Raw genomic sequence first — 54,462 nt, 5'->3', positions numbered from 1 at the left:
CAATGGCCGGTACAGCGGGCTGCGACGCCGCGAGGCGGAGCGAATCCCACAAAGCCGGCCCCAGTTCGGACCGCAGGCTGCAACCCGCCTGCGCGAAGCCGGAGTTGCTAGTAATCGCGGATCAGCATGCCGCGGTGAATACGTTCCCGGGCCTTGTACACACCGCCCGTCACACCACCCGAGTCGTCTGCACCCGAAGCCGCCGGCCGAACCCGCAAGGGGCGGAGGCGTCGAAGGTGTGGAGGGTGAGGGGGGTGAAGTCGTAACAAGGTAGCCGTACCGGAAGGTGCGGCTGGATCACCTCCTTTCTAGGGAGACCCTAGTTCCAGAGAAAGTCCCCGACGACGCCGGTCCGGCGCCGGGGCAGGCTCCTCCCCCGTTCCCAGCATCCGGCTTCCAGGGCACCCCTGGGGCACCTTGACAGCCGCATAGCGTTTGAGAGAGACGAATCTCTGATTGCGCAACCACGAATCAGAAACGTGAAGCTGCATGCAAAGACCATCTTTAGGATGAGAGTCTTCGCCGGCTTCCGCAAAGAGGTGGTCGCATCGAGATCGCGAATAGACTAGACAATGGAATCTACCCAGATTCCTCGGTCGCCCCGGAAGGGGCGCACCGAGCGACTCATATTTTCTCATGACCTACTACATCATGAGCCTTCAGGTCTAATCTCCGGGCGGGGCGCGTCCCCGCTCGGGAGCAAGATACCGAGGGCGCACGGCGGATGCCTTGGCATCGGAAGTCGACGAAGGGCGCGGCAAGCTGCGATAAGCCCCGGGGAGGCGCAAACGGCCTTCGATCCGGGGATTCCCGAATGGGGGAACCCGCCAGGGGCCATGCCCTGGCACCCCCGCCCGAACACATAGGGCGGAGGGAGGCAACCGGGGGAACTGAAACATCTAAGTACCCCGAGGAGGAGAAATCAAACGAGATTGCGCGAGTAGCGGCGAGCGAAAGCGCACCCAGCCCAAACCCGCGTACGCGTTACAGCCCGGAGGCGCTGCGACGCGGGGGTCGCGGGCCCGCACCGCCCGGGGCTTCGGAGCCCGGGGCGCGGTGACAAAGGGGAGCGGGAGCGGAACGGCCCGGACAGGCCGGCGAGACAGGGTGAAGGCCCCGTACGCGAACCCCCTCCCCCCGCGCGATGCGGGGCCCGAGTAGCGCCGGACACGTGAAATCCGGCGCGAAGCAGGGGGGACCACCCTCCAAGGCTGAATACTCTCCGATGACCGATAGCGAACCAGTACCGTGAGGGAAAGGTGAAAAGCACCCCGAGAGGGGAGTGAAACAGTACCTGAAACCGTGCGCCCACAAGCAGTCGGAGCGGACAATGCGTTCCGTGACGGCGTGCCTTTTGTAGAATGAGCCTGCGAGTCGCGGCGCGCGGCGAGGTTAAGGACTACCGAGCCGCAGCGAAAGCGAGTCTGAACAGGGCGTTCAGTCGCGCGCCGCGGACGCGAAGCCGGGTGAGCTATCCATGGGCAGGCTGAAGCGGGGGTAAGACCCCGTGGAGGGCCGAACCCACTTCGGTTGAAAACGGAGGGGATGACCCGTGGATAGGGGTGAAAGGCCAATCAAACCCGGAGATATCTCGTTCTCCCCGAAATAGCTTTAGGGCTAGCCTCGGGCGTTAAATGGCGGAGGTAGAGCACTGGACCGGCGAGGGGGCCTCACCGCCTACCGACCCAGACCAAACTCCGAATGCCGCCATTCGAAAGCCCGGGAGTCAGAGCATGTGGGCTAAGCTGTGTGCTCGAGAGGGAAACAGCCCAGACCGCCCGCTAAGGCCCCCAAGTCCGTGCTGAGTGGCAAAGGATGTGCGTTTGCCTAGACAACCAGGATGTTGGCTTAGAAGCAGCCATGCATTTAAAGAGTGCGTAACAGCTCACTGGTCGAGTGGACATGCGCCGACAATTCACGGGGCTAAGCACGGCGCCGAAGCGGCGGACCGTATACATTACGATGGTAGGGGAGCTTTCCGCGCAGGGCGGAAGCCGGAGGGGCGACCCCCGGTGGACCGCGCGGAAGTGAGGATGCAGGCATGAGTAGCGAGAGCAGGGCGAGAAACCCTGCCGCCGCAAGCCTAAGGTTTCCTGGGCGAGGCTAATCCCCCCAGGGTCAGTCGGGAGCTAAGGCGAGGCCGGGAGGCGTAGCCGATGCGCAACGGGCGGACATTCCCGTACCGCCGGGGCGGCGCTTACGACCGATGGGGCGACGGAGAAGGGTAGCCGGGCGGGGTTCTGGACGTCCCCGTGAAAGCGCGTAGGGCGCGAGGCAGGCAAATCCGCCTCGCATCAGGCCCGAGACGCGAGACGAAGCTTCGAGCGAAGCCGGCGATCCCACGCTTCCGAGAAAAACCCCTAGGCAGGCGCCCCGGCGCCCGTACCAAAACCGACACAGGTGGGCGGGTAGAACATACCGAGGCGATCGGGTGAACCATGGTCAAGGAACTCGGCATAATGGCCCCGTAACTTAGGGAGAAGGGGCGCCCCCCGCGGTGAAGGAGCGAGCCTCCGGAGCGGCGGGGGGCCGCAGCGAAACGGCCCAAGCGACTGTTTATCAAAAACACAGGACTCTGCCAAGCCGCAAGGCGACGTATAGGGTCTGACGCCTGCCCGGTGCCGGAAGGTCACGGGGAACCGTCAGCCGAAAGGCGAAGCGGCGAACCTAAGCCCCGGTAAACGGCGGCCGTAACTATAACGGTCCTAAGGTAGCGAAATTCCTTGTCGGGTAAGTTCCGACCTGCACGAACGGCGTAACGATTTGGGCGCTGTCTCGACCATGGACCCGGCGAAATTGCACTATTCGTGAAGATGCGAATTACCCGCGGAAGGACGGAAAGACCCCGTGAACCTTTACTGCAGCTTGGCATTGGCCGACGGCGCGTCGCGTAGAGGATAGGCAGGAGCCCGCGAAGCGGGGGCGCAAGCCCCCGTGGAGGCGACCTTGGAATACTGCCCCCGGCGCGTCGGCGGCCTAACCCCGACCCGTGCACCCGGGCGGGGGACCGTGCCAGGCGGGTAGTTTGACTGGGGCGGTCGCCTCCCAAAGAGTAACGGAGGCGCGCGCAAGGTTGGCTCAGGGCGGTCGGCAATCGCCCGCAGAGCGCAAGAGTGCAAGCCAGCCTGACTGCGAGGCCCACAAGCCGAGCAGGGACGAAAGTCGGCTCTAGTGATCCGGCGGCCCAGAGTGGAATGGCCGTCGCTCAACGGATAAAAGGTACTCCGGGGATAACAGGCTGATCTTGCCCAAGAGTCCACATCGACGGCAAGGTTTGGCACCTCGATGTCGGCTCATCGCATCCTGGGGCTGAAGTCGGTCCCAAGGGTACGGCTGTTCGCCGTTTAAAGCGGTACGCGAGCTGGGTTCAGAACGTCGTGAGACAGTTCGGTCCCTATCCTCCGTGGGCGCAGGAGAATTGAGGAGGTCTACCCCTAGTACGAGAGGACCGGGGCGGACGGGCCTCTGGTGTCCCGGTTGTCGACCAACGGCACGGCCGGCTAGCCACGCCCGGAACGGATAACCGCTGAAAGCATCTAAGCGGGAAGCCGTCTCCGAGATGAGTTCTCCCTCCGGTAAGGGCCCTCGTAGACCACGAGGTCGATAGGCCGCAGCTGCAAGCGCCGCGAGGCGTTCAGGCGAGCGGTACTAATAGCCCGAGCTCTTGCTTCCCGACCCCGGATGCCCGGGGCGGGCGGTCTCGAGAGGAGGAACGTCTCCCGAACGACGCTATGCGGCCGCCAGGGCGCCCGTGGGGTCCCGGACGCGCAGGGGGCGCCCTGCGCGAGCGCGGCCACGGAGGCGGGGATCGCCCGATCCCATCCCGAACTCGGCAGCTAAGCCCGCCATCGCCCAAAGTACTGCGGAGCAAGTCCGCGGGAGGACGGGACGCCGCGCTCGCGCAGGGCGCGTCCGCCCCCATCGGGGGCAGGGCGCGCGCAGGGGAGGGGCCGCAGGGCCCCTTCCGCGCTTCCAGGGGGCCTCGCGGCCCCCTTTCCTTTTTCCGCGGGGCCTTGAGCCTTTTTTGTGATGCCGATCAGGCGTGCATTTATTCCATCTCTTTCTACAGCTGTATACTGGGTCGATATGTATTCGGCAAAGATCATGGGGGTTTCAAACCTTTGACGCGATGCTTTAAAGAGTGGTCTGTTTCTTTTCTTGTGGATGCCGGGAAGCCTCTGGTGACAAGGAAGCCTCTGGCGATAATGGGTTAAGCATGCTGAGACATGAGCTTTGGTGGAGCCCGGTGTTAACGGGGCGTGGTTTCCGACAAGATGCGTTTGGAAAATGGAAGCAGGATGCGCTCAAGAGACGAAAATGCGCATCCTGCTTATCTATCTATCAGGGGGGATGATGCGGCTACGGCGATGCTTACGGGCTGCCGTAGCCGCTCGGTTTGCTTACTTTTGTGCGTCGGCGCCATGCCGCTCGAGGTATTTCGACATTGAGTAATGCGCGATATCGGACAGGTTTATAACACCCACAAGCGCTCCGTTCTCGGTGATAGGGACTTTTTTGAGATGGTTTTCGCCAAGAACGCGGCATACTTCGCGCATATCGGTGTGTATGTCGACGGAAATCACGCCCCTATGGGCTATCTCCAACACGCTTTGGCTCATGATCTTATCAGTCTTCACGTCGAAATCGTCGCTACTCAGGTTTGTCAGCTCGATAAGCGCCACGGGGTCGGTATACGTTGTGCGTCGTTTCGAGAGGCATCGCGCTATGTCTCCGTCAGAAACGAAGCCCACGGCCTTTCCTTTTGCATTGACAATAGGGGCCGCGCTTATGCGCTTTTCAACGAGTAGCTGCACGGCATCGAAGACGGACGCTGTTTCGGGCAGTGTGAAGACGTCGCGTTTCATGAGGGATTCAAGAAGCGTGCGGCGTTCGTTGCGGGGGTCGCACGCTGCGGCATCTCCCGGTTTGTCTTTGACCCATCCTATGGTCATGATAAGCCCTGCAAGGCACAGAATGCCGCTCGCGAAAAATGCAGCATTTACGCCGAAGATGCCCGCATGCAGCGCATCTGTGCTGCTTGACGCCATCCCCGTTGCGGCCGTTGAAACTGAGACAAGAACGGCTGTGCCAAGAGATCCAGCAACCTGGCGAAGCGTGTTGTTGACCGAGGTTCCGTGATTGATTACGTCGTTATCGAGTGCGTTCATGGCCCATGTGGTGATGGGCATGTTAACAAGCGACATGGAGAACATGCGGGCCGTATATACGACGGCAAGGAAGATGAGGCCTGTCGAGTCGCCGAGGAACGCGAACATGAACGTGGTGGCGGTAAGCAGCGTCATGCCGACGAGGCTCAGTGCGCGGGGGCCGTGCGTATCGAAGAGGCGGCCGGCAATGGGTCCCATGATTCCCATGAGAATGGCGCCAGGCATAAGCAGCAAGCCCGAAACGGTTGCGGAATATCCCAGATACGTTTGCAGATAGATGGGCATGAGGATGCCTGCAGCAAGAAGCGATCCCTGAACAAGCATGCCAATGACCGTACCGATGAGGAATTTTCTGTTCTCGAGAACGCGCACCTGAAGCATAGGAGAATCCATGCGCAGTTGTCGCCTAAAGAAAAAGACAAGGACAACAACGCCTACGAGCGTGATGGCGATATCGATCGGATTGAGCCCGAACGAGCCGATGCTCGACAGGCCGTAGAGAAGAGACCCGAATCCTGCGGTCGATTGGAAAAGCGAGATTGTATCGAGCGTTGCGTCCTTGCTTGTCATGCTCGTTCGCTCGAGAGTGAAAATACTCGCGAGAATCACCAAGAGAGAAAGCGCGACGATAATCCAGAACAAGACGTGCCAGTTGTACGCATCGATGATGAAGCCAGCGGCGCTCGGTCCGAATGCCGGAGCGAAGGCGATGACGATACCGAAAAGACCGCTTGCGAAGCCACGTTTTTCAGGCGGGAAAGTCAGCATGATGACCGTCATGACCATGGGCATGAGAATGCCTGCGCCTGCTGCCTGCAAGAGGCGTCCTGCGAGAAGGATGATGAAGTTGGGACCCCATCCGGCACAAGCACTGCCTGCGGAAAAGATAAGCATGGCCACGATGAATAGATTGCGCGTGGAGTAACGGTCGGTGAGATAGGCGGTGACGGGAATCATGATGGCGTTGACCAGGGTGAAGCCGGTGGTGAGCCATTGCGCGGTCGATGCGCTTACGGACATTTCCGCCATGATGGACGGAAGTGCCGGCGTGACAAGGGTCTGGTTGAGCACGGTGATGAATGTTCCGAAGATAAGGACGACCAGCGTCGCTTTCTGTTTACTCGTCAATTTCAAATGGTACCTCGTTTCCTCTGTGCGTGCCTGGTCTCGTTGCCGAAGGGGGCGGCTGTTCGCTAGGGCCGGTGCGTGGCTTTTTCGCATGGTTGGTTCTGGCGTTTTGCGTGCCGAATGGCGGTCGGTTCGGATGGCGCCATGAGAGCGGGCGCCCCCTGTTTTGATTACGTGGTTCAGTATACGTTTCTGACATTGCCAAATTATTAAGGTGCTAAATAACTACATGTTTGGAATCTCGCATCGAGCGCGAGGCTCGTTCGTGCTCGGGGCGGTCTTTGCGTTCGAGAGCGCCACGCGCGCGAGGTGGATTCACACTCGGGGCGAGCTTTCGCTTGAGAGCGCTGCACGCCTGGACTGTGCGGCTGGATGTGTGGGTCTCGCGTCTAAAACAGAGTGCATGGCGCGTCTTTGTCGTTTCGTCAACGCTCGAAATGCGAAGGGCTTCATTTCGTATAATCATAAGAACGAAAAGATGTATGAAAGGCAGGATGCGTGCAAGAAAAATGCATAAAGGAAGCCAGTGCGCGCGATAGAGGTCCAGATGATGTTTCTCTTGGCGGCTCTGAGTGCGTCTCGGATGCTGACGCGCTCGACAAGCTGTACATGGAGGCGGCCCTTGCGCAGGCGCGCCGTGCGGCGGAGGCGGGAGAGGTGCCTATAGGGGCCGTTGTGGTGTGCCAAGGTGAAATTATCGCCGAGGCATGCAATCATCGCGAAGCCGACCACGATCCTTCGGCGCATGCGGAATTTTCGGCCATGGTGCAAGCTTCGCGTGAGCTTGAACGCTGGCGGTTGTCGGATTGCACGGTGTATGTGACCCTGGAGCCGTGCATCATGTGCGCGGGCCTTATGCACCAAGCGCGCATTGGCCGCTGTGTGTACGGCGCTTCCGATCCGAAAGCGGGGGCTCTCGGCACGCTGTACGCTGTCAACGAAGACAATAGGCTCAATCATACCTTCGAGGTGACCTCGGGGGTTTTAGGCGACGAATGCGCGCAGATTCTCAAGGATTTCTTTGCGCGCCGTCGGACGGAGAAAAACATGAGCGGGAGGAAGCTATGAGCGATGTGGTAACGGTGTTTTCGCCGGCTAAGGTTAATTTGCATCTTGCGATAGGCGAAAGGCGCTCCGACGGATATCATGGCGCTCGCTCCGTCATGCATGCGCTTTCTTTGCACGATACGCTTACGGTGCGTCGGGAATGCGTTTCTGGATCGGACGATTTTTCGGTGCAGGTCAGATGCGTCGCGCACGAAGGCGTCGAACCGCTTGAGATTTCCTCCGAGGATAATATTGTTTACAAGGCGCTCATGAAGGCCGCGGATGCGTTCGACCGTGGACGTGGGGAAACGGTGGATGTTGTCATCGACAAACATATTCCACATGCGGCGGGCCTGGGAGGCGGGTCGTCCAACGCTGCGGCTGCGCTGTTGGCGGCATGCCGCCTATGGGGTGTCGACCCCGAATCCCGGGAGGTCTTCGACATTGCGGCGGGCATCGGAGCGGATGTGCCGTTCTTCTTGCGTGGCGGATGCGCCGTCTTGGGCGACAGGGGAGACGTGTTTGAGCGTGAACTTGTTCCCATGAAAGGCGCCCTGGTGCTGATTCGCCCGAATGCGGGGGTTTCCACAGCGGCGGCTTACCGTGCGTTTGACGAAGACCCTGCGCCTGTTTCTTCGTCTGCGCTTGAAAACGAGCGAAACGCGCAGTCCGCTGAAGACTTGCAGCTGTTTAATAACCTTGCCTCTGCGTCGGAGCGCGTCCTTCCCGAGCTTGTCCGCGTGCGCGAATGGCTTGGCGCTCAGCAAGGGGTTATCAAGGATGAAAGGACTGGGGAGCCGTGCGTGCTTTTGTCAGGAAGCGGTTCTGCCACGTTCTGCCTGTGCGAGTCGATGGCTGCTGCCTATGGCATTGTTTCCGCTGCGAAGCTTGAGGGCTGGTGGGCTCGCAGTTGTACGTTTGTATCCGCCGGTGCGCGCATCATGGAGAAAAACTCATCGGTTTGCGCTACGAATTTGGGAGCCTCGCAAAGAATTTGGTAGGCTTTGCTCGAATCGGCTATAGAAAGGGAAGATATGACCGTTCTTATTATCGTCGTCATCGTTGTTGTTCTTGCGGTTGCGCTGATCGTTCTTTATAACAACCTGGTCAAGCTGCGCAACATGGTCGATAACGCCTGGTCTCAGATCGATGTGCAAATGCAGCGCAGGCTCGACCTTATTCCGAACCTGGTGGAGACCGTCAAGGGATACGCGGCGCATGAGTCGGGCACGCTTGAGAAGGTGACCGCCGCGCGCTCGGCGGTGAGCACGGCATCGACTCCCGGCGAGAAGATGGCTGCAGATAATATCCTGACGGGCACGCTCAAAAGCCTCTTTGCCGTGTCCGAGGCGTATCCGGATTTGAAGGCGAATGCCAACTTCCAGCAGCTGCAGTCCGAGCTTTCCGCCACTGAAGATAAAATCAGCTACATGCGCCAGAGCTATAACGATACGGTGATGAAGTACAACACCGCCATCCAGACGTTTCCTGCGGTAGTCTTCGCCAGCATGTTCGGCTTCAAGGCGCGCGAGAGCTTCGATGCCGTCGCGGGTGCCGAGGTTGCCCCCAAGGTTCAGTTCTGAGGTTTCGGGCGCCGTGCGAGAAGCGCGATGCCGGAGTGAAGTAGACCTATTCTGAAATCGCTCGGTCTCGAAAAAAACTCGAGGTCGGGCGATTCGTTTAGAATCCGAGGCCGGCGAATTGGGGACGCGATTCCAGGATTTAGTGGAGAAACAAAACGAACCCCACCTGTGATGCAGATGGGGTTCGTGTAGCTACGTCTGGCGGAGAGCTGGGGATTCGAACCCCAGATACCCTTTTGGGGTATACTCACTTAGCAGGCGAGCACCTTCGGCCTCTCGGTCAGCTCTCCGAAAAAACGTGTAGGAAGCATAATAACGGTATAGCAAACGAAAAGCAAGGATACTTGATGGGCTCCACTACGACAAATTCACAACATAGCTTTCGCGGCGCCCGAGCTGCGTTCGCGTCTTTGGCGGTACTGTGCGCTCTGTGCGTCGCTCTTTTCGCGGCTCCCCAAGACGCCCAGGCGAAAAGCTATACGTGTCCGAGCGTCATAATCGACGCGACGGTTCAGCCGGACGGCTCCTTGTCCGTTGTCGAAACCAGGACGTTCGATTTCGACGGGACGTTTTCCGCCGTGTGGTGGAACTTCGATTCCATGCCTTCGGAGGAGTGCGAGCTTTCGGTGGCTTCGGTGGAGGTTGTGTCTCGCGAGGGCGAATCGGCCGATGCTTCTTCGGCGGAAAGCATAAGCCTTCCCGAGGTCGCTTTCGAGCGTTCCTGGAGAGAAGAGGGAGGCCCGAGCGAGCCTTCGTACTCGCTTGATGAGGACTACCGCACCGTGTATGTGTTCGACGACGTAAGCGATGAGAGCGTCGATGTGACGCTGCGTTACAGCATTACGAATTTTGTGCAGGTCTACGATGATGTCGCCGAGCTGTATTGGCAGTACATAGGGCACGGGTGGAGCGTGAAAAGCAGCCATGTTGTAGCGACCGTGCGCTTGCCCGTACCTGCGGGAGCATCGGCGGCGGCGGGAAGCGACGTGCGCGCATGGGCCCACGGTCCGCTTGATGGAACGTTGACGGTGGGCAATGGCGGGACGATTTCCATGACGGTTCCGTCCGTCGATGCGGGCGGTTACGCGGAGGTACGTGCGACGTTTCCCCGTCAGTGGATTTCGGCGGCCTCTGCGCATTCCCCTGTCTTTCACACGGGAACTCGGCTTGATACGGTCTTGGCGGAAGAGGAGCGCCTCGCTAACCAGGCGAACGCCGACCGCATCAAATCCCTCCTGTTCATCGTGGTATGCCTCATCGTTTCCGCTGCGGTTATTGTCTGGGCCCTTGTCATATTCTTCCGCCATGGGCGCGAGTACAAGCCCGAATTCACCGATACGTATTGGCGCGATGTGCCCGAGCGGGGAATTCACCCGGCGGTCATCGGGCGCCTTTGGCGCTGGAACGGCCAAAGTGACCAGGATTTCACGGCCACGCTCATGCACCTTTCCTGCATCGGCGCCATTCGAATCGATGCAGGAAGCTACGAACAGCCGAAGTCGTTCGGCGGCACGCGCACGGTGAACGATTACTACATCACTCGTCTTGCCGGGTGGGAGGAAAAAGTCGCCGGAAACCGCGTGGACAAGCGAGCTATGGACTTGCTCTTCAAGCGCATAGCCCCAGGGGCAGATGCCCTGTGGTTCGGCACGATCGCCCAATATGGGTCTGACCATCCCGAAGCGTTCGTGAACGAAATGAACGAATGGCAGGGCGCGCTGAGTGCCGAAGTGAACTCTTACGACTTTTTCGAGGCGAAGGGCGAGCGCTATCGCGGCATCATGCTGGGTGTTGCGGGCCTGGCCGTATTGGGAGGATTTGCGTGGGCATGGTTCTCGGGCAATTTCATTCCGCTGATTGCGGCCGCTCCCACCGTCGTTGTCTTGGTCGTCATAAGCACCGTGATGTCTCGGCGCAGCAAACGCGCAGTTGAGATTCACGCCAAATCGGAGGCGTTGAAGAGGTGGCTGAAGGACTTCAGCGCACTTGACGAGCGTCTTCCTACCGACGTGAAGGTGTGGGGCGAAATGATGGTGTATGCCTATCTCTTCGGTGTGGCGAAAGAGGCGCTTAACGCATTGCGCATGCGTATGCCTCAGATTATGGAAGATGAGCAGTTCGTTCCCGTGTACTACTGGATGATGCCCCACTATTACGGCGGCTCCGCAGCCTCTTCCATGGGAAGCCCCGCCGACATGTTCGCTACGATGCAGTCGAACACGCTGACTACTGCCAAAGAAGCCATAAGTGCGGCTTCGGGGTCGTTTTCGAGCGGCAGCGGCATAGGCGGCGGATTCTCCGGCGGCGGAGGCTTTTCCGGCGGAGGCTTCGGAGGCGGTGGAGGAGGCGCCCGTTAGCACGATGCCGGTTTCGCTCGCCGCCTGCGTCGGTTGCGGCAAATCTCGTCTTCTTGGCACTCGTGCCGACGGCGGGTTGGCGCTCTGCATCGCAGGTCTTTTGAGCGCTTTTTGCGGGGTGCGTGTCGGCGAATCGCCATGGACGCTATACTTTCGTTGGTACATTTGGGCGGCGGTTGCCGCCGGATGCGTGATAGGAGAAAGCAATGTCTTGCGACCATAAGAATCCCGTCGTCGGAATCATCATGGGCAGCGACAGCGACATGCCCGCCATGGAGGCGTGCATGAAGCAGCTGGATGAATTCCACGTTCCCTATGAGGTGAAGGTTGCCTCTGCGCACCGCAAGCCGCTCGAGGTGCATGAATGGGCGGAATCCGCCGAAGAGCGCGGCATCCGCGTGATCATTGCGGCTGCAGGCAAAGCGGCTCATCTTGGCGGTGTCGTTGCGGCCTATACGCCGCTGCCGGTTATTACTGTCCCCATGAAGACGAGCGATTTGGGCGGTCTTGACTCCCTGCTTTCCATGGTGCAGATGCCCTCTGGCGTTCCGGTGGCCTGCGTTGCCATCAACGGTGCGAAAAACGCCGCCATCCTTGCCGTGCAGATGCTGGGCACCGGATGCGAAGGCGCTCGTCAGAAAATCAAGGATTTTAAGGCGTCCATGGCGCAGTAGCTTTCGGGCCCTGTATTTCAAGTGCGATTTAGGCCGCTGGAGTGTTTGTGCTTCAGCGGCCTTTTCTTTTGCATACAATAGACGAGTTGTCGTTTAGGGTCGCAAGCTGCGGCGAATCGGCCTGCAGACGACAGGGTTCTTACGTTGTTAGCGAGGGTTCTCATGGCGAAGAGACTGCTCATGGGCAATGAGGCGTTTGCGCACGCGGCACTCGAATCGGGCGTCGGCGTTGTTGCGGGATATCCGGGCACGCCTTCGAGCGAAGTGATAGAGACCATTGCCGCGCGTGTGGCGGACGGGTCGGCCCAAGGTGCGCACGTTGAATGGTCGACTAACGAAAAGGCGGCCCTCGAAGTTGTGGCGGGCGCTTCCTACGCGGGCGCTCGTACGCTGTTCACATGCAAGCAGGTGGGTCTCAACGTGGCGAGCGATCCGCTGATGAGCCTGAATTACGTTGGGGTCAAAGGCGGATGCGTTCTGTTTGTCGCTGACGATCCCGGTCCCATATCTTCCCAGACCGAGCAGGATACGCGCCGATTTGCGTCGTTCGCGAAGGTTCCCGTGTTCGATCCCGCGGATGTCGAGCAAGGGTTCGCCATGATGAAGGCTGCCTTTGACCTTTCGGAGCGCTATAGCGCGCCCGTTATCGTTCGTCCCACGACGCGCGTGTGTCACTCATCCACGTTTCTCGACGTACGGGACCGCACGGATGCGCGTCCTGCTGACGGCTTTGTGAAAGACGATAGCAAATGGGTCATTTTCCCCGCCCGCGCATATCGCGGTCATTTGGAGATACAGGAGCGTCTTGCGTGTATCGAAGAGGAATTCTCGGGGAATTCGTCGTCTTGTTCATCGGAGCACGAAGACTTGTCGCTGTTCAACCCCGTGATCGAATGCGGCGATGCTCCCAGGTTCGGCATTGTATGCGGCGGCGTGTCCACTGCGTATGCTCTTGAGGCGCTGGAATTTCTTTCGCAGCGTGCGGCTTTGCCGTCCTATAGGTTCATGCAGATAGGAACGCCGTTTCCGTTCCCCGACAAGGCGGCCTCGGCGTTTCTCGAAGGCCTCGAGCGCGTCATTGTGTTTGAAGAGCTCGACCATGTGATCGAAGACGAGCTTGTGCGCCTTGTGGGTTTGCGCGCCATGCAGGGGCTTTCTCCCACGCGCGTATGCGGCCGTCGCAGCGGAGATGCTCGCGCCGCGGGCGAAAACTCCGTCGAAGACATTTTCGAGCGCCTCGAACGCTTTTTTGCCCGTGCCGAGCTCGAGGAGGAGGGGCTTAGCGGCCTCGATTTGGAAGCCGCCATCGAAGAGCAGGTTGCCCCTCTTTCGGAGGCTCAGCCCGCAAGCGTCGATCTTCCCGTTCGCCCGCCGGTTCTTTGCGCCGGATGTCCTCATCGTGGAGCGTTTTATGCCGCCAAGCAGGCTCTCAGGAAAATGCGCGCACGCGGCGTGTTCTCGGGTGATATCGGATGCTATACGCTCGGCAACGCCGCACCGCTTGACGCGGTGGACACGTGCCTGTGCATGGGAGCGGGCATCACCATGGCGCAAGGCCTGGGAATCGTGGAGCCTGACGTTCGCCAGATTGCCTTCGTGGGTGATTCCACGTTTTTCGCAAGCGGCTTGACAGGCGTTGCGAACGCCGTATACAACCAGCACGACATCACTGTGTGCGTCCTGGACAATTCGACCACAGCCATGACGGGTGGGCAACCCCATCCTGGCATCGGGCGCACGCTCATGGGAGCGCAGTCGGAGCCGCTTTCAATCGAGGCTGCGCTTGAGGCTCTCGGGGTTGCGTGCATCGAGCATGCGAACCCGCATCGTTTCGAAGAAAGCGTTTCGGCGGTGATGTGCGCTGTGAAGCACGTCGGTCCTTCGGCCGTTATTTTCAGGGCCCCGTGCGTCAACCTGATCAAGTCCGAGGCGCCAGTTTCCATAGATGCTGAGGGCTGCACGGGCTGCAGGAAGTGCATCACTTCGATCGGGTGTCCGGCTATCGGCTTCGACGGCACAAAGGCCTATATCGATGAAACGCTCTGCGTCGGCTGCGGCTTGTGCGTTCAGGTGTGCCCGTTCGACGTGATCAAACAAAACTAACGCAGGTCTTGGCGGACGCTTTGATGGATGCTCCGCCGAGCCGACAGCCAAACGGCTCGTTCGAGGCGTTGCTTCGGGCCAGCTTTCGAAAGGGGAGGCAATGAAGAACATCGTGCTTACCGGCATCGGCGGCCAAGGAACTGTGCTTGCCGCGAAGGTGCTCGCCCAGGCGGCCCAGTCGAAAGGATGGCATGTGCGTACGGCTGAAACCATAGGCATGGCCCAACGTGGCGGCAGCGTGGTTTCTCACGTGCGTATGGGAGACGAAGGCGAGCGCGTTGCCTCTCCGCTTGTGTCGCGCGGTCAGGCCGATGTGTTGATTTCCTTCGAGCCGGGGGAGGGCGCTCGCATGTGCGGCGTGCTTAAGCCCGAAGGCGCCCTTGTGACCGCATCGCGCGTTGTGCAGCCGGTGACGGCGTCGTTGTCGAAAGCGGCGTACGAAGCCAACAGCGTTCTTCGCGCCTTGGTTGCCCGCGAGGGGGGCACGGTTATTGTCGACGAGCGCCCCATCCTCGAAGAGGTCGGCAATGCGAAGTGCCTCAATATGATTCTGCTCGCCTCGGCGGTTGCCACGGGGGCGCTGGATCTGTCTCTCGACGAATTGAAGGGTGCGGTACGCGCCTGCGTGAAGCTGCGCTTCGCGGAAATGAACATGCGTGCCATAGATGTTGCCTATCGAAACATGCACTAAACGTCGCTGATCGCGTATTTCCAGCGGCTTTACGCCGATGCGAAGAAGGGGAGATTCGTATGGGTTTGTTTACGAGGAAGAAAAAAAAGAGCCTCTTTTCATAAAGGCGCAAGACCTCGCGTCGATTATCAAGTCCGACTACGGGGAGGGCTATGCTTTTTCTCTTGCTGAGGTAAGGCTTGATGGCGCGTCTCATGTTCTTGGGTCTTATGTTCTGCCAGATTGCGAGGAATGCCGGGAGAACATTCGTTTTGCATTCGATGGCGCAACATACGACACGTATGAAGAATTTGCTTCCAATGCGGCCATGGGTGGTGTGCCTCTGGGCGAATCGGAGGCTGTGCTTGAAGTTGTGAAGGCGGGAATCATAGACGGTGATGCGGTTCTTAAGACCCCCTGGGGCGATACGCGCCTGGCAAAAAAGGCCATCAAGCGATAATCGAATGATTTTTCGCATTGTCGGGAAAACGGTGGAGCAGTCGAAGTCGCGGCGCAAGGCTTTCTAAGGCCATGCGCCGTTCGTCGCTTCCCCTCTTTCGCGGCGCAAGGTGATTTTGAATAAAATACAATTATGAACTGGGAAAATGCAAAGATTACCCTGGCAGGGTAATAGCCAATAATGCGTTTTACCCCCACACTGCCGTCAAGGTTTCAGTTGAATCAGACACGGACAGGAGGGGGACATGACCGAGCAGGACAAGCAGGGCGCTTTCGGCGGCGAGGCCGAAAGCGGTCGCGTTTCCGATACGCAGCATACGTCGCAGCCTGCGGCCAAGATGACCCGAAAGAACAAATTGATCGTCGTGGGAGTGGTCGCGGCGGTGCTCGTGGCGGCGGGCGCGGGATTTTGGGTGTGGCACGAGCAGCCCAGCTTCTGCAATGCCATTTGCCACAGCCCCATGGACAAGTATGTCGAAACCTATTATGGAGGCGATCCGGGCAAGCTTGTGACCGCTCACGCCGAAGCGGGAGACGCATGTCTCGACTGCCATGAGGCGGAAATCACCACGCAGGTTTCCGAGGTCATGGCGTGGGTTTCCGACAGTTATCCCATGGGCGAAGACGGCCTGCTTGCCACGGGCAAGGAATTCGCCACCGAAGAGTTCTGCACGAACGGCGACTGCCACAATATGACCGACGTCGTGAACGCCACGTGGGGCTTTGCCGGAAACGACGAGAAGTACAACCCGCATTCCAGCCATCAGGACAACAATCTCGAATGCGGCGATTGCCACAAGGTCCACGAGACCAGCACCCTGTATTGCGCAAAATGCCACGACATGAATCTTCCTGAAGGGTGGGAGGCCACGAATGAATAACGTTGCAGGGATTTCGCGCCGCAACCTCTTCAAGGCTGCCGGCGTCACCGCGATTGCCGCTGCCGCGGCGGGAACGCTTACGGGATGCGGCAAAGGGTATGTAAACGACGCCGAGGACAAGAATCTGACGACTCAGGCTCCTGTAGGACCGAGCTGGCTTGGCTCCGCTCCCGAAATCGCGGAGTCCGATATCACCGAGACGATCGACACCGAAGTCGTCGTGGTGGGATGCCGCACGGGCGGTCTGCCCGCAGTCATCTCTGCGGCCGAAAACGGCGCCAAAGTACTCGGTATCGAGCAGATGAGCGCCATAGCTACGCCGCGCGAGGACTTGGGCGCGATCAACTCCCGTTACCAGCTTGCAGCCTTCGAGGAGTTTCCGCAGTTTGAAATCGACAAGATGGAGGCCATGGAGGATATCGTCCGCTATGCGAACGGCTTCGTGAACTACGACCTCATCAAACTGTGGGCTGACGAATCGGGCGCGATGATCGACTGGATCGCCGATATCGTAGAGCGCAACGGCGAGTTCAAGATGTGGTTCGAGGGCTCCATCGGAACTGAGAATACTGGCGCGCGCGATAAGGCATGGGCAACGGGTCATAGCCCCGAAAAGCTTACTGACGACGAGGCCGTGACGTTTGGCACCTGCCTGCGCGATTATGCGATCGAGCTGGGCGCCGAGTTCCGCTACGACACCATGCTGGTGAAATGCGAACAGAATTCGGACGGCCGCGTGACGGGCGTGATCTGCCAGGATGGAAACGACCTTCATTACATTCGTGTCAATGCCAGCAAGGGCGTTATCCTGGCAACGGGCGGCTATGTATCCAATACTGAGATGGTGGAGGCGCGCCAGGCCTGGAACAACCGACTGAAGATCAACGTCCCTGTGGGCGGCAGCTGCACGGGGGACGGCATCAAGGCGGCCATGTGGTGCGGCGCCTCTATCGACCCGCTGGGTTGTGCCGTCACCTTCAATCGTGCATGCTGCAAGCCCGACGAGGTTGCGGGAAGCGACCTGAAGGGCAAATGGTTCTGGTTTGGCGAGCAGCCGTTCTTGAAGGTGAACCTCAACGGCAAGCGCTTCTGCAACGAAAGCGGCCCGTACGACTATATGCTGCATTCCGCCTACATGCAGCCGTACCATACCTACGTCGACATCTGGGATTCTGATTATGTCGAGCAGGTCAAGCAGCTCAACGAAGTCGGGTGCTGCCGTTTGTACCCATTCGATAACGGCGCGCCGTCCAACATGCCCGTATCGCTGATGGGGAAGAAGTTCGAAGAGCTCGAGGAGGCCGGCTACATCCAGAAGGCCGACACCATGGAAGAGCTTGCCGAAAAGCTGAACCTTCCCGTCGAGGCGACGGTTGAGACGTGGAACCGCTACAACATGTTCGCCGAACAGGGCAAAGACGAAGACTACAACAAGGAGCCTTATCGTCTGATCTCTCTGACTCACCCGCCGTATTACGGCGTGCGCACGGGTTCGTGGTTCCTGGCGACGATTGACGGCATCAGCATCAACACCGACATGCACGCCGTCGACGAGGCCGGCAAGCAGATCGAGGGCTTGTTCATGGTCGGAAACGACTCGGGCGGGTTCTTCTCGGTGAGCTATCCCAACCTTATGACGGGTCTTGCCGCAGGTCGCACGATGACGTTCGGCCGCCGCGCCGGCATGCTGGCCGCTCAGGGCAAATAGCGGCTCGGACGCGTTTGATTGATATTCGGGCTTTTCGGCCGGAGGCGCTGCTTTGTGCGCCTCCGGCGTTCTTGTGTCTGCGGGGTAGGCTACAATGAGTCGCTACGAATATGACGATGGGTGGGGTATGACTGCGTTTATGGATCGCGAGCAAGCGGCCGCACGAGCCGAAAGCGAAAAAGACCCGAGTGGGCTTGCGCGGGGCGACGCTTCGGTCTGTCTTGATTCGAAAGAAAAGGCCGTATTCGTGCGTTCGGCGCTTGCCCTCGCCCTTCTGCTGCTTTCGTCGTCGGCCATGAACACGGCGGTCTTCCCCCTGTTCGACGGCGTTTTCACGTATGCGAGAGATGTGTCCGTGTTCGCGAACGCCGTTTTCCTGGTTGCCGTTGGCCTGTGGGCGTCTTTTTCTCCTGGCCGTCTTCGAGCGAATGCGGCAAATACGTCGGCGTTTGTTCTGTTCCTGATCGGAGGCATCCTGCTTCCTGTTGCCTTGGTTTTGGAAAGCGCTGCGCTTCTGGTTGTGTCGTCATGCGTCCTTGCTGTGGCTCGCGGGTGGGCCTCGCTTTGCGTGGGGCTGTTTCTTTCCCGGCTGTCGGCCGATCGCATTGTCCCTGCGGTGGTTATGGCTTTTCTGGCGTATTGCATTGTCGATATGGCGCTGTGGTTCGTGCCCGGATTTGCGGGGGTGTTCGCGTTCATCGTCTGCGCGCCGGTGGCGCTGGCCCTTTCTCTCAAGGAGTCGCGCGATGTCATGGAGGCGGCCTGTGCGGGCGGGGCGCCTGCGGATATGGCCATCACGCAGCCGTCCTCGTTTTTGCCGTTGGCGGGAACGTTCTTCGTCTGTCTTTTCCTGTTCAGAATTGCTTTTGGCTACTCCCTGCGCTTTTTCGAGCACGGCGGGGTGCCGCTGCCGGGGTTTGTCGGGGCGGTTCCCGTTGTTTTCCTTGCTGCAGCGGTTGTCGTGTTTTCCCGTGGTCGATTCTTGCCCGATTTGGCAACGCAGCTCTCGGTTCTTCTCGTGTTGGCCGGCTTTTTCGTGGCGTCGAGCTTCGGGGCCGCTTCGGCCGAGGTGAGCGTTGGTTTGCTGTCCGCCGGCAACACGCTGTTCGACATGGTTGCATGGAGCGTTCTTGCCGCCGTTGCCATGAGAAATGTTCACGGCTCGATGGCCGTTGTTGCGTGGGGTCGCGGCGTGTCGGGAATCGGCACAATCGTCGGAGCGGCGTTTGGCGTGTGGTCGACAAAGGCCTTCGCGGATAACGAGCACGCGGCAATCCTCGTTGCCGGCGCCTTCGTTCTTTTTTTCGTCGGCTATGCCCTGATAGGGTTGAAGAATTTCAGCTTCGCAGGGGCCATAGAAGGGGTGGTGCCTTTGGTGGAGGAGCCTGAGGCGAAGACCCCCGAGAAAGAGTTCGAAGAACGGTGCGCCGCAATTGGCGATCGCTGCGGCCTTACGCCCCGCGAGCGCGAGGTGTTTGTCATGCTGGCTCGCGGCCGCAACAGGGAGTACATCCAGGAGCAGCTTGTGGTGTCGCGCAATACGGTGAAAGCACACGTGAAGCACGTGTACGCGAAGCTTGGGATTCATACGCACCAAGAGCTTCTGGACATGGTGGAGGGTAATTGGCTCTGATGGGCGTCTCGGGCTTTTGGCTTGGTTCGGGCGAACGTCTGCATTCGGGCCGCTTGCTCCGCATTCTCGCTGTTGTGAGAATGCCCCTTGCTACTACGGCGCTTTAGCGTACAATAGCGATATGACTCTGTGTGGACATATCTTTCCTTTCGAAGCCGCGCGCACTGCGACGGCTGGTCGATGGCTTTAGCTTCAAGCCTCGTTCGCGAGCTTGAAGCGCCCTCTTTTCCGTCTCTTTCTGGAATCGCGCCTTCTTTAACACGGCTGTTTCGCGGGCTTTGCTGCGCCGCGTTTCTTATGTAACGGCTGAAAACTGCGCGGTTTCGCATTTGCCAAACGAAAGGATTCGATATGCAATTCACCGCCGAACAATTCGATCTTCTCAAAAAGCAGCTGAACGGACTGAAGGAGCGGTCGCCTTTCTACGCCCGTAAGTTCGAGGGCATTGATATGGCCGACGTCCAAACCCAGGCGGACTTCGAGAAGCTTCCCTTCTCGGAAAAGGCCGATTTGCGTGAAGCGTATCCGCTGGGGATCCAGGCGGTTCCCGACGAAGAGGTGGTGCGCATCCATTCTTCAAGCGGAACCACGGGCACGCCGGTCATCATCCCTTACACCCAGCAGGACGTGCTTGATTGGGCGGAGATGTTCGCTCGCTGCTACGAGACCGCGGGCATTACCAATAAAGACCGCATTCAAATCACGCCGGGTTACGGTTTGTGGACGGCCGGCATTGGCTTTCAGCTCGGCGCCGAACGTCTGGGAGCCATGGCCATTCCCATGGGCCCTGGCAACACCGAGAAGCAACTCAAGATGATGCAGGATCTGGGAAGCACGGTCATCACGGCCACGAGCTCGTATGCGCTGCTGCTTGCCGAGGAAATAAACAAACGCGGCTTGCGCGATCAGCTAAAGCTGAAGAAGGGCGTCATCGGGTCCGAGCGCTGGGGAGACAAGATGCGCGCTCGCATCTCCGATGAGCTGGGCGTGGAAATCTTCGACATCTATGGCCTTACGGAAATATACGGCCCGGGCATCGGCATTTCGTGCTCGGCGCATAGCGGCATGCATATCTGGAGCGATTTCATCTACGCGGAGGTCATCGACCCGAAGACGGGCGAAGTGTTGCCCGACGGCGAGGTAGGAGAGCTGGTGCTCACCACGCTGCGCAAGCAGGGTGCGCCGCTTATCCGCTACCGCACGCACGACCTTACGCGCATCATCCCGGGCGATTGTCCATGCGGCCTGAATCATCCGCGCATCGATACGCTGGTGGGTCGTACCGACGATATGGTGAAGGTGAAGGGGTGCAATATGTTCCCCGCGCAGATAGAAGAAGTCATCAAATTCACCGAAGGTACCAGTTCGGAGTATCAGGTCATGATCGAGGCCATCAACGGTCGCGACGTGCTGACCGTGCTCTTCGAGACGCCGCTCGAAGGCGAGGAGAAGACGCGCTGCGAAGAGCAGCTTGCCGCCATCTTCAAGGCGAAGATCGGCTGCACGCCCGAGGCGAAGGGCGTGCCCATGGGAGAGCTTCCTCGTTCGGAGAAAAAGACCAAGCGCATCTTCGACAGTCGTTACTAAACGAACGGGTCGCCGGGGGACAAACTCGGCGACCCGTTGCTTTTCGTGCGAAGTCGCTATAAGGGCGCGCCGGGCTCTTGCTTGCCTTCCTGTTCGTCTTTAAGGGCTCGCGGGTCGAAGGAATCAACCAGGTCCGCCAGTTCTTGCTTGCGGTGTATGTCGAGCTTCGTGTAGATGCGCTTGCTGTGCGTTCGGATGGTGTTTTCTGAAACGAGAAGCGTTTCTGCAATGCGGGCCACGGTATTGCCGCGCGCGATAAGCTCCATGACCTCCGCTTCGCGGTCCGAGAGCTTGTAGTGCTTCTTTACAAGGGCGCATTGCTTAGAAACGCGGTCTTGATAGCCGCGGCCCTCGATTTTGTCCTCTGCGCTTGCGCTCGGTCGCTTGCGTTTTGCAGGGGCCGCCGCTGTAGGAATGAGTTCGATGCGTTCGGCGCGTGCACGGTTTGGCGAGAGAGCCTGTTTGAAGCCTCCTTGTCCAATGAAGTACACAAGGGCAAGGAGGTATACGGAAAGCAGCGCTATGGACGTAAGAGGCTGCAGACCCAGTTCGCTGAGGCCTCCGACGAAAATCCCCATGATATAGCCGACGTCGTGGAGCATGTACACGATTCCGCCGAAGAATCCGTAGATGAAGACAGGATTGATGCCGCGCTCCCTCGACGCCTGGGCGCATTGGATCATCATGAGGATGATTGCGCAGTCATACAGCGCATACAAAGCGCCGGCGAAGGGCGCTACGTAGTCTTTGCCCAAGAAGGGAAGAAGCACGAATGCGCTGATGACGAAAGGAAACAGCACGCGGAAGGCGGAGGAGACGCTAAGCTGGAGGGATTTCCTTTGCCAGGTAGCGGCAAACGCTATACCCGCGATAAACATGCTTGCCATGGAGAAGATGTTCACATTGGCGCCGACTTCGGGGGTCTCTACGGCGATGGAACGGATGACGCCGCATGAAAGCGCGAACGCACCGATGCAGAAGGCGCTACGCCAGTAGTCCTTGATCGCTTGGAGATAAATACCCGGATGCTCGCGCGGAAGGTCTTCGAACATGGGCTGGTTTAAATCCGTATTGCGGCTTGTGACAAGGATGGCAAGCGCGAACAGGGGCATGAAGACAAGGGGAATGAGGAATACCGTTACGGCGATGGGAATGATGTAGAGCGCGAAGTATATGATGGGCGCGAACAGCGTTGCCATGATGAGGTCGCGATTGCCCACCTCGGGTTTTTGCGATGCGAACAAACGCTGCCATGCCATGTAGAACCCGGCCGATCCGAACCCTATGAGAGCGCCGCCGGCTATGGCGAGCTTGAGCGCTTCGTCGTCGATGTAAACGGCGGCTATAAGGCAGCACCATCCCAGAAAGTACGGTAACCCCGCCGCCCATACAAGGAATTTGCGCGCGGGTCCGGGAAGAAAATAGACGCCCAGGGTGCTTGCGAAATAGCTGACGGCGAAGATGAGTGACTGCGCAAGGAAGAAGGACACGACGAAGGTTTGCGTCTGTATCTCCATGGGAAGAAACGGAAAGACCCCTCCCCAGACTGCCGTTGCGTTCACGGCGAGAAAGAGGGCGTAGCCCAGGTTGCTCGCGTTGGGAAGATACTGAGAATATCGCTTTGAAAGAGACACGGCGCGTCCTGTTCGTCGTTGAAATCCGATAGGCGAAGTCTAGCTAAATCGTTCACGCGCCAAGGCGCGTGTGAGCGCGATTTTAGGCAAATATGTGACATTTTACGAATGAATGACGTTAAATGACATGTTGTATGTGACATCACACGGCGCTTTTCGGGGGCATACTCGAGGAGTGTTTTCGCCGGTTTCGAGCAGGATGCAAAGGCGGGAAGCGAGTTCGTCTTTCAATCCTGCGCCGCCACGTTTTGCTTGCAGGCTCGTGATGCGAAGTCGTGCTGTTGCTGCGAGTCTCGTTGCGGCTTTGCGCGAAGTCCGGTGTTGTATCGAGGTTTGGAAAAAGGGGGAGAAATGTCCACGAACACGCATGCCGTGAGCCGTCGTTCGTTCTTGAAGACGACGGGCGCTCTTGGCGCTCTGGCCGTGGCCGCCGGCGGCGCTGCGAGCGCCGATGCCATGTTTGGCGAGGTTCCTGCTGCGTTTGCTGACGCGCAGGAGAAGATCACCTGGGGCCATTGTGCAATCAATTGCCCGGGTCGATGCTCGCTGAAGTTTCATGTGAAAGACGACGAGGTTGCCTGGGTCGACACCTTCACAAGCAAGGATGCCGGTTTCGACGACCCCCAGCCGCGCGCTTGCCTGCGCGGTCGCACGTATCGTCGCTGGCTGGCGCACCCCGATCGCTTGAGCTATCCCATGAAGCGCGTCGGCAAGCGCGGCGAGGGCAAATTCGAGCGCATCAGCTGGGAGGAGGCCATCGACACGGCCGCTTCCAAGCTCAAGGAGGTCATTGACACCTATGGCAACGAAGCCGTGTACGTTCCGTATGCCACGGGCGTTTCTGCTTCTACCTCTCGTCCGTTCAACCGCATGCTCAGCTTGGTCGGCGGATACCTGAACTTCTATAACAGCTATTCCACGGCACAGATTTCCTGCATCACTCCGTATATGTATGGCAGCAAGCAGTCCAGTGGTTCCACGCTTTCAACCGCTGAAGATGCCGAACTCATTCTGCTGTTTGGCTCGAGCCCCGTGGAGACGCGCCAGGGCGGCGCGGTATCGCATTATGACTGGGCTCATTTGCGTGAGAAGACCAATGCGAAAATCTATATCATCGACCCTCGCATGAACGATTCAGTCATGGGTCATTCTGATACGTGGCTGCCGATCAACCCCGGCACCGATGCGGCGCTTGTTGCGGGTATCGCTCACTACCTGATCGAGCACGACATGGTCGATCTAGACTTTTTGCACACCTACTGCGTGGGCTATGACGAAGAGACCATGCCTGAGGCGTATAAGGGAAAGAACCTTTCCTACTACGACTACATCATGGGTGCGGGCTACGATAAGGTCGAAAAGACCCCTGCATGGGCCGCGAAGATCACGGGCATTCCCGTGGAGACCATCGAAAAGCTCGCATACGAAGTGGGCACCACCAAGCCGCTGTACGTGAATCAGGGCTGGGGTCCGCAGCGCCGCTCGAACGGCGAGTGGACTTCGTGGGCCATCATGGCGTTGCCGTGTCTGGTCGGCCAGATTGGCCTTGAGGGCACCAGCAACGGCACGCGCGAGGGCTCCAATTCCATTTCCTTGTCGAGCCTTCCCAAGGGCACCAACCCCGTGAAGAAGAGCATCCCGTGCTTCCTGTTCACCGACGCTATCGACCACGGTCCCGAGATGACGGCGAAAAACGCCGGCGTTAAGGGCGGCGACAAGCTGGAAGTGGGCATCAAGTACATGATTAACTATGCTGGCAACTGTCTCACCAACCAGCATTCCGACATCAATAAGGCCCACGACATCCTTTCCGATGAAAGCAAGTGCGAATTCATCCTGGGCGTCGATACCGTTATGTGCGACTCCTTGAAATATGCCGACATCATTCTGCCCGACCTCTTCCGCTTCGAGCAGGTTTCCATGATTGGCACCGGTGGCGATAACGCCTACATGATTGCAGGCCAGCCGTGCACTTCTCCGAAGTTCGAGCGCAAGACCGCATACGAGATGGCTACGCTCATGGCCGAAAAGCTTGGCGTGAAAGACGAGTTCACCGAAGGCAAGACCGAGGAGGAATGGATCGTCGAGCTGTATGAGCAGTCTCGTGAGAAAGATCCCGAGCTGCCGACGTATGAACAGGCCATGGAGCAAGGTGTGTACGTTCGCCCCGGCAAAAAGAAAGTCTCCATGGAGAAATTCCGCACCGACCCTGTGGCCAATGCGCTCGACACCCCTTCGGGCAAGATCGAAATTTTCTCCGAAAAGCTGCTTCAGTTCACCGATGGCTGGGAGCTTCAGGACGGAGACACGCTTGCAGGCATGGATACGCTGCCCGCCATTCCCGTGTACATTCCCGAGTGGTTCGGCGTTGAGTCCACCACCGAGGAGTTCCCTCTTGCTTTGACCGGATTCCATTATCGCGGTCGCATCCACTCCTCCTGGGGCTTTATCGAGGACCTCAAAGAGGTCAATCCTCAGGAAGCCTGGATTAACCCGCTGGATGCGCAGGAGCGCGGCATCTCCCAGGGCGACACGATTCGCGTGAAAAACCAGTTCGGCGTCATCGAGCTTCTGGCCAAGGTCACGCCGCGTGTGGTTCCCGGCACGGTCGCGGTGTCTCAGGGCGCATGGCATGATGCCGACATGTTCGGCGACGCCGAGCGTGTGGATAAGGGCGGCAGCATCAACACGCTTACCACCCAGCGTCCTTCTCCGCTGTCGAAGGGCAACCCGCAGCACACCAATATCTGCCAGGTCGAAAAGGTTTCCGCGTAAGCGGGCCGTGTGACGAGGAAGGATTGAGATATGACTCAGTATGCGTTCCACTTCGACGCGACGCGCTGCACCGGCTGCAAGACCTGTGAGTTTTCCTGCAAGGACTACAAGGACCTCGGCCTGGGCGTTGCATACCGTAAGGTGTATGAATGCGCAGGCGGCGAAACGCTGCGCGATGCCGACGGTTGCTTCAAGACGACGTGCTTCAGCTACCCGGTTTCCATTTCGTGCAATCACTGCGACAACCCGGCCTGCACGGAGGTGTGCCCCACGGGCGCTATGCATAAAGACGAAGATACCGGACTTGTGAGCGTCGACGAAGGCAAGTGCATCGGCTGCGGATACTGCCACATGGCCTGTCCGTACAATTCCCCGAAGGTCGATCGCGAAAAGGGCCATTCGGTCAAATGCGACGGCTGTGCGGAGCGCATTGCCGCCGGCGAAAGCCCTGTATGCGTAGAGGCCTGCCCGGCGCGCGCCCTTGCGTTCGGCACGGTCGAAGACATGGAGAAGCTCGGTGAACGTGCGAACATCGCTCCGTTGCCGGAGGCTTCGCTGACCACCCCGAACCTGTTTGTAAAGGCGTGCGCCGACGCGCAGCCTTCCGACAGCCGCGCAGGCAAGATTGTGAACCCCTTGGAGGTGCTCTAACATGGAAACCGCTTTGAACGAATTGCCTTTGGCGATTTTCACGACGCTTGCACCGATGGGCGCGGGCGCGTTCGCCGTCCTTGCTGCGGCTTTTTGCACCATGAACCTCGATGACGTCAAGATCAAGGCCATCGACCGCTTTTCCCTCATCCCCCTCGGTTTGATCGCGGTCGGCTTCATCGCCTCGTTCTTCCACCTTGCGTCGCCCCTGAAGGCCTACGGTGTCTTTTCGGGAATCGGCCATTCTCCGCTTTCTAACGAAATCGCGGTCGGTATGGTCTTTTTCGTCGCCGCCATCGTGTACGTGGCGCTTGGGTTTGCCGGCAAGCTCTCTGCTTCCGCCCGTAAACCTTTCGCCCTGGTTGTCGCCGTGCTGGCACTGGTGTTCTCTCTGTTTACCGGTCTTGCCTACATGATGCCCACCATTCCCTCCTGGGATTCTCCCCTCGTTTCCCTCGAGATGGTCGGTTCTGCTCTTCTTGGCGGCGCCCTGCTGGCGCTGGTGGTGCTTGCTTTGGCGAAAGCGTTCGACGGCGTTGACGGCCATGTGATGAAGTCCGTGGCGTTTTTGGCGGGCGTGATCGGTTTCGTCGCCGTTGCCGTTGCTCTGGTCGGTCACTTCGACATGCTCGGCGAGCTGTGGAGCCCCGCTGTTGCAGGCGTTTCTCTGGCCGAGGCCGTCGTGCCGTTTTTGTGGGCGGCTGCGGTATGCGGCGTCGTCGGCGTTGCATGCCTGGGCGTTGCCTCTTTTGGCAAGAGCGTCCTGGTTCCCGCCGGTGTTGGCGCAGTTGCTTCGCTGGTCGGTATTTTCCTGGTCCGATTCGCATTTTATGCGGTTTGGATGTCCATAGGCCTGTAAGAAAGGCTGTATGATGCGAAGGGGCGGCTCCATCGTCGCCCCTTTATTTTTTGGCGCATTGCGCGAAAGGATGCTTCAAATATGTTCGACCGTTACGACGAGGTGGCTTTTGTGGGCGCGACCCTCGGCCCGCTTTTCGCCACCGACCCCGCCGATGCTTCTTCTGCGTGCCACGTGGCGACATTCGCCGCATTGGATGTGGATGCGGCTGCTGCGGAGTGGCCCTTTGTCGCCGAAGAGCGTGCGCGCAAGTCGCTCGCAGCTATGCGCGAAGGCGCGGAAGACGCCGATAGCGAAGCGTTGGTTTGGGAATATCGCAGGCTTTTCGTGGGACCTGGCGCCATGCCCGTGCCGCCCTGGGGCTCCGTGTATACGGACCGGGAATGCGTGGTTTTCGGCGAGGCCACGTTGGCTCTGCGCTCGTGGATGAGGCGAAACGGCATTGCTCGCCAAGGAGCTGAAAAGACCCCCGAAGACCATATAGGCCTTATGTTGCTGCTTATGGCGTGGATTGCGGGCCATAAGCCTGAACTGCTTGAAGAATATCTTCGAGACCATCTTTTGACATGGTCCTCTCATATGCTCGAAGAGCTCGAGGGCGCGGCGCAGCATCCGTTCTATCGCGGCTTGGCGCAGTTGACGAGGGAGTCGCTTGAAGGTATTGCCGCCGAGATGGGCATTCAGGTGGAGTACCCGAGGTTCTATCGATAGGAGCAGGTATGTCTCTTGGGTTCAGCATGGCCCTTGATGAGATTACGCTGGTGCTATTCACCACGCTTGCTCCGACGGGTGCCATGGCATGCGTGATTATGGCGGCAGTGCTGGTTTTCGCCCCGTTGGGAGAGTCCGAACGCACGCGCGTCAATCGTGCGCTGTGCATTCCTCTCATAGTGGCCATGGTGGGTCTCATTGCTTCGGCAACCCATCTGGGAAGTCCCGCAAACGCGCTCTACGTGCTTCTTGGCGTGGGGCGCTCTCCTTTGTCGAACGAGGTTTTTTGCGCGGGTCTGTTTTTGGCCTCTTGCGGGCTGTACTGGCTGTTTTGCTTCACGGAGAAGCAGTACGTGCGCGTGCAAAAGGCGTGGTGCGCTGCCGTCGCGCTCGCCGGCCTTGTGTGCATCGGAGCCATAGCCATGGCGTATGACGCCTCGACCATTGTTACGTGGCACACCTGGCACGTTCCGCTCAACGTGTGGTTTTCTGCTTTTGCGGGAGGCCCCTTGCTTGCCATGCTGGGATTGCGTGCTGCTCGCGCCGTGTGCCTGCATACGAAGGCGAGCGGTATCCTCGTTGCCGGATCTCTTATCGCCCTGGTTGCGAACGTGGCGTGTCTTGTTATGCAGAACGCAAGCCTCGGAGGCATGTGGAACGGCTACGGCACAGCACTCGATCTGGTGCCCATGTATCCCGCTATGATCGCCTGGTATGCGGTCGCGGGCCTTACGGCTATCGGCTGTGCGGCATGGCCTTTGCGCGGTCGCGATCTTCCGAGCGTAGCGCGCCTGACGCTGTGCTGTGCGCTGTTTTTCGCCGGACTTTTTGTGGTTCGCTTCGGCTTCTACATGATGCACATGACGTACGGTTTGGGCGTGTAGCCTTATCGGATGTTGTCGAAGTAATCGCGAAACTCCACGCTATGCCGGCTTTGGGGACACATGAAGCGGTGCGCTGCCAAGAAGTACTCGTCGGTCATGCTTGCCAGGTAGTCGACGGCAACTTGGTGAGGAGATTCTGCGCGATAGGGCCGTTCGTCTTCGTAAAGGTTCCTCTGGCGTTCGATGCGTTCGATGAAATGCTTGAACACCGGTGCGCTTTCGTCGTGCGCAGCCAGGTTAGACAGGATCGTCTCGTAAAGCTCCTCGAACATGGGCGTGATTTCGTTTTCATAGGTTTCGGCCTGCTTGTCGGAAAGATAGATACGCTCGTAGTTTTCAGCCTTGGCGGTTTTCAGACTGCGAAACGCCTCTTCGCTCATGGCTATGCGATCGCGCATATAGCTGTGCTCCACGATATCCACCGTGAGGTTGTTGATGATTTCGGCATTTTGCACTCCCAGCACGCCGCCCGAAAATGATTCGTCTGTGGCTATGGAACCGACGCCCATGGCGTCTTGGCGGTCTTTGCCCACGTAGGCGATCATGTCGGAAATGCGCACCACGCATCCTTCCAGCGTGGAGGGTCGCAGGCTAGCTATGGTTTGCTCGTCTACGTAGCATGATTCCAGCAGGTCATCGAACGCATCGAAGTCGCGCGTTTTCCCTAGAAGAAACTCGCGCTGGCTGCTTTCCCCGTTGTGGCAGAGGATGCCGTCGAGGACTTGCAGCGTGACGTTGCGGGCGTACAGGGAGTCGAGCACGCGCACGGAGTGCACGTTATGGTTGAAGAAGCGCCCCGTATCGGCGTGGTAGAGGCCGTTGAGAATGCGTTCCCCCACATGGCCGAAGGGGGTGTGACCCAAATCGTGCCCGAGAGCTATGGCTTCGGTGAGGTCTTCGTTCAGGCCGAGCATGCGCGAAATGGTGCGCGCCGTGCGGGCAACCAGCTGCACATGCAGCCCGCGACGGCTTATGTCGTCGTTGCGCACGAAGCTGAATACCTGGGTTTTTCCCGCGTAGCGGTTGTAGGGCGCCACGTGCAGTATTTTGTCAATATCGCGCACGAAGGCGGGACGGTGTAGCCGGGGCGACGTATCGCGGCGGGGATTGCGGCGAAGGGCCTGCGCCTCGTTTGTGCGATAGGGGTTGGTGCGGCCTTCGGCGCGGTCTTCTTCGTAGCGCTCGATGAATTCTTTGCTGAAATTACAGTATGCCATGGCTGCTTCTTTCGGACTGTTGTGCGAGGCGGGTTGGTTGCGAATCGCAGAAATGGGCGGCCGCGCTCGTGCGGGGTGGCGCGGACTATCGATGCAAGTATAAGGCTCGGTTGTCTGTGGCCTTCCATTCTTTTCGCTGTGTTTTGCTGCAGTGGTGCCGCGAAAAGAATTTGCGTGGCACCACGATCGCGACGAAAAGATAATTGCCACATGACTTGTGACGAGGTTCGGAGAAGGACCCCTTCGTCTCGCGCGACGAAGGGGTCGGAAAAGCAGCAAGCAAAGCAGGGTTGGGCCCGCAGAGGGAGGGGGGATGCGGGCCCGGGATGAGTGTCGTTAGATGGCGCGACCTGCCAGGTTGCCGGTGAAAATAGCATCGGCGATGTTGTAGGGCTCTGCGCAATCGCCAACAGCGTACGTCTCTCCAACGGAGATTCCGTCAAGCAGCGACGAATTGGGCAGCATGTCCATGGCTTCGATTACGGTATCGCATGCGATGGATTCGGTTGCTCCGGCCTCGCTTGTTATGGTGACGGCTCCATCTCCTATTTCGTTGATGGTCGCATTCGGCCACAGCCTCATGCCTCGTGCGTAAAGCATGGGCATGACAAACGTTTTGACCCAATTGGATTGTCCCTTGTCGACTTTTTCGATGGGGTCCGGCGTCACCATTGAAACGCGCTTGCCCTGGGCCTGCAGATTCAAGGCGGCGTCAATTGCCTGAGCGTTGCTTCCGACGATTACTACGTTTTCCCCTATGGTTGCCGTTAGGAAATCCTCGATAGCAACGATGCTGGTCTTTTCTGTCCCTTCCATTCCCAGGGTATCGCGCAGACCACCGCATGCGAGGACGAGCGCATCGGGCTTTTCGCTTTCGATAAACGCGGCGTCGACTTCGTGCTCGGTTACGAGCTTTACTCCGCTAACCTCAAGCTGTTTTTCCATATAAGACCGCAGAGCATCAAGGTTCTCGTGGGGCCCTTTGACCGTTGAAGCGAATTCCAGCATGCCCCCTACGGAACTCTTCTTTTCGTAAAGGGTTACGTTGTGGCCGCGCAGGGCTGCAATGCGTGCGGCTTCCATGCCTGCCGGACCGGCGCCAACGACCATGACGTTTTTTGTCGTTTCTGCGGCGGGGAGGTCGAATCCTTCGGGCATGCTTTCACGGAATGCATGCTGGGTGCATGCATTGACGCGGCAGTGCTCGTAGGTGTTGCCCTCTTTGTCAACGTCGAAATGGCAATGCATGCACCTGGTGCAGGGGGCAATTTCGTCGAGGCGCCCTTCTTTGAGCTTCGTGACGTATTCGGGGTCAACGGTAAGAGGACGGTTCATGATGAGGAAATCAGCTTTGCCGTCCTTGAGGGCGTTTTCGAAAAAGTCGGGCGCATGCGCCGGGTCCATATAGGTAACAGTTCCAACCGGCACGTTTACGGCTTCTTTGATTTCGGCGGCCACATCAAGCATCATTCCGCAGCCGGAGTGGTTGCCGATTATCTTGCCTTCCCAGTGGCGGGAGAAATCGAATTGCGTACCGTAGCTTGTCGTGCCATCGATGCCGTATCCCGTGAAGTAAAGGTCGCTCGCGAATTCGCATACGTGCTGGCTGGTGGGTCCTAGGCGAACATGGAAGCTGTTGGCGCCTGCCTCCTCCATGAGCTTGCACATAGCCTTATTCTCTGCAACGGTGGTGTAAAGGGCGCTGTCGCCGATTGTTCCGTCGTTTTCCTCTATTCCGTTGATGAGGACTTGGACGGGGAAATCGTTGCCGCATTCCGCTTTAATTGCCTTGATGGTTTCGCAGATGAAACGGGTTCTGTTTTCGAAGTTCTGAGGGCCGTATTCGTCGTCGCGTGTGTTGCGCATGCGGGAAAGGAACGATTGGCCGATGTTGTTTCCGGCGGCGTTGATTTCGCATGCGTCAAAGCCAAGCTCCTTGAGACGTTTGACGAACGTGACCGTATCCTGCTCGAGCAGCTTAATCTCTTCTTGCGTCATGTCGGCCGCAACTGCAGAGGCAAACGACCCAGAGGCAATTTGCTTCGTGCCGCTGAAATTGATGCCCATGCAGGAAATCTGATATCCGGCGTAGCTGCCTTCTTCGTGAATCGCCTGCACGATTTCCGCCAAAGGCGACTCGTCAATAGGGGTCGATCGAGCGGAAGGGAAATGCTTGTATTTGTCTACGAAGTCCTCAACCCATACCATCTCGACGCCGCCCTTGGCGAAATTGCGATAATATGCGGCGGCTTCTTCGGGGTTTGCTGCCGTATCCGATCCAGCGGCAGATTTGACCATGCGATGCGATAGTTGAAGAGGACCGAAAGACCACGATGAGAACAGCGTCGCAAGGTCTCCCGTGTTTGAGGTGTAGTCGTAGTCTTGGGGATTGAGCCCGTTGTTGACGACCGTCTCCTGGTCGCTAGCATCTCCCGATGAAGGCTTGGCGGCCTGCGTCGGGGCGCATCCCGTCAAGCCTGCGAGCGCGGAAGCCGAAAGCGCCGTTGCTGCCATTCCTCCTAAGAAGTTTCGGCGGGATAGGGCCGGAACCCTTCTTGTATCTGTTGTACCCATGTTCTCTCCCTCCTGTGGATGCTGGTACGTCGATGCCTTAATCCTAGGGAGAAAGCTGCGGGCGCATATCGCATCAACAATGTATTCGGGGCGAATCACATCATTGATGTGGTGGCCTTGTATCCTATAATCGATACCTTGTATGGCATGGGCGTATGTGATGGAGGCTGATATTGTGGTGAAGGGTAGGGGAAGCGCGTCGTCCGTTTCCGCCGTTATGCTTCTTGCATTCGGGATCCTTTCCTTTCGTGTTGCCGCGTGGGTAATTTATCGAAGCGAGCTTGCCTACATCACCAATGACGGATACGTAATCGCTCGGATTTTCCAGATGCTCGTCGTTGTCTTGCTGATGGTCTCTATGAGGAACCGGATTCCGTCAAAGAGGGTTTTCATCGGAGGCATGGTGCTGGCCACTGTGGCCACGGTCGTTGCGAGTGCCGTGGTAATCTTCGGGTCGAACGGAGTGCTGCCCCCTTCTTGGGGAATGGCAGCTTGCGGGCTCCACGGGGCTGCGAGTGCGTTTTTCTTTCTTGGATGGGGAGTGTGTGCGTGCATCGAGCCGCCTTCTAGGTCCGCTTTGTCAATATCCCTCGCATTTGTTCTGTACGGCTTAGTTACCTTGTTTTTGAGCTTCGTTCCTTTAGGGTTTGTAGAGGGAGTGGCGTTGTTGTCCCCCTTGCTCTGCTGCGCGCTTATCGTGATAGCTCTGAAAGGGAGGCTGGAAAAGATACCGTGCGGGCGCGCATCATTGCGTCGAGATTTGGACACGCCGTCGCGGATGCTTCTTGGGGTAATGCTGGCTTGTTGCGTGATATGCGCCGTAGTGGATGTCATGGTGCCAGAGTCGTCCGACCCTTCGCTGTACTCGTTCAACGCATTCTGGCCCGTGCTGTACGCGGTTATTTTCGGCGTGTTTTTCGTCTGGTTCGTTCTGATGAAGAAAAAAGAACCAGATGCGTTATGGCCGATGTTCACGTTCGTTCTTTCGGTGGGACTGTTCGGCTTCTCGTCCTTCTTCTTCATTGACACATTTGTTGCGGGTCAGTTTATGAGGGCGAGCGCTGATTGCATAATCGTGTTCTCGTGGGTTGTCGTGGCGTGCGTGGTATACCGTAAAAAACTTCAACCGATTTTTTATTTCGGTCTTTCAATCATTATCTATTCAAACACGGCTCCGTTTCCGAAAGCCGCCTTTGATGCTTTGTTTCCGCAGGTTGATTTTGGTGCCGGCAGCCTGGTTGCTATTGCGCTCGCATTTGTTATGGCGGTTGCCCTTGTCGGGTGCACCGTCTTTCTTTCCGCAGTGAGAAAGCCTTCCGCATTGCCGAAATCGTCCCAACCTCCGAAAGCGGAATGTTCGAGTCTTGAATGGATGAAAGAATCGTACGGATTGACGTTGAGGGAAATAGAAGTTGTTGACTTGCTGACGCGCGGATACACGATGCCGCAGACGGGCGAGCGGTTGTTCATATCCCATGACACGGTTCGCTCCCATGTGAAAAGCATATACAAAAAGCTTGGCGTTCACAGCAAGGGAGAGCTCATAGATATAGTGGCTCAAGGAGGCGTCAGATAGCCGAAGGTCGCTTGAGTGGTGAAGACGTGCCGTGGGACGCGAATGTTGGATCGCCCCATTGGGTTGCAGGGGATGCGGGGGAAATGGGGCGCTTGATGACGCGGCGCAGGCTTTCGGAGCCGCCGTTGGGGCGGTGGTTGTAGCCGCGTGTGGTGTGCGATTCTGATGCCCGGCCGCCCTTGTGGCCATAAACCTTTTTGATAATGAAAACACCTTGGAGAGAGCTCGCCAAGCGATTCTGGTAGAATCTCGAACGCTGGCGAGTTTTACGCAAGAGCCCGTCCGCTCGTTTTCGTTTTCAAGCCATGCGCCCATAGCGCCTCTATATAGATAGGAACAACGATGTTCGACCAGGAAAAGATCCAGCAAGCAACACGTCTTTTGCTTGAAGGAATCGGCGAGGACCCGCAGCGCGAAGGCCTTCTTGAGACTCCCGCTCGCGTAGCTCGCATGTACGAGGAAATCTGCGGCGGCATGAACCAAGACCCTGCCGAGTACTTGTCCACCACATTCGAGGTGTCTGATGGCGGCATGGTGGTTGAACGCGATATCCCGTTCCATTCCCTGTGCGAGCATCATCTTCTTCCGTTTGTGGGCAAGGCGCATATTGCCTACATGCCAAACGGTCGAGTGACGGGGCTTTCCAAGCTTGCCCGCACGGTGGAGGTGTATGCGCGCCGCCTGCAGCTGCAGGAGCGACTGACCGCGCAGGTCGCCGACGCGCTGATGAAGGAACTCGACGCTAAGGGCGCCCTCGTCATGATCGAGGCGGAGCACATGTGCATGTCCATGCGTGGCGTGCAGAAGCCGGGCACCCAGACGGTGACGCTGGTCAAACGCGGCGTGTTTGAGACCGACTCTCAGCTTGTGGACGATTTCTTCCGCATGGTGCGGAGGTAGCGCGATGAATGCGGCGACGAAGTCCTCGGATAGCGACTGCGCGGCGGATAAGGGCACGGACGCGCTGACGATGCGGCATTTGAATGGCCGCCACGTAGCGGACGAGGGAGCGAGTGCATCGGTGCAGCGCCCGAGCGGCGGATTTGCGGTGGATGCGCGAATGGAGACAGTTGAGGCGGTTCGCTCCCATCCTCTCTATCAAGAACATCTTGCTCGTCTGGCCGAGCTTGAGCGGGACAGGGCGTTTTGCCGGCATGGCATAGGCCACCTGCTTGACACGGCGCGCATCGCTTGGATTTTCAACTTGGAATACAACCTGGGTTTTCGCAAAGAAGTGGTCTACGCCGCCGCATTGATGCACGATATAGGCAAAGACGAACAGTACGAACGCGGCATTCCTCACGAAGAGGCGAGCGCGCGTATCGCGCGTGAAATCCTAGACGACATGGGCGCGGCGTTTGACGAGGCGGAGCGTGACGCGATAGTGACGGCAATACACGAGCACCGTCGACTTCCCGAAGGGGCGTCTCTTTTGGGTACGATGCTCTACGATGCCGACAAGGCTTCGCGCACGTGTTTTGCATGCTCTATGCGTGAGGACTGCTCGTGGTCTTCCGAGAAAATGAACTTGTCGGTACGCGTGTAAGGAGTGGCGTTATGGATTGCATTTGCATCAAGGACCTGCAGGTTCACGCGAACCACGGCGTCTTGCCCGAGGAAAATGCGCTCGGCCAGCGTTTCGTGATTTCTGCGACGCTTTTTGTCGACCTTCGTCGTGCCGGGGAAAGCGACGCCATTGCTGATTCGGTGAACTATGCGGACGTGTGCCACCTGATTGATCGCTATACGCGCGAAAACACGTTTGATCTGCTGGAGCGCTTGGCGCAGGGCCTTTGCGACGAAATACTGGCCGTGCATCCTTTGGTGGAGCGCGTTCGACTTGAGGTGAAAAAGCCGTGGGCGCCGATCGGCCTTCCGTTGGATTATGTTTCAGTATGCATGGAGCGCTCTCGCTAGTGTGGGGCGTTAGCTTTTGGAGGAGCGTCCTCCGCGCTACGTCGCGCCCTTTCTCGAGGCGCTAGCCTTCTCGCAAACCGCAGCCCTCTCCGAGCTTATCCCTTTCACGAGGTTGGCCCTCTCGCGGGGTCGGCCCTTCCACGAGGTTGGCCCCCTCGCGGGGTCGGCCCCCTCGAGAGGCTTAGCTACCCCTCTTGCGACGCTCTCATTTCCTCCTCTACGACTTCCTCAATGGGAATCCGTCGCTTTTTCAGAGGCAAGGCCTCGCTTATCACAATGCCCGCTCCGATGAGCGTAAATCCGATGACCATGAACGTGGTCACAATTTCATGCAGGAACAGAATAGAGAACAGCACGCCGAAGACGCTTTCGGTGGCAAGCAGGAGCGCCGCAGGGGCGGGAGGCACGTGCGCGAGACCGATGTTTTGCAGCGTGAGCGAGAGACAGGATGCGAACAGCGCCAGGTAGAGAATGCTGCCCAGCAGTTCGGGATTGCCAAGGGCCGCGGTATCGAGGGGCCCGTCAATCGCGAATGCTATGGCAGATCCGAGGATTCCCGCCACTATGAACTGCACGACGGTAAGGGTGATCGGGTCGCGTCCTACGGAAAGCTTTGCCATGAACGCAATATGCAAGCCCACGAACAGTGCGGAAAGCAGCGTGATGGCTTCTCCGAAGCCGAACGAGAACGACTCGAAGCCGTCGGCAAACGAGACGAATCCGACGCCGACCACGCAGAGCGCCATAGCCACGATGTTGTAAATCGTGGGCTTGATGCGTGAGATGGCCCAGGCAAGAAACGGCACAAAGGCACAATAGGTTCCGGTGAGAAACGCACTCTTCGCTGCCGTGGTGTCGGTAAGGCCCGCGGTGTTGAACACAAACTGTGCAGCGACGAACAGGCCAAGGAATGCGCCCGCCCCCAAGGTGTCTCTGTCAAGGTTTTTGCGGACGCTTTTCCAGCATGCGATAGCAAGCACGACGCCTGCTATGGAGAATCGCAGGCCCACAAGCCACAGAGGAGAGAACGTATCCACGGCGTCTTTGATGACGACGGTACCAAGCCCCCAAATGGCTGCAGCAAGCACCAGCATGCATTTATATACCCACAGCGGGATATGACGATGCTGACGTTTTTTCGGCCGATGGGCGGTGCTGCCCGCATCCTCCCGAAGACACGCTTTATTGGCGGCGTGTTCTGTTATGCGCGGGGCGTTGTCTTGAGGGGGCTCCGAATTGGGGCATGCCACATTGGCAGGGTGTCCTGCTGCACGCAGTGCATCGACCCCTTCGGGGGCAACGATTCGATTGGTATGTACGGCGTCTTTGTTCATGGCGCCATCGTATCGAAGGATGCACGGTTCGTCTATGGGCTGCTTCGCCCGAAGTTTCGCGTTTCTCGCGGTCCTTCCGTCCCCCTTGGTCAAAGAGGTTGCGTATGGGGAAGATTTGCGGTGGTTTCGTCGTTCCGTGGTCAAAGAGGGTCTGTATGGGGAAAGTCGCAAACCGTTCACAGACCGAAAAGCGCCGTTCGCGGAGCATGGAAGGGAAGATGCGGAACGTTTTCCGAAAAGGTGAAGGCTCGATTTACGAAGTTCCAGGTCAGAAGGTTGCGAATTGTAGGCCTCTTTTGCATCGTGCTGCCGCTCTTCTCCATATTCACCCCATTTGACCACGGGCGGCTCGCGACGTCGTTCGTTTTCCCCATATTGATGCTGTTTGGCCAAGACTCGCGTACCGTGCGCAGACGCGACGTGCCATGCCGCGCGTTGCGCCACATGTGTGGCATGGCACGCGATGCGGGCGCGTGAAGCGCCGAAAGCGAGATCCGAGCCAGGGTTTGACGTGTTGACCGGGCCTTGAATCTGGCACGTCCAGCAGGAGCTGGGCGTCAGCTTGCGATGAATGGCTGCCTCCGAATTATCATGCATGGCGATAATTGCACCCAAAAAAGAAAACGCGACCAAAGGGTCGCGTTTTCAAAATGAAGCATAATGTGCGGCACGAAGGAGCAAGCGGAGTTAGGACTTGGAGGTTTCCTCTGGATCGGTTACGCCGGCGTTGCCGTTTCCGTTTCCAGAACCATCAGAATTGTCGTTGCCGTTTCCGTTTCCAGAACCATCAGAATTGTCGTTGCCATTCCCGTTGCCATTGCCGCCGTTTGACGAGGGGCCCGTGGATACCGTGATGGTGATCGTGTCGCCTTTCTTGCCGGTACCGGTCTGGCTTTGGCTGATGACCGTTCCTTTTTCGACGGAATTGCTCGAGGTTTCAGAGACGTTGTAGCGGAACCCTGCTTCCGCAAGCGCGCTTTGCGCCTGAGATTGGGTCATGCCTACAACGTTCGGGATGTTGATGGCCTTCTTATCGGGGTCTTGCCCCTTCGAAACGGTGATGGTGACCGTTTCTCCCTTGCCGAGCTTGCCGCCATTAGGGGTCTGACTCATGACCTCGCCCTCGGCGTATTCGTCGCTGTAGCTACCCGTGGCGACGCTTACCGTGAAGCCCGCCTTCTCAAGAGTGCTCTTGGCGCTTGCCTGGTCGTAGCCCACGACGTTGGGAACCTCGATATCTTCGGGGCCGGTGGAGATCCAGTATTTGACCGTGGTGCCCTTGTCAGCCTCTTTGCCTGCTGCGGGATCTTGCTTGCTTACCGTGTCGGCATCGGCTTCGGAGACTTCGTTGCCTGCGTATTGCGGCGTGTATCCAGCGTCTTTAATGGCCTTTTCCGCCTGTTCGGCCGTCATGCCGCTCAGGTCGGGAATGCTGCCCTTCTCCACGCCCTTTGAGATGACAATGTTGACCTTGCCACCTTTCTCGAGCGCGCTGTCTGCCTCGGGGTCCTGCTTGCACACGCGTCCTGCAACAACGTCGGCGCTGTATTCCTCAGTCACGTCTCCGACGACATAGCCTGCGGCCTCGATCGCCTGTACGGCTGAATCTTGCGTTTGGCCCACGACGTTGGGCACTTTGGCCTCGCCGCCACCAAGCAATGCCATGGCAACGGCTGCGATGGCGATGATGCCCGCAATGAGACCGACGACGATGCCGACGGTCTTCTTGCGCGACTTTTTCTCCGAATCGTCGTCCATGCGGAAGTTCGTTGCCTGCTGCATGGGGCCAGAGTTGCCCGGGGTAAGCGGCTGCATGACCGCCGTGCCTCCCTCGGTACCCATGACCGCGGGAGCGGCGCCCATGACGCTGGTCGGTGCCGAGGCCGCGCTTGCGCCTGCAAGGTTGAGCGGACGGCCCATGAGGAAGTCATCCAGGGCGTGCTTCATATCGCGCACGGTCTGGAAGCGGTTGGCGGGGTTTTTCTCCATGGCCTTCATGATGATGGCCTCAAGGTCGGGGCTGATGTCGGGCTTCACTTGGCTCGGCGGCAGCGGCGCCTCGTTGACCTGGCGCATGGCGACGCTCACGGCATCGGGGCCGTCAAAGGGGAGCTGCCCGGTTGCGGCTTCGTAGAGCACGCAGCCGAGGGAGTACATGTCGCTTGCGCCGTCGAGCTCTTTGCCCTGAGCCTGCTCGGGAGAGATATAGTGGGCGGTACCGAGCACGCTGGAGGTCTTGGCTTTCACGCTGTTTTTGGCGCGCGCGATGCCGAAGTCCATGACCTTCACGTTGCCGTCGGGCTGCACCATGATGTTTTGCGGCTTGATGTCGCGGTGCATGATGTCTTGGCCGTGGGCGACGGAAAGCGCCTGACAGACCTGGCTGCCGATTTCAGCCACCTTGCGTTGGTTGATGGCGCCACGTTGCTGAACGGCGGTCTTCAGGTCGGTGCCGCGCACGTATTCCATGACGATGAAATACGTACCGCCATCCTGGCCCCAGTCGTATACGTTGACGATGTAGGGGCTCTGCAGGTTTGCTGCCGAAGCTGCTTCCTGTTTGAAGCGGGCGGTGAATTCGGGGTCTGCTGCATATTGCGGCAGCATGACCTTAACTGCCACCGTGCGGCCGAGGACCTGGTCTTGTGCTTTATATACCTCGGCCATGCCTCCTATACCGATGCGTTCGGTAATCTTGTACCGCTCGTTGAACACCCTTCCTATCACGTTTCTCTCCTCTATGTCCGTCTCGTTGCCTATTTGCTCCATTTAAACTGTGTTCCGGCTCCGAAGCGCGCATGCGCATGGTGATCGGTAAAACAGCAATCGTACCTCACTTAGAGCAGCCCCTGCACTTGAAGCGCCGATTCAAGCACTTTTTTGGCGCGGGGACTTGCCAGTCCAGCCTCGTCGTTGCCGTGGACACCTTCCTCGATCGCAACGGCCACTACGACGCTGGGATTGTCTGCGGGCGCGAAGCCCACAAACCAGCTGTCGTTGTATTCCTTGTTCGTCTCGGCGGTACCGGTCTTGCCGGCCACTTCGACGCCGTTGATGGCGGCTTCGTAGCCGGTGCCGTTTTCCACGACTCCAATCATCATATCGGTGATCGAGTCGGCGGTCTGCTTGCTCATAACGGTTCCATAGGCTTTTGCGCTGGCGGTGAACGAGCGCTCGCCCTTGGAATTGTAGACTCCCTCTACGAAATACGGGGTTTCGAGCACGCCGTCGTTGGCGATGGCGGAAGCCACCATGGCCATCTGCATAACGGTTGCCTGCGGACCTGCCGGGCTTTCGTGCTGGCCGACGGGCTGGCCGCAAGCCGCCCATGCCGTCTCCCACTCGGTCATTTCCTCGGGATCGGGCATGAGGCTGGTGTAGAGCGGCAGCTCGAAATCGTCGATAGACTTGTTGAAGCCGAACTTTTCGGCGGTTTCAACCAGGAGATCCGAGCCTACCTTCTCGGCGCCCAGCGCGCCAAAGGCCGTGTTGGAGGAAACCTCCGTTGCACGCTTGAGCGTGATGGTTCCGTAGCCGATGTCGTTCGCATTGGAAAGCTCTCCGTTGCCGATGGTGGCAAACGCGGGGGACTCAACTTGCGTATTCTCGGTTGCAAGGCCTTTTTCGAGCAGTGCCGTAAGCGTGACGAGCTTGAAGGTTGAACCCGGCGCATACAGCGCGTTGGTTGCGCGGTTGATAAGGGCGCCGCCCGAAGAATCGGACCCGCTCGATGCTGCGGCAAGCAGCGATTCGACGTCTGCGTTGGAGTATGTAGGCGAGCTAGCCAGAGCCAGCACGGCACCCGTGTTGGGGTCCATCACGACGACTGCTCCCTTGTAGCCTTCCAGCACCTCTTCGGCGGCCTGCTGAATCTTGGAGTTCAGGGTAAGTGCTACGTCGTTGCCCGGCGTGTTGATGCCAGCGAGGTAGTTCACCACGTCAGACCAGCTCGCGAAGTTCTCCTGGCCTTTGAGCGTGTCGTTCATGGATTGCTCGATGCCTGAGAGGCCGTACTGCTGGGAGTAATAGCCAACGACATGGCTTGCCAGGCTGCCCTGCGGATACGTGCGGACGTAGGTCCCGTCTTCTTGTTGGACGCTTTCCGCCAAGACCACACCGTCGTAGGTGCTAATGGAGCCGCGCTCCGTTTTGGCTTCTCTGTACAGCGTGTGGTTGTTGCCAGGGTAGCTTTGGTATTCGTCCGCCATGAACACCATGACGTAGGTGAGGTTGGCGACCAGCAGGGCGAACAGCAGGGCGAAGGCCACCATGGTGGACGTGAGACGGCGGCCAAGGGCGACGCGGCCCAGAACGCTCGAATCGTTCGCTCCGCGCGTTGCGCCATGTGCGCCGATGGCGCGCATGCGTCCCGTGCCGTCTTTCATTTCGGAATTGATGCCCGTGCCCTCGTCGCCGCAGCGCAGCAGCAGTCCGATGCCGATGAAGCTTGCCAGAAGCGAGGAGCCGCCCTGACTGATGAAGGGAAGCGTGAGACCGGTCAAGGGGATGAGGCGGGTTACGCCGCCGACGATGATGAAGGCCTGCAGCACGATGGTTACGGTAACGCCGACTGCGACAAACGAGCTCACGTCGCTTTTCGCGCGCGCCGCTGTTGCGAAGCCGCGTATGGCAAGGCACAAGAACAGCAGCAGCACGGCCGCACCGCCCAGAAGGCCGGTTTCTTCGGCGATGGCGGCGAAGATGAAGTCGGACTCCACGACGGGGATGTTTTCAGCAAGGCCGTTGCCCACGCCAACGCCCAGCATACCGCCGTCGGCCAGCGAATAGATGGACTGGCAGAGCTGGTAGCCCGTATTCATAGCGTCGGAGAAGGGGTCGAGCCAGGTGTTCACGCGAATTTGAATGTGGCCAAACGCTGCATATAGGATGACGCAGCCGAGGGCCGCCAGGCCAAAGCCCACGACGAGGAACATCTTCTTGCCGCTTGCGATGTAGAGCATAGTGAGGAAGAGCACGAAGCACACAAGCGCGCTGCCGAGGTCTTTCTCGAACACGGCGATGGAGAACGAGATGCCCCACATGACGAGTAGCGGTCCGAGCGTTGTGGCGTCGGGCAGGTAGAAGCGGCCTACGCGCACGGTGAATACCGAAAGCATCTCGCGGTTTTGTGCCAGATAGGACGCTAGGAAGATGACGATGCACACCTTGGCGATTTCGCCCGGCTGGAAGCTGAAGCCTCCGATTTTGATCCAGATGCGGCTGCCAAGAACCTCTTGGCCTATGCCGGGAAGCATAGGCATGAGCAGCAGCACGATGCCTACAATCATGAACGTGTATTTATAGCGTGCAAGCTTATCGAGGTTGCGAACTATGGCCAGGGTGGCAACCATGAGGACAATTCCCAGGAAAAGCCACATGACCTGGCGTATTGCCAGGTCGGGAGCTAACCTTGTGACAAACGCGATGCCAATGCCGGACAGGCCGAATACGATGGGCATGATGGCCGGATCGGCGTTTTTCGCGAAGAAGCGCGTGGCGATATGCGCAACGATGAAGGCCCCGAACAGGCCGAGGGGCACCGCCAGCGTTTCGAACGAGAGGGCCGTGTCTTGCTTCACCAGCACCATCGAGAAGAGCAGGATGACAAACGGTGCCGCAAGGCATAGGAGCAAAAGCTCCGTATTACGACGTGTCATTGTTCGTCACCGCCTTCGTTTTCCTGAGTGCGTTCAGAGGTCGTAGAGGCCTCTTTCTGGGAATCGGTCGTTTTTTCGTCGGTCGTCGATGCGGAAGAATCCTTGTCTTTTTCGTTCTCGCCCTCGGGCGTGGCGGACTGCTTATGTTCTTCGATCTGCTTTTTCCAGGTTTCGACAAGCGCATCCGCATCTGCGACGGAATCTACGCGTATCCCGTCTTTCAGGCGCTCGGAAACATTGGCGGGGATGTTGTCCAATTCTTCGACGGCAAGTCCGGTATCGTGGTCGAACGTGGAAAGCGGGATGCCCATGACGGCCCCCGGCATTCCTCGGTACACCGTGACGTTTCCGTCTTGCTCGCCCAGAAACGCGGTATGGTTCAGATACGCCAGAGAGCCGCCGATGCCGCCCGCAAGTACTAGAACGAGGGCGATGGCTGCAATGATGGCGCCGATTCTTCCCTTGATCGTCTCTTTCTTGATAATGGCTTCGGCGTTCGAGGGGGCGTCGACCACGATGGCGGTCACGTTGTCGTGCCCGCCTGCCGTGATGGCCTCGTTGACGAGTGCAGCGGCGCAGCGCTGGGGGTCTTTCACGCGGGCCAGGATGCTTTCAAGTAAAGGGTCATCGACCATGCCCGATAGTCCGTCGGAGCACAAAAGCAGGCGGTCGCCCGCGCTGACGTTCATTTCGTATATGTCGGGAAGCGTCGAAGGGTCGCTGCCCAAGGCGCGCGTTATGACGCTGCGCTGCGGATGGGTCTTGGCTTCTTCGGGCGTGATCTGGCCTGAATCGATGAGGTCGGCCATAAGGGAATGGTCGCGGGTGATGCGCTGCAGGCTTCCTTCGTGTAGGAGATAGGCTCGCGAGTCGCCAACCTGGGCGATGACCAGTCGTTTTCCGGAGAGCATAGCGGCGGTCATGGTGGTGCCCATGCCTTTACGGCCGATGCCTTCGTGAACGGCGCGAATGATGGCGTGGTTTGCTGCGACAACGGCGCGTGCCAGGTTGTCTCCATCGGGGGTGTCGGGGGCGTTCGCCACAAGCGCTTGAATGGCTATTTCGCTGGCGACCTCTCCCGCGGCGTGCCCGCCCATGCCGTCGGCAACGGCATAAAGGGGAGGGTTCACGGCAAGGCTGTCTTCGTTATGCTCGCGCACCAGGCCCACGTCAGTGCGCGAGCCGTAAGAGGGAAGGGCGCCCTTGGCGTGCCTTCCCCGAATGTGCTTATGTTCTTTTTCGGCAGCCACTATTCGTACCTCACGCGGATGGCGACGTCGCCAACGTTGACGACGTCGTTGTTCTTCAGCACGGTAGGCTCGGTGATGCGGCGGCCGTTGACTGCGGTACCGTTGGTGGAGCCGAGGTCTTCGACGAAGAGGTTAGCCCCCATGATGCTGAATCGAGCATGACGGGCCGAAACGTAGCTTGCGCCAATGACGATGTCTGCACCAGGAGCGCGGCCGACGATGATGGGGCCGCGAACGGACATTTTCACGCCACGAAGCTCCTTGGGGCCGCGCTCTACCGAGATGCCCCAGCTCTTTTCTTTCTTACGCTGTCCTTTGACCAGACCGATGCCCGTTTTCATGAGGGCGAACAGGAACAGGTACAGTAGCGCGACGAAAAGGAGGCGTCCCGCAAGAAGAATGACGTCGATCACGAATTGCTCCTATCGCATGGAAAACACGAACTCGGTCATGCCGAGCGTGATGCGGTCGCCGTCGGCAAGGCCGCGTCGGGTGATGGGCATGCCGTTGACCAGGGTTCCGTTGGTTGATCCGAGGTCGGTGACAACCCAGACGCCCTGAGGCTCGAAGGCAATCTGCGCATGCTGACGACTTACGTTGAGGTCGTTCAGGATGATGTCGTTGCTGGTTTCGCGGCCGATGAGGATTCGGCTTGTAGCCAGGTCGTACGAACGGTTGGATGCGATGTCGATAAGGTGCGCGCGCACAGCGCCTGCATGAGGCACGGCGTTCGCTTGGGCTGCTCCGGCCGTGAATGCGACCGTGTGGGGCGCGGCACCGTATACGGGCGCGGGCGCGGCTTGCTGCATATTGGGGTATGCCCCGTAAGGGCGGCCCTGCTGCGCGTAGGCATATGCGTTGCTCGGTTGCATGCCCATGCCCATCGGGGGGTATGCAGGGTTCGGCGTGGGGTACGCTCCTATACCCTGGGGAGCGTAGCCGTACTGCTGGGCAGGGAATTCGGGTTGGACGGCGGCGGCATGTTCCGGACGGTGGGGGTTGTGCTGGCGGGCTGCGCCGGCTTCCACGCCAGGTGCCGCGTTCGCGTTGGATGCAGCTCCGTGAATCCCCTCATCCTGGGGGGCATCGGGAGAAGAGTCCGCCTTTTCTTCGCCGGTGACGTTCGGTGCGGCCGCGGCTTGCTCCTGATCGCTTTCGTCCGCCTTGCGATAGTCTTCGAAGTTCTTGCTATCGAAGGTGTATTCGCCGTAGTTAAGCGAGTAGTCTATTTCGTTTTCAGGAACGTAGGGCAGCGGGGGTTTCGCTGCAGGTTGCGGCTGAACGGGTTGCGCCGCCGGTATTCCCTCGCCGAAAATCTGCTGACCATAATCGCCGCCGGCGCTTGGCGCGAAGGGGTCTGCGGCCTGGGGCTGCTGAATGGGAGGGACCTGCATCGGCTGAGGCTGGGCAGGGCGCTGCTGCGCATAGGCGGGATTGCCGTATGCGGCGGCCTGAGGGACAGGCGCGGGCTTTGCGCCGCCCATGCCGTAACGCTGCATTTCCTCGGCGCGAAGCTGCTCCACGATCGGGGCGCTTACCACTTCGGCGATGATGTCGAACTTGCCATGCTTCAGGCCGTCGTCCACGATGAAGCGAACCAGAGGATGACCGTCCATGGCCAAGCCGTCTGCGCTTGCGGTTGCGGCGAGGCGGGTCTCGCATTCGCCTGCCAAGGTGGGATAGAAGCCGAAGAGGCGCTGGTCGTCGTCAGGATTGACAAGGACGGTGTAGAGCGTGGGCGCATATTGCTTGCCGGCGCTGACCACCTTTTCGCGGCGCATCTGCTTTTCGGCTTTTTTCATAATCTGAACGGGGGAGATGGGCGATTTCTGCATCTTGCCGGCGGCACCTTCGAAGGTGTCCTCCATCTTTCCCTCGAACTTAGAGAAGAATCCCATGGCGACTCAAGCCTTTCTGCGGTTATGGTTCGTGAGCTCAAGACATATATAATAATCAACCTATTGTAAATGAAAGGCTGCATGGCGTGCAAAATCTTATCTTGAACAGATATCGTCCGCTCGAGATTGCGGGCAGCGGCGGGTTCGCGACGGTGCAGGTTGCATGGGATACGCGCATCCAGCGTCGCGTGGCCATCAAGTGTCTCCGTCTTGACACGTTCGGGCAGGCAGCAACGCCTTCTACGCCCCGCGATATCCCAGGTCTTGACGAGGCGCGTACGGCGGCCATGCTGTCCGACTCGCACATCGTCGGCGTGTACGATTTCGAGATAGAAGGCCCCATGGCCTACCTTATCATGGAATATGTCGACGGCGTGACGCTGACCGAGCTCATGCGCGAAGAGGGCGGTGCGCTTTCCCTCGACGTGGTGACCTGCGTGTTCGAAGCCGTAGCCCATGCGCTCGAGGTCGCTCACGACAATCAGGTTCTGCACTTGGACATCAAGCCCGACAACGTGCTCATAAACAGGCAGGGTCAGGTGAAGGTGACCGATTTCGGCCTGGCTCAGCTTTCCCACGAGGCCGGATTCGGCCAGGCGTCGGGAGGAACCATAGGATACATGCCCCTCGAGCAGATGCGTCTTGAGGCGCCCGACGTGCGCACCGACGAATGGGCCCTTGCTTCGCTGACGTATCAGATGCTCACGGGATACAATCCCTTTCTCGCGCGCGACCTCGCTTCGGCCCAGCGCGCGATTGAAGATGCCGAGATAGTCATTCCCTCTCTCGCCCGCGGCGACGTGGACGAAGAAGTGGACGAAGCCGTCTTCGGCGCATTGGCAATCGATCGGGAAGACCGGTTCGAGTCCGTTTCGCTGTTTGCCGATGCGATGATGCCTCATCTGGGCAGTGCTCGCAGGGGCGCTCGAGAGCTTGCGGCCATCGTGGGGGAAGCGTGCGATGACGAAGAGGAAATCGAGGATGGCACCGAGGCCATGCCCGCCGTCGTGCGCGCCCGCACGGGTCTTGCCGAGCGCCTGCACGGCGGCGCAGGGGAGGTCATCGGCGGCATTTGGTCGGCTCTCGCATGCGGGGCGTCGGTCCGGATCGGCCTGTCCCATGCCGATTTGGCGTCGCTGTTCGGGGGTTCGGCCGATGTGGGCGCGTGGGCCATGGCTATCTCCGTGGCGGTGATCGGCGGCTTGTTCCCCCGCATTGGCGCCGTGCTTGCGTTTGTTTCGCTTGCTGCCGGCATGGCGGCAAGCGGCTCATACGTGGTTGCCGCTTTGTTCGCCGTGGTTGCTGCGGCGTGGTTTTTTACGTGCGGGCGCTTGAGCAAGGCGGCGGCGGTTGCCGGCTCTTCGGTTGCGGCGCTCTCTCTGATGGGGGCCTTGTCGGTTCTTCCTTTGCTTTCAGGGCTGTGTCTGCGTGTGCGAGATGCGCTTGGTACGACGCTGTTCGGCATCGTGGCGGCCCTCTTGCTTTCGTATTGCGGCATGGGGTCGTTCACGGGCGGCGGGTTGTTTGTGCCAGGGTCGCTTGCGGGCGGCGCGGAGCAGGGAGTCATTGCCCAGCTGTCTAATCCTTCAGTGTGGGCTGTGGCCGTATCCTGGCTTGCCGCGGCGATGGCGGGCGCTTTGCTTTGTTCGCGCGGCGGCAGGGCGCTGCCTGCGCTCGGCATGGCTTTGTCTGCGGCAATCTTGGTGTTCGGGCTGATGGCGCGCGCTTTTATTGAAAGCGGACTTGCTTCTTGGGTGCCCGACCCAGCCGATATTGCCGTGGTGATCGTATTTGGGCTTGCGGCGGCGGGAATTGCCGCATGGCTTGGCGCCCCTGCGCGCTCCAGCTTGCTTCGGACGAGCCCAAACAGGTTTGAACAGATTCCATCGGAAGGATACACGCGTGATTGACGATAATCTTCAAAACGGCCCAGGGGCAAGCAGCGGAGATGCCAAAAGCGCAGGTGTTGGCGGCAACAATGCGGCCGCCGGCGGCAATGGCGGATCGGCCGAAGGCGCGCGCGTGGTCGGCGAATCGCGCCGCGTCATCGACGACGCTCAGCTCAAGCGCATGATGAAAGCGTCTAAAGGCACGTTCTTCCAGCGGAACGCATACCAGGCGGTCACGCTGGCGTTGATTGCGATCAATGTGGTCGTGTACGCTGTTGAAGTGTTTCTGTCGGGGTTCAGCTTCGACATCTCTTCGCGGGTGCTCGTTGGCATGGGGGCAATGTATCCGCCGCTCGTGCAGTCGGCGGCTGACCTGTATAGATTCGTCACGCCCATGTTTTTGCACCTCGACCTGATGCATCTTGCCTTCAACATGGTGGCGCTCTACAGCGTGGGCGCTTTGCTCGAACAGGTGTTGGGCAAGGCGAACTTCGTGCTGCTGTACTTCATTGGCGGCATCACCGGTAATGCTGTCTCGTATCTTGTCGGCATGGCCGACGGCGGGATGACGGTGTCGGCCGGCGCGTCCACGAGCGTGTTCGGCCTGTTCGTGGCGACGGCGCTTTTGGGCGTGCTGCATCGCGAAGGTCGCGAATTCTTCGCCGAATACAGCAAGGGCATGTGGGGCGTGATTGCGGCCAACGTGGCGTATTCGTTCTTGGTGCCGGGCATTTCTATCAGCGGTCATTTGGGCGGCGCGCTCGGCGGAGCCATCGCCATGCTCATGGTGCCCGAGCCTGGGCTGCGTGTGCCCAATGCCGTGCGCATTGTAGTGGCGGTTGCCTGGGTGGCGTTTTTGGGATGGATGCTGGTGAGCAACGGGTTGATTTTCGCCTAAGGGTTCCGTTTACGCACTGTGCGGTATCAAAGAGAGGGAGGCCTCATGAACTATCGTCGTTTGGGCAAGACCGATTTGATGGTGAGCGAAATAGGCTTTGGCGCCGAATGGATGGAAGACAAGCCGGTCGAAGAAGTGGTGGAGATTACGCACCGCTTCGCCGCCGCAGGCGTGAATATATTGGATTGTTGGATGCCGAATCCTGAGGTCAGAAGCGCGTTGGGAGAGGGCATTAAAGGACAGCGCGACCACTGGATCGTTCAGGGCCATATTGGGGCGACGTGGCAGGACGGCCAGTATGTTCGCACGCGCGACATGGACAAGGTTCGTCCGGCGTTTGAGGATTTGCTTGCGCGTTTGGGAACCGACCATGTGGAGCTTGGCATGATTCACTACGTGGACGACGTGGAGGAATTCAAGCGGGTCGTCAACGGCGAGTTCATGGCTTACGTGCGCGAATTGAAGGCGACGGGCGCGATTGGGCATGTGGGCCTTTCGACGCACAACCCGGACGTGGCGCTGCTTGCCGCTTGTCAGGGCGAGATTGAAGCTATCATGTTCAGCGTAAATCCAGCCTTCGATATGATGCCCGCTTCCGAAAACCTCGATGACATGTTCGGCGAATACGATGAGGAGCTTGAGGGTATGGAGCCCGTTCGTGCCGAGCTGTACGCGACGTGCGAGCGCGAAGACGTGGGGATAACGGTGATGAAAGGCTATGCCGGCGGTCGTCTTCTTTCCGCGGAGACGTCTCCGTTCGGCGTGGCACTTACGTCCGTGCAGTGCATTCATTACGCGCTGACGCGCCCCGCTGCCGCTAGCGTCATGGTGGGCGTGACGACGTTGGAGCACGTTGACGATGCGCTCGCTTACGAGCAATCAAGCGAAGAGGAGCGCGACTATGCGAGCGTGCTTGCCGGCGCCCCGCGCCACGCTTATTACGGGCAGTGCACCTACTGCGGGCATTGCGCGCCGTGCGTTTCGGGCATCAACATTGCGCTGGTGAACAAGTTCTACGACCTTGCTGTCATGCAGGACGAGGTGCCGGCATCCGTGCAAGCGCACTATGAGGCGTTGGGCGAGACGGCATCTTCGTGCATTGCGTGCGAGGAATGCGAGGCGCGCTGCCCCTTCGGCGTGCCTATTGCCAGGCGCATGGCGCAGGCCGAAGAGCTGTTCGGGCGCTAGCGCGGAGTTGCGCTTTGGAATTGGGCTGTCGGCCTTTGGGTATTGTAGTCCGACGATGCGGGCTGGCGTTGCGCGCGGTGGCATCATGTGCGGCCATGACGGGTGTCGCGTACGCTTATTAGCGTAAAGACGCGCTTCATTGCGGGCGTTTTCCCTGAACGTTGTTCGAAATGCTAGAGTCTACGGCGCCGTTAATTTGGTGTATGGCGATGCGCTGCTTGTAGCCAAGAGCGCCGCAGGGCGTTTTCCGCTGTCATGCCGGCGGTCAATTTGGTGTGGTTGTGCGACTTCTTGCACGAGCACGGCGTTTTTTTATCGAGTTTTGCACGATACGTACCAACGGGACGACGCGACAAACGCTGCACATACAAATTAATCTACGAATTGAAAGAATCTGTTGATTAATTTGATGTTCATAGCGTTGCCTTATTGAAAAATGCGCGCCCGTTGATACGTTTCGGGTGTTTTTCGAGTCCGGAACGCTGTCGAGCTGCATTTGGATGCAAGGTGTGGGGCTAACTGCTCAAAATTTGCTCTCGGCGTCTTGCTCGTCGATTCGCCATGAACTCGGAAAGGGTTGTGATGCTGGGCATTCTTCTGATGAATACGGGTACGCCCGACGATCCGACGCCTGAGGCCATAAGGCCGTACTTGAAGGAATTTCTTTCCGACCGCAATGTCGTGGATATGCCGGCGTTTCTGTGGCAGCCTATTTTGAATCTTTTCGTCCTGCCGAATCGCCCGAAGAAAACCGCCGCTCGCTACCAGGCGTTTTGGACCCCCCAGGGCAGCCCTTTCATGTTGGAATCTCAAAAGCAATGCGAAGAGCTGGAAAGGCGAATTGGGGAACTGCTCGGCGAGACCGTCGCGGTGCGGCTGGGAATGCGCTACGGGAATCCCTCCATCGAAGCAGGGCTGCATGAATTGCGCGACGCCGGGGCCGATTGTATCGTGGGCCTGCCGCTGTATCCGCAGCATACACGCGCGTGCGCGGGCACGTGCCATGAGGAATTCTGTCGACAGATGGGGCGTATCGCTCCAGGGGACGACCAGTGGACTTTCATCGACGAATATTGGAACGCCCCTGGGTATATAGAGGCGCTGGCCAAATCGGTTCTTCGCTCGTGGCTTCCTCGAGCCTTGCCGTCTTCGAAGCTGGTCGTTTCGTTTCATTCGGTTCCCATCTCGTTCGCAAAGCGCGGAGACACTTACGTTGAAACGACGCGAAAGACTGCGGAACGTTTGGCAGGGGTTCTTGGCATGGATGACGAAGACGTGCTGGTGACGTATCAATCGCGGTTCGACAATAGGAAATGGCAGGGCCCCATGCTGGTTCCCGAGCTGGAGCGCTTGGCATGCGATGGCGTGGATGACGTTGCTGTGGTCTGCCCCGGCTTTGCCGTGGATTGCATCGAAACGTCGTTCGAGGTGGCCGAAGAGGCTGCCGATGCGTATTATGCGGCCGCACGTGCTGCCGGCCTTGCTGATGCCCATTTTACATACATTCCTGCCCTTGGCGCCGACGATGCCTGCATGGACGCGCTGGCCCATCTTGTTGCCAGGTATTCCTAGCTTTTTGAATCACGGCAAGCAGGAAAGCAATTCGGGCCGTCACAGCCGAAAGACTGCGGCGGCCCGAAGGGGAGGGCTGTGTTCGAGCGCCGCGAGGCCTATTGACGCGCGGACCCAACGAAGCGACGTCTCGGTTGAGTGCTTACCATTCTCCGGCGGGAAGCTTCTTGCCCAGCAGGTATCCGAATGTCGTGCATGCGCCGCCAAGGTTGATTCCTGGCACCTTGTAGTCGTAGACATCGCCGTACATGTCTCCGACTACCGTACTCACGCCGTGCAAACCGGGGATGGGGTCGTTGTTCGAATCATATACATGAGCGAAGGCGGCGCGGGGTGATGCGTTCTTACGGGGCCGATGGTGCCGGGCTGGCGGCGAGCCGAGGCGTTTTCGATTCCGACGATAATGGGGTCACGTTCGCCGACGTTCCGTCATGCGGATCTCTTGCGGAAAGATTCGGGCTGACCGAGCGCGAAGCGGAAATCCTGGAGTTGGTTGCTATGGGGCGTAGCGCTCAATATATTGCTGACGATTTGACAATCTCCTACAACACGGTGCGGACGCATATCAAACACGTGTATGAAAAGTTGAACATCCATTCGAAACAGGAGCTGATTGACCTTGTGCGCTTTGGGGCGTGACGGTACGGGGCGGTTTGATGCATCTGTACTTTTGCGCTTCACTTGACTTGGAGTTGGCTTACAGTGTTTCAATGCGCATGGACGAGCGAAGTTGCTTGTGGTTTGAAGCATCGATGAAGGGCCGATCATGAAAATCGCCGAAGTGAGCAAACGCTACGATATTTCTGCAGATACGCTGCGTTATTACGAGCGCGTGGGGTTGCTGCGTCATGTTCCGCGGAATGCGTCGGGGATTCGCGATTATGACGAAACGAGCTGCAACGCCGTCGAGTTTTTGAAATGCATGCGTTCGGCGGGCGTCTCGATCGAGGCGTTGATTGAATACATGGATTTGCTCGAGGAAGGGGATCAGACGGCTCCCGCAAGAAAGACTTTGCTCGAAGAACAGCGCGAACTGGTTCGCGAGCGTATTGCCGCTCTGCAGGCGGGCCTCGATCGCCTTGATTATAAGATCTCTCATTACGAAACGGTGATTCGCGAAGCCGAGAAGGGAATGCGTCGCTAGATGAGTGAAATTTTAACCTGGGAAAACGCTGCATCTTCTCTCAATCCGCGTCTTTGTTACGGTCTTGCATTTTCGGGAGGGTGCGATTCGTCGTTTTTGCTGGCGGCCCTTGTGCATGCTGGAATAGATGTGAAGGCCTATATGGTGATGACGGCGTTTCAGGCTCCGTTCGAGCTTGATGACGCGCAGCGCGTTGCGGAAGAAATCGGCGCGGAGTTCGAACTGATTCGGGCGGATATCCTTTCGCATGACGAAGTGTGCACTAATCCGCCTGACCGATGCTACTGGTGCAAACGGTTTATTTTCGGGACGATCCTTGATGCAATGGAGCGCGACGGTCGCAAGATTCTGCTCGATGGAACAAATGCATCCGATGACCCTTCTCGACGTCCTGGTTTTCGCGCCTTGGCGGAATTGGGTGTTGTTTCGCCGTTGAGGGATGCAGGCTTTAGCAAGGATTGCGTAAGAGCTGCGTCAAGGTTGATGGGACTTTCAACGGCAAACAAGCCAAATTTTTCTTGTTTTGCGACGAGGGTTCCCGCAGGAAACCGAATTGACCAGGCTGCTCTCGACCGGGTTGAAGAATCGCTTGGTTTGGGATAGGTTTGCTCAAACAATCGAGAAGGAATGGTATGGAGAAACGCGATTTACAACATCTTTTCGAGAGGGTGGCGGCGGGCGAGATGAGTCCGGCCGATGCTACGGCGCGCGTTCAGACCGAGCCGTTTCGTGATTTGGGCTATGCCAAGATAGACACACAGCGCGGCATTCGCCAGGGCGTTTCCGAGGTGGTGTACGGGGCCGGAAAAAGCGCCGCGCAAATTGCCGGAATCATACAGGCGCTTCGTTCGTCCGGCCAGCGTCGTGTTATGGCAACGCGTGTCGATCGCGCCAAGGCCGATGAGGTTGCATCGCTGCTTTCCGAAAGGGATGCTGCCGAGTTCGTATACCACGAAGACGCCGAGATGGTTGTGGTGGGAGGCGCTCCCGATCCCGATGGCAACGGATACGTGGTGGTTGCCGCCGCAGGCACAAGCGACCTGCGCGTTTCGGAAGAGGCGGCCCTTACGGCGGAGATGATGGGAAGTCGGGTTGTTCGTCTGTACGACGTGGGCGTGGCGGGCATTCATAGGCTGCTTGCCCACGCCGATGAAATAGCGCGCGCCCGGGCAATCGTGGCGGTTGCGGGAATGGAGGGCGCTCTTCCCAGCGTGATAGGGGGGATGGCATCGTGCCCCGTGATTGCGGTGCCGACAAGCGTTGGCTACGGCGCATCGTTCGGGGGAGTGACAGCCTTGCTCGCAATGCTGAATTCCTGCGCGAGCGGGGTTTCCGTGGTGAATATCGACAACGGATTTGGCGGTGGTTACCAGGCGGCCCTCATCGACCATGCTTGATGCTGGATTGTTGCAGGACCGACGAAGGGTCTCTTGCCAAGATCAATGAAGACCGTTTCGGTCGGTAAGGGCAAGCGGATTTACGTTGTGTTGGAGAGGCCTGGTAGACGGCAAGAATTCTGAGAGAGAAACGAAGGAGTGCGAGCGGTGCAAACGCTGTATCTGGAGTGCAATTCGGGCATAAGCGGAGACATGGTGGTAGGAGCTCTTCTCGATCTTGGGGCGAACGAGGAAAAACTCGAGGCTGTTTTGCGGAGCTTGCCCGTAGAGGGATTCGACGTGAGGGTATCGCGGGTGTCCAAAGCGGGGCTTGATGCGTGCGATTTTGCGGTGCTTCTGGACGAAGCGCACGAAAACCACGATCACGATATGGCGTATCTGCACGGCGAGGGCGATAATCTCCACGACCACGACCACGACCACGACCACGACCACGACC

41 protein-coding genes, 1 tRNA gene and 3 rRNA genes are annotated in these 54,462 nt (G+C 58.7%); 33 read left to right on the top strand and 12 right to left on the bottom strand.

The features are described 5' to 3' along the window. From HMPREF9451_RS07875 to rrf, 3 genes are all read left to right on the top strand, one after another. Positions 1-308: ribosomal RNA gene (locus HMPREF9451_RS07875) — 16S ribosomal RNA — on the top strand; the annotation flags it as partial. A gap of 389 nt (positions 309-697) precedes the next feature. After that, positions 698-3,672 (top strand): 23S ribosomal RNA (locus tag HMPREF9451_RS07870). 113 nt (positions 3,673-3,785) lie between these two features. Continuing rightward, positions 3,786-3,900: ribosomal RNA gene (gene rrf / locus HMPREF9451_RS07865) — 5S ribosomal RNA — on the top strand. Positions 3,901-4,400: 500 nt separating this feature from the next. Here the strand turns inward: rrf and HMPREF9451_RS07860 are convergent. Then, entirely contained in the window at positions 4,401-6,302 is a 1,902-nt protein-coding gene (locus tag HMPREF9451_RS07860; protein WP_009139773.1) for an MDR family MFS transporter, read from the bottom strand. 492 nt (positions 6,303-6,794) lie between these two features. Here HMPREF9451_RS07860 and tadA point away from each other — a divergent pair, with 492 nt between their 5' ends. From tadA to HMPREF9451_RS07840, 3 genes are read left to right on the top strand one after another with little or no spacing between them, the layout of a single operon-like run. Beyond that, complete coding sequence (tadA, locus tag HMPREF9451_RS07850) at positions 6,795-7,364, top strand: tRNA adenosine(34) deaminase TadA (RefSeq protein WP_009139771.1); 570 nt, start codon at positions 6,795-6,797, stop codon at positions 7,362-7,364. Further along, the gene (gene ispE / locus HMPREF9451_RS07845; protein WP_009139770.1) at positions 7,361-8,344 is read left to right on the top strand and encodes a 4-(cytidine 5'-diphospho)-2-C-methyl-D-erythritol kinase; all 984 of its coding nucleotides are present in this window, start codon (positions 7,361-7,363) and stop codon (positions 8,342-8,344) included. The genes tadA and ispE overlap by 4 nt, the downstream gene beginning before the upstream one ends. Positions 8,345-8,377: 33 nt before the next feature. Next, the gene (locus HMPREF9451_RS07840; RefSeq protein WP_009139769.1) at positions 8,378-8,926 is read left to right on the top strand and encodes a LemA family protein; all 549 of its coding nucleotides are present in this window, start codon (positions 8,378-8,380) and stop codon (positions 8,924-8,926) included. 199 nt (positions 8,927-9,125) lie between these two features. Here HMPREF9451_RS07840 and HMPREF9451_RS09885 read toward each other — a convergent pair. Next, positions 9,126-9,216: transfer RNA gene (locus tag HMPREF9451_RS09885), tRNA-Ser, on the bottom strand. A gap of 57 nt (positions 9,217-9,273) precedes the next feature. Here HMPREF9451_RS09885 and HMPREF9451_RS07835 point away from each other — a divergent pair. From HMPREF9451_RS07835 to HMPREF9451_RS07790, 9 genes are all read left to right on the top strand, one after another. Continuing rightward, a complete protein-coding gene (locus HMPREF9451_RS07835) occupies positions 9,274-11,283 on the top strand; it encodes a DUF2207 domain-containing protein (protein ID WP_009139768.1) in 2,010 nt (669 codons plus the stop codon). Between the two features lie 206 nt (positions 11,284-11,489). Further along, positions 11,490-11,957, top strand: a complete 468-nt coding sequence (gene purE / locus HMPREF9451_RS07825; protein WP_009139767.1) for a 5-(carboxyamino)imidazole ribonucleotide mutase — start codon at positions 11,490-11,492, stop codon at positions 11,955-11,957. Between the two features lie 162 nt (positions 11,958-12,119). Continuing rightward, positions 12,120-14,060 carry a thiamine pyrophosphate-dependent enzyme gene (locus tag HMPREF9451_RS07820; RefSeq protein ID WP_009139766.1) on the top strand — a complete coding sequence of 647 codons (1,941 nt, stop codon included), beginning with the start codon at positions 12,120-12,122 and terminating at the stop codon, positions 14,058-14,060. 100 nt (positions 14,061-14,160) lie between these two features. Further along, on the top strand, positions 14,161-14,751 hold the full coding sequence (locus tag HMPREF9451_RS07815; protein WP_009139765.1) for an indolepyruvate oxidoreductase subunit beta: 591 nt from the start codon (positions 14,161-14,163) through the stop codon (positions 14,749-14,751). A gap of 37 nt (positions 14,752-14,788) precedes the next feature. Then, entirely contained in the window at positions 14,789-15,190 is a 402-nt protein-coding gene (locus tag HMPREF9451_RS07810; protein WP_009139764.1) for a hypothetical protein, read from the top strand. A gap of 244 nt (positions 15,191-15,434) precedes the next feature. Continuing rightward, positions 15,435-16,070 (top strand): cytochrome c3 family protein, encoded by a 636-nt coding sequence (locus HMPREF9451_RS07805; RefSeq protein ID WP_009139763.1) that lies wholly within the window; start codon positions 15,435-15,437, stop codon positions 16,068-16,070. Then, entirely contained in the window at positions 16,063-17,778 is a 1,716-nt protein-coding gene (locus HMPREF9451_RS07800) for an FAD-dependent oxidoreductase (protein ID WP_009139762.1), read from the top strand. Before HMPREF9451_RS07805 ends, HMPREF9451_RS07800 begins: the two co-directional genes overlap by 8 nt. A gap of 94 nt (positions 17,779-17,872) precedes the next feature. Further along, positions 17,873-19,411, top strand: a complete 1,539-nt coding sequence (locus HMPREF9451_RS09525; protein WP_009139761.1) for a helix-turn-helix domain-containing protein — start codon at positions 17,873-17,875, stop codon at positions 19,409-19,411. 351 nt (positions 19,412-19,762) lie between these two features. Further along, entirely contained in the window at positions 19,763-20,998 is a 1,236-nt protein-coding gene (locus HMPREF9451_RS07790; protein ID WP_009139760.1) for a phenylacetate--CoA ligase family protein, read from the top strand. A gap of 56 nt (positions 20,999-21,054) precedes the next feature. On the opposite strand, the gene HMPREF9451_RS07785 is transcribed toward HMPREF9451_RS07790, so the two are convergent. After that, on the bottom strand, positions 21,055-22,632 hold the full coding sequence (locus HMPREF9451_RS07785; RefSeq protein ID WP_009139759.1) for a helix-turn-helix transcriptional regulator: 1,578 nt from the start codon (positions 22,630-22,632) through the stop codon (positions 21,055-21,057). A 351-nt stretch (positions 22,633-22,983) separates the two neighbouring features. On the opposite strand from HMPREF9451_RS07785, the gene HMPREF9451_RS07780 reads away from it, so the two are divergent. The 5 genes from HMPREF9451_RS07780 (at position 22,984) to HMPREF9451_RS07760 (ending at position 28,512) form a co-directional block, all read left to right on the top strand. Next, on the top strand, positions 22,984-25,407 hold the full coding sequence (locus tag HMPREF9451_RS07780; RefSeq protein WP_009139758.1) for a DMSO/selenate family reductase complex A subunit: 2,424 nt from the start codon (positions 22,984-22,986) through the stop codon (positions 25,405-25,407). A gap of 30 nt (positions 25,408-25,437) precedes the next feature. Further along, positions 25,438-26,058, top strand: a complete 621-nt coding sequence (locus tag HMPREF9451_RS07775; protein WP_009139757.1) for a 4Fe-4S dicluster domain-containing protein — start codon at positions 25,438-25,440, stop codon at positions 26,056-26,058. A gap of 1 nt (position 26,059) precedes the next feature. After that, complete coding sequence (locus tag HMPREF9451_RS09520; RefSeq protein WP_009139756.1) at positions 26,060-26,917, top strand: dimethyl sulfoxide reductase anchor subunit family protein; 858 nt, start codon at positions 26,060-26,062, stop codon at positions 26,915-26,917. A gap of 81 nt (positions 26,918-26,998) precedes the next feature. Then, positions 26,999-27,628: a Tat proofreading chaperone DmsD gene (gene dmsD, locus HMPREF9451_RS07765; protein WP_009139755.1), complete on the top strand. Its 630-nt coding sequence runs from the start codon at positions 26,999-27,001 to the stop codon at positions 27,626-27,628. Positions 27,629-27,636: 8 nt separating this feature from the next. Continuing rightward, on the top strand, positions 27,637-28,512 hold the full coding sequence (locus HMPREF9451_RS07760; RefSeq protein WP_009139754.1) for a dimethyl sulfoxide reductase anchor subunit family protein: 876 nt from the start codon (positions 27,637-27,639) through the stop codon (positions 28,510-28,512). Positions 28,513-28,514: 2 nt separating this feature from the next. On the opposite strand, the gene HMPREF9451_RS07755 is transcribed toward HMPREF9451_RS07760, so the two are convergent. Both HMPREF9451_RS07755 and HMPREF9451_RS07750 read right to left on the bottom strand, forming a co-directional pair. Beyond that, a complete protein-coding gene (locus HMPREF9451_RS07755; protein ID WP_009139753.1) occupies positions 28,515-29,729 on the bottom strand; it encodes a deoxyguanosinetriphosphate triphosphohydrolase family protein in 1,215 nt (404 codons plus the stop codon). A 336-nt stretch (positions 29,730-30,065) separates the two neighbouring features. Continuing rightward, positions 30,066-32,243 (bottom strand): oxidoreductase, encoded by a 2,178-nt coding sequence (locus tag HMPREF9451_RS07750; RefSeq protein WP_148508572.1) that lies wholly within the window; start codon positions 32,241-32,243, stop codon positions 30,066-30,068. Positions 32,244-32,445: 202 nt separating this feature from the next. On the opposite strand from HMPREF9451_RS07750, the gene HMPREF9451_RS07745 reads away from it, so the two are divergent. The 4 genes from HMPREF9451_RS07745 to folB all read left to right on the top strand — a co-directional run bounded on the left by HMPREF9451_RS07745 (position 32,446) and on the right by folB (position 35,796). Then, on the top strand, positions 32,446-33,879 hold the full coding sequence (locus HMPREF9451_RS07745; RefSeq protein ID WP_083851877.1) for a helix-turn-helix transcriptional regulator: 1,434 nt from the start codon (positions 32,446-32,448) through the stop codon (positions 33,877-33,879). 342 nt (positions 33,880-34,221) lie between these two features. Continuing rightward, on the top strand, positions 34,222-34,779 hold the full coding sequence (gene folE, locus HMPREF9451_RS07740) for a GTP cyclohydrolase I FolE (protein ID WP_009139750.1): 558 nt from the start codon (positions 34,222-34,224) through the stop codon (positions 34,777-34,779). Between the two features lie 4 nt (positions 34,780-34,783). After that, on the top strand, positions 34,784-35,425 hold the full coding sequence (locus HMPREF9451_RS07735; RefSeq protein WP_009139749.1) for an HD domain-containing protein: 642 nt from the start codon (positions 34,784-34,786) through the stop codon (positions 35,423-35,425). An 11-nt stretch (positions 35,426-35,436) separates the two neighbouring features. Then, entirely contained in the window at positions 35,437-35,796 is a 360-nt protein-coding gene (gene folB / locus HMPREF9451_RS07730; protein WP_009139748.1) for a dihydroneopterin aldolase, read from the top strand. Positions 35,797-35,981: 185 nt separating this feature from the next. On the opposite strand, the gene HMPREF9451_RS07725 is transcribed toward folB, so the two are convergent. The 6 genes from HMPREF9451_RS07725 to HMPREF9451_RS07690 form a co-directional block, all read right to left on the bottom strand. Next, entirely contained in the window at positions 35,982-37,130 is a 1,149-nt protein-coding gene (locus HMPREF9451_RS07725) for a DMT family transporter (RefSeq protein ID WP_232204102.1), read from the bottom strand. A gap of 687 nt (positions 37,131-37,817) precedes the next feature. Beyond that, positions 37,818-39,857: a Stk1 family PASTA domain-containing Ser/Thr kinase gene (gene pknB / locus HMPREF9451_RS07710; protein ID WP_009139745.1), complete on the bottom strand. Its 2,040-nt coding sequence runs from the start codon at positions 39,855-39,857 to the stop codon at positions 37,818-37,820. Between the two features lie 110 nt (positions 39,858-39,967). After that, complete coding sequence (locus tag HMPREF9451_RS07705; protein WP_009139744.1) at positions 39,968-42,787, bottom strand: FtsW/RodA/SpoVE family cell cycle protein; 2,820 nt, start codon at positions 42,785-42,787, stop codon at positions 39,968-39,970. Further along, on the bottom strand, positions 42,784-44,037 hold the full coding sequence (locus HMPREF9451_RS07700; protein ID WP_009139743.1) for a Stp1/IreP family PP2C-type Ser/Thr phosphatase: 1,254 nt from the start codon (positions 44,035-44,037) through the stop codon (positions 42,784-42,786). Before HMPREF9451_RS07700 ends, HMPREF9451_RS07705 begins: the two co-directional genes overlap by 4 nt. Then, complete coding sequence (locus HMPREF9451_RS07695; RefSeq protein ID WP_009139742.1) at positions 44,037-44,450, bottom strand: FHA domain-containing protein; 414 nt, start codon at positions 44,448-44,450, stop codon at positions 44,037-44,039. The genes HMPREF9451_RS07700 and HMPREF9451_RS07695 overlap by 1 nt, the downstream gene beginning before the upstream one ends. 9 nt (positions 44,451-44,459) lie before the next feature. Further along, positions 44,460-45,935, bottom strand: a complete 1,476-nt coding sequence (locus HMPREF9451_RS07690) for an FhaA domain-containing protein (RefSeq protein ID WP_009139741.1) — start codon at positions 45,933-45,935, stop codon at positions 44,460-44,462. Positions 45,936-46,021: 86 nt separating this feature from the next. Between HMPREF9451_RS07690 and HMPREF9451_RS07685 the strand changes: the two genes are divergently transcribed. The 4 genes from HMPREF9451_RS07685 to hemH all read left to right on the top strand — a co-directional run bounded on the left by HMPREF9451_RS07685 (position 46,022) and on the right by hemH (position 51,482). Continuing rightward, positions 46,022-47,845, top strand: a complete 1,824-nt coding sequence (locus tag HMPREF9451_RS07685) for a serine/threonine-protein kinase (RefSeq protein WP_009139740.1) — start codon at positions 46,022-46,024, stop codon at positions 47,843-47,845. Beyond that, complete coding sequence (locus HMPREF9451_RS07680) at positions 47,838-48,722, top strand: rhomboid family intramembrane serine protease (protein WP_009139739.1); 885 nt, start codon at positions 47,838-47,840, stop codon at positions 48,720-48,722. Before HMPREF9451_RS07685 ends, HMPREF9451_RS07680 begins: the two co-directional genes overlap by 8 nt. 45 nt (positions 48,723-48,767) lie before the next feature. Further along, positions 48,768-49,910, top strand: coding sequence for an aldo/keto reductase (locus HMPREF9451_RS07675; RefSeq protein ID WP_009139738.1), 1,143 nt, complete (start codon positions 48,768-48,770; stop codon positions 49,908-49,910). A gap of 561 nt (positions 49,911-50,471) precedes the next feature. Beyond that, a complete protein-coding gene (gene hemH, locus HMPREF9451_RS07670) occupies positions 50,472-51,482 on the top strand; it encodes a ferrochelatase (protein ID WP_040626150.1) in 1,011 nt (336 codons plus the stop codon). Between the two features lie 142 nt (positions 51,483-51,624). Here hemH and HMPREF9451_RS10210 read toward each other — a convergent pair whose 3' ends face one another. Continuing rightward, the gene (locus tag HMPREF9451_RS10210; RefSeq protein WP_262361693.1) at positions 51,625-51,753 is read right to left on the bottom strand and encodes a hypothetical protein; all 129 of its coding nucleotides are present in this window, start codon (positions 51,751-51,753) and stop codon (positions 51,625-51,627) included. A gap of 65 nt (positions 51,754-51,818) precedes the next feature. Here HMPREF9451_RS10210 and HMPREF9451_RS10275 point away from each other — a divergent pair, with 65 nt between their 5' ends. The 5 genes from HMPREF9451_RS10275 to larC form a co-directional block, all read left to right on the top strand. Further along, the gene (locus HMPREF9451_RS10275; protein WP_009139736.1) at positions 51,819-52,121 is read left to right on the top strand and encodes a helix-turn-helix transcriptional regulator; all 303 of its coding nucleotides are present in this window, start codon (positions 51,819-51,821) and stop codon (positions 52,119-52,121) included. Positions 52,122-52,248: 127 nt separating this feature from the next. Next, positions 52,249-52,626, top strand: a complete 378-nt coding sequence (locus HMPREF9451_RS07660) for a MerR family transcriptional regulator (RefSeq protein ID WP_009139735.1) — start codon at positions 52,249-52,251, stop codon at positions 52,624-52,626. Then, the gene (locus tag HMPREF9451_RS07655) at positions 52,627-53,229 is read left to right on the top strand and encodes an ATP-dependent sacrificial sulfur transferase LarE (RefSeq protein ID WP_009139734.1); all 603 of its coding nucleotides are present in this window, start codon (positions 52,627-52,629) and stop codon (positions 53,227-53,229) included. It begins immediately after the preceding gene. 29 nt (positions 53,230-53,258) lie between these two features. Next, the gene (gene larB / locus HMPREF9451_RS07650) at positions 53,259-54,023 is read left to right on the top strand and encodes a nickel pincer cofactor biosynthesis protein LarB (protein ID WP_009139733.1); all 765 of its coding nucleotides are present in this window, start codon (positions 53,259-53,261) and stop codon (positions 54,021-54,023) included. A 147-nt stretch (positions 54,024-54,170) separates the two neighbouring features. Continuing rightward, on the top strand, positions 54,171-54,462 hold a 292-nt coding region (gene larC / locus HMPREF9451_RS09725; RefSeq protein ID WP_009139732.1), incomplete at its 3' end, for a nickel insertion protein.

It is taken from the genome of Slackia piriformis YIT 12062, assembly GCF_000296445.1.
GTDB classification, from domain to species: domain Bacteria; phylum Actinomycetota; class Coriobacteriia; order Coriobacteriales; family Eggerthellaceae; genus Slackia; species Slackia piriformis.
The sequence above is the reverse complement of the archived record's forward strand: the minus strand, read 5'-3'. Positions and strand labels throughout refer to the sequence as shown.

What these genes read in the sequence shown, in the direction of transcription:
- ispE (WP_009139770.1), top strand. Translation starts at nt 7,361, where the DNA reads ATGAGCGATGTGGTAACGGTGTTTTCGCCGGCTAAGGTTAATTTGCAT.
- HMPREF9451_RS07840 (WP_009139769.1), top strand. Translation starts at nt 8,378, where the DNA reads ATGACCGTTCTTATTATCGTCGTCATCGTTGTTGTTCTTGCGGTTGCG.
- HMPREF9451_RS07835 (WP_009139768.1), top strand. Translation starts at nt 9,274, where the DNA reads ATGGGCTCCACTACGACAAATTCACAACATAGCTTTCGCGGCGCCCGA.
- purE (WP_009139767.1), top strand. Translation starts at nt 11,490, where the DNA reads ATGTCTTGCGACCATAAGAATCCCGTCGTCGGAATCATCATGGGCAGC.
- HMPREF9451_RS07820 (WP_009139766.1), top strand. Translation starts at nt 12,120, where the DNA reads ATGGCGAAGAGACTGCTCATGGGCAATGAGGCGTTTGCGCACGCGGCA.
- HMPREF9451_RS07815 (WP_009139765.1), top strand. Translation starts at nt 14,161, where the DNA reads ATGAAGAACATCGTGCTTACCGGCATCGGCGGCCAAGGAACTGTGCTT.
- HMPREF9451_RS07810 (WP_009139764.1), top strand. Translation starts at nt 14,789, where the DNA reads ATGCGAAGAAGGGGAGATTCGTATGGGTTTGTTTACGAGGAAGAAAAA.
- HMPREF9451_RS07805 (WP_009139763.1), top strand. Translation starts at nt 15,435, where the DNA reads ATGACCGAGCAGGACAAGCAGGGCGCTTTCGGCGGCGAGGCCGAAAGC.
- HMPREF9451_RS07800 (WP_009139762.1), top strand. Translation starts at nt 16,063, where the DNA reads ATGAATAACGTTGCAGGGATTTCGCGCCGCAACCTCTTCAAGGCTGCC.
- HMPREF9451_RS09525 (WP_009139761.1), top strand. Translation starts at nt 17,873, where the DNA reads ATGAGTCGCTACGAATATGACGATGGGTGGGGTATGACTGCGTTTATG.
- HMPREF9451_RS07790 (WP_009139760.1), top strand. Translation starts at nt 19,763, where the DNA reads ATGCAATTCACCGCCGAACAATTCGATCTTCTCAAAAAGCAGCTGAAC.
- HMPREF9451_RS07780 (WP_009139758.1), top strand. Translation starts at nt 22,984, where the DNA reads ATGTCCACGAACACGCATGCCGTGAGCCGTCGTTCGTTCTTGAAGACG.
- HMPREF9451_RS07775 (WP_009139757.1), top strand. Translation starts at nt 25,438, where the DNA reads ATGACTCAGTATGCGTTCCACTTCGACGCGACGCGCTGCACCGGCTGC.
- HMPREF9451_RS09520 (WP_009139756.1), top strand. Translation starts at nt 26,060, where the DNA reads ATGGAAACCGCTTTGAACGAATTGCCTTTGGCGATTTTCACGACGCTT.
- dmsD (WP_009139755.1), top strand. Translation starts at nt 26,999, where the DNA reads ATGTTCGACCGTTACGACGAGGTGGCTTTTGTGGGCGCGACCCTCGGC.
- HMPREF9451_RS07760 (WP_009139754.1), top strand. Translation starts at nt 27,637, where the DNA reads ATGTCTCTTGGGTTCAGCATGGCCCTTGATGAGATTACGCTGGTGCTA.
- HMPREF9451_RS07755 (WP_009139753.1), bottom strand. Translation starts at nt 29,729, where the DNA reads ATGGCATACTGTAATTTCAGCAAAGAATTCATCGAGCGCTACGAAGAA.
- HMPREF9451_RS07750 (WP_148508572.1), bottom strand. Translation starts at nt 32,243, where the DNA reads ATGGCAGCAACGGCGCTTTCGGCTTCCGCGCTCGCAGGCTTGACGGGA.
- HMPREF9451_RS07745 (WP_083851877.1), top strand. Translation starts at nt 32,446, where the DNA reads ATGGCATGGGCGTATGTGATGGAGGCTGATATTGTGGTGAAGGGTAGG.
- folE (WP_009139750.1), top strand. Translation starts at nt 34,222, where the DNA reads ATGTTCGACCAGGAAAAGATCCAGCAAGCAACACGTCTTTTGCTTGAA.
- HMPREF9451_RS07735 (WP_009139749.1), top strand. Translation starts at nt 34,784, where the DNA reads ATGAATGCGGCGACGAAGTCCTCGGATAGCGACTGCGCGGCGGATAAG.
- folB (WP_009139748.1), top strand. Translation starts at nt 35,437, where the DNA reads ATGGATTGCATTTGCATCAAGGACCTGCAGGTTCACGCGAACCACGGC.
- HMPREF9451_RS07725 (WP_232204102.1), bottom strand. Translation starts at nt 37,130, where the DNA reads ATGAACAAAGACGCCGTACATACCAATCGAATCGTTGCCCCCGAAGGG.
- HMPREF9451_RS07705 (WP_009139744.1), bottom strand. Translation starts at nt 42,787, where the DNA reads ATGACACGTCGTAATACGGAGCTTTTGCTCCTATGCCTTGCGGCACCG.
- HMPREF9451_RS07690 (WP_009139741.1), bottom strand. Translation starts at nt 45,935, where the DNA reads ATGGGATTCTTCTCTAAGTTCGAGGGAAAGATGGAGGACACCTTCGAA.
- HMPREF9451_RS07675 (WP_009139738.1), top strand. Translation starts at nt 48,768, where the DNA reads ATGAACTATCGTCGTTTGGGCAAGACCGATTTGATGGTGAGCGAAATA.
- hemH (WP_040626150.1), top strand. Translation starts at nt 50,472, where the DNA reads ATGAACTCGGAAAGGGTTGTGATGCTGGGCATTCTTCTGATGAATACG.
- HMPREF9451_RS10275 (WP_009139736.1), top strand. Translation starts at nt 51,819, where the DNA reads ATGCGTTCTTACGGGGCCGATGGTGCCGGGCTGGCGGCGAGCCGAGGC.
- HMPREF9451_RS07660 (WP_009139735.1), top strand. Translation starts at nt 52,249, where the DNA reads ATGAAAATCGCCGAAGTGAGCAAACGCTACGATATTTCTGCAGATACG.
- HMPREF9451_RS07655 (WP_009139734.1), top strand. Translation starts at nt 52,627, where the DNA reads ATGAGTGAAATTTTAACCTGGGAAAACGCTGCATCTTCTCTCAATCCG.
- larB (WP_009139733.1), top strand. Translation starts at nt 53,259, where the DNA reads ATGGAGAAACGCGATTTACAACATCTTTTCGAGAGGGTGGCGGCGGGC.